Annotated in this window: 34 protein-coding genes, 1 tRNA gene and 1 other RNA gene; 26 read left to right on the forward strand and 10 right to left on the reverse strand. The window is 60.4% G+C overall.

Annotation, left to right across the window (positions count from 1 at the left end; translation table 11 throughout):
* Positions 1-468 precede the first annotated feature (468 nt).
* A complete protein-coding gene (locus ACTQ1S_RS06285) occupies positions 469-1,020 on the reverse strand; it encodes a LemA family protein (RefSeq protein WP_427719860.1) in 552 nt (183 codons plus the stop codon).
* 211 nt (positions 1,021-1,231) lie between these two features.
* Here ACTQ1S_RS06285 and ACTQ1S_RS06290 point away from each other — a divergent pair, with 211 nt between their 5' ends.
* Positions 1,232-1,816 (forward strand): TetR/AcrR family transcriptional regulator, encoded by a 585-nt coding sequence (locus tag ACTQ1S_RS06290; RefSeq protein WP_427747789.1) that lies wholly within the window; start codon positions 1,232-1,234, stop codon positions 1,814-1,816.
* 2 nt (positions 1,817-1,818) lie between these two features.
* On the opposite strand, the gene ACTQ1S_RS06295 is transcribed toward ACTQ1S_RS06290, so the two are convergent.
* A tRNA-Ser gene (locus ACTQ1S_RS06295) sits at positions 1,819-1,908 on the reverse strand.
* Positions 1,909-1,959: 51 nt separating this feature from the next.
* On the opposite strand from ACTQ1S_RS06295, the gene tadA reads away from it, so the two are divergent.
* From tadA to bilS, 6 genes are all read left to right on the forward strand, one after another.
* Entirely contained in the window at positions 1,960-3,741 is a 1,782-nt protein-coding gene (gene tadA, locus ACTQ1S_RS06300) for a tRNA adenosine(34) deaminase TadA (protein WP_441547316.1), read from the forward strand.
* A gap of 572 nt (positions 3,742-4,313) precedes the next feature.
* Entirely contained in the window at positions 4,314-16,286 is an 11,973-nt protein-coding gene (locus ACTQ1S_RS06305) for a Spy0128 family protein (protein ID WP_441547317.1), read from the forward strand.
* Positions 16,287-16,380: 94 nt separating this feature from the next.
* Positions 16,381-16,476: signal recognition particle sRNA small type (gene ffs / locus ACTQ1S_RS06310), an RNA gene on the forward strand.
* Between the two features lie 342 nt (positions 16,477-16,818).
* The gene (locus ACTQ1S_RS06315; RefSeq protein ID WP_441547318.1) at positions 16,819-18,684 is read left to right on the forward strand and encodes an ABC transporter ATP-binding protein; all 1,866 of its coding nucleotides are present in this window, start codon (positions 16,819-16,821) and stop codon (positions 18,682-18,684) included.
* On the forward strand, positions 18,685-20,544 hold the full coding sequence (locus tag ACTQ1S_RS06320) for an ABC transporter ATP-binding protein (RefSeq protein ID WP_441048911.1): 1,860 nt from the start codon (positions 18,685-18,687) through the stop codon (positions 20,542-20,544).
* A 111-nt stretch (positions 20,545-20,655) separates the two neighbouring features.
* On the forward strand, positions 20,656-21,207 hold the full coding sequence (gene bilS / locus ACTQ1S_RS06325) for a flavodoxin family protein BilS (protein WP_441547319.1): 552 nt from the start codon (positions 20,656-20,658) through the stop codon (positions 21,205-21,207).
* A 690-nt stretch (positions 21,208-21,897) separates the two neighbouring features.
* Here the strand turns inward: bilS and ACTQ1S_RS06330 are convergent.
* A complete protein-coding gene (locus tag ACTQ1S_RS06330; RefSeq protein ID WP_441538217.1) occupies positions 21,898-24,198 on the reverse strand; it encodes an LTA synthase family protein in 2,301 nt (766 codons plus the stop codon).
* Between the two features lie 213 nt (positions 24,199-24,411).
* On the opposite strand from ACTQ1S_RS06330, the gene ACTQ1S_RS06335 reads away from it, so the two are divergent.
* From ACTQ1S_RS06335 to ACTQ1S_RS06350, 4 genes are all read left to right on the forward strand, one after another.
* Positions 24,412-25,281, forward strand: a complete 870-nt coding sequence (locus ACTQ1S_RS06335; protein WP_441538219.1) for a nitroreductase family protein — start codon at positions 24,412-24,414, stop codon at positions 25,279-25,281.
* 158 nt (positions 25,282-25,439) lie between these two features.
* Positions 25,440-27,467, forward strand: a complete 2,028-nt coding sequence (locus ACTQ1S_RS06340; protein WP_427719648.1) for a KUP/HAK/KT family potassium transporter — start codon at positions 25,440-25,442, stop codon at positions 27,465-27,467.
* 188 nt (positions 27,468-27,655) lie between these two features.
* Positions 27,656-29,281, forward strand: a complete 1,626-nt coding sequence (locus tag ACTQ1S_RS06345) for a sensor histidine kinase (RefSeq protein ID WP_441054551.1) — start codon at positions 27,656-27,658, stop codon at positions 29,279-29,281.
* Positions 29,282-29,285: 4 nt separating this feature from the next.
* Positions 29,286-29,999 (forward strand): response regulator, encoded by a 714-nt coding sequence (locus ACTQ1S_RS06350; RefSeq protein ID WP_370450656.1) that lies wholly within the window; start codon positions 29,286-29,288, stop codon positions 29,997-29,999.
* Positions 30,000-30,094: 95 nt separating this feature from the next.
* On the opposite strand, the gene rlmKL is transcribed toward ACTQ1S_RS06350, so the two are convergent.
* Positions 30,095-32,662: a bifunctional 23S rRNA (guanine(2069)-N(7))-methyltransferase RlmK/23S rRNA (guanine(2445)-N(2))-methyltransferase RlmL gene (gene rlmKL, locus ACTQ1S_RS06355; protein WP_441547320.1), complete on the reverse strand. Its 2,568-nt coding sequence runs from the start codon at positions 32,660-32,662 to the stop codon at positions 30,095-30,097.
* A gap of 75 nt (positions 32,663-32,737) precedes the next feature.
* Here rlmKL and ACTQ1S_RS06360 point away from each other — a divergent pair, with 75 nt between their 5' ends.
* Positions 32,738-33,568: an HAD-IIB family hydrolase gene (locus tag ACTQ1S_RS06360; protein WP_441547321.1), complete on the forward strand. Its 831-nt coding sequence runs from the start codon at positions 32,738-32,740 to the stop codon at positions 33,566-33,568.
* A 41-nt stretch (positions 33,569-33,609) separates the two neighbouring features.
* Here ACTQ1S_RS06360 and ACTQ1S_RS06365 read toward each other — a convergent pair whose 3' ends face one another.
* Positions 33,610-34,401 (reverse strand): DeoR/GlpR family DNA-binding transcription regulator, encoded by a 792-nt coding sequence (locus ACTQ1S_RS06365; RefSeq protein ID WP_195838607.1) that lies wholly within the window; start codon positions 34,399-34,401, stop codon positions 33,610-33,612.
* Positions 34,402-34,749: 348 nt separating this feature from the next.
* Here ACTQ1S_RS06365 and ACTQ1S_RS06370 point away from each other — a divergent pair, with 348 nt between their 5' ends.
* The 5 genes from ACTQ1S_RS06370 to ACTQ1S_RS06390 all read left to right on the forward strand — a co-directional run bounded on the left by ACTQ1S_RS06370 (position 34,750) and on the right by ACTQ1S_RS06390 (position 38,760).
* The gene (locus ACTQ1S_RS06370; RefSeq protein WP_117564350.1) at positions 34,750-35,460 is read left to right on the forward strand and encodes a transaldolase; all 711 of its coding nucleotides are present in this window, start codon (positions 34,750-34,752) and stop codon (positions 35,458-35,460) included.
* 9 nt (positions 35,461-35,469) lie between these two features.
* A complete protein-coding gene (locus ACTQ1S_RS06375) occupies positions 35,470-35,916 on the forward strand; it encodes a PTS sugar transporter subunit IIA (RefSeq protein ID WP_154517874.1) in 447 nt (148 codons plus the stop codon).
* A gap of 75 nt (positions 35,917-35,991) precedes the next feature.
* Positions 35,992-36,267 (forward strand): PTS sugar transporter subunit IIB, encoded by a 276-nt coding sequence (locus ACTQ1S_RS06380; RefSeq protein WP_022094539.1) that lies wholly within the window; start codon positions 35,992-35,994, stop codon positions 36,265-36,267.
* Positions 36,268-36,338: 71 nt separating this feature from the next.
* A complete protein-coding gene (locus ACTQ1S_RS06385) occupies positions 36,339-37,730 on the forward strand; it encodes a PTS ascorbate transporter subunit IIC (protein ID WP_089573144.1) in 1,392 nt (463 codons plus the stop codon).
* 325 nt (positions 37,731-38,055) lie between these two features.
* On the forward strand, positions 38,056-38,760 hold the full coding sequence (locus ACTQ1S_RS06390) for a transaldolase (protein WP_441067881.1): 705 nt from the start codon (positions 38,056-38,058) through the stop codon (positions 38,758-38,760).
* Between the two features lie 224 nt (positions 38,761-38,984).
* On the opposite strand, the gene ACTQ1S_RS06395 is transcribed toward ACTQ1S_RS06390, so the two are convergent.
* The 4 genes from ACTQ1S_RS06395 to ACTQ1S_RS06410 all read right to left on the reverse strand — a co-directional run bounded on the left by ACTQ1S_RS06395 (position 38,985) and on the right by ACTQ1S_RS06410 (position 45,842).
* Positions 38,985-41,132: a Tex family protein gene (locus tag ACTQ1S_RS06395; protein ID WP_441547322.1), complete on the reverse strand. Its 2,148-nt coding sequence runs from the start codon at positions 41,130-41,132 to the stop codon at positions 38,985-38,987.
* Positions 41,133-41,607: 475 nt separating this feature from the next.
* Positions 41,608-43,527, reverse strand: coding sequence for an ABC transporter ATP-binding protein (locus ACTQ1S_RS06400; protein WP_441547323.1), 1,920 nt, complete (start codon positions 43,525-43,527; stop codon positions 41,608-41,610).
* Positions 43,520-45,343, reverse strand: a complete 1,824-nt coding sequence (locus ACTQ1S_RS06405; RefSeq protein ID WP_441547324.1) for an ABC transporter ATP-binding protein — start codon at positions 45,341-45,343, stop codon at positions 43,520-43,522. Before ACTQ1S_RS06405 ends, ACTQ1S_RS06400 begins: the two co-directional genes overlap by 8 nt.
* Entirely contained in the window at positions 45,336-45,842 is a 507-nt protein-coding gene (locus tag ACTQ1S_RS06410; protein ID WP_441017125.1) for a MarR family winged helix-turn-helix transcriptional regulator, read from the reverse strand. Before ACTQ1S_RS06410 ends, ACTQ1S_RS06405 begins: the two co-directional genes overlap by 8 nt.
* A 675-nt stretch (positions 45,843-46,517) precedes the next feature.
* Here ACTQ1S_RS06410 and ACTQ1S_RS06415 point away from each other — a divergent pair.
* The 3 genes from ACTQ1S_RS06415 to ACTQ1S_RS06425 all read left to right on the forward strand — a co-directional run bounded on the left by ACTQ1S_RS06415 (position 46,518) and on the right by ACTQ1S_RS06425 (position 49,208).
* A complete protein-coding gene (locus ACTQ1S_RS06415) occupies positions 46,518-47,342 on the forward strand; it encodes a PfkB family carbohydrate kinase (RefSeq protein ID WP_441048922.1) in 825 nt (274 codons plus the stop codon).
* Positions 47,335-47,664, forward strand: a complete 330-nt coding sequence (locus ACTQ1S_RS06420) for a TIGR04076 family protein (protein ID WP_427747806.1) — start codon at positions 47,335-47,337, stop codon at positions 47,662-47,664. Before ACTQ1S_RS06415 ends, ACTQ1S_RS06420 begins: the two co-directional genes overlap by 8 nt.
* Before the next feature lie 182 nt (positions 47,665-47,846).
* Positions 47,847-49,208: an ATP-binding protein gene (locus ACTQ1S_RS06425; RefSeq protein WP_432317693.1), complete on the forward strand. Its 1,362-nt coding sequence runs from the start codon at positions 47,847-47,849 to the stop codon at positions 49,206-49,208.
* A gap of 154 nt (positions 49,209-49,362) precedes the next feature.
* On the opposite strand, the gene ACTQ1S_RS06430 is transcribed toward ACTQ1S_RS06425, so the two are convergent.
* Entirely contained in the window at positions 49,363-49,809 is a 447-nt protein-coding gene (locus tag ACTQ1S_RS06430) for a low molecular weight protein-tyrosine-phosphatase (RefSeq protein ID WP_441048925.1), read from the reverse strand.
* Between the two features lie 372 nt (positions 49,810-50,181).
* Between ACTQ1S_RS06430 and ACTQ1S_RS06435 the strand changes: the two genes are divergently transcribed.
* From ACTQ1S_RS06435 to ACTQ1S_RS06460, 6 genes are all read left to right on the forward strand, one after another.
* Positions 50,182-50,829, forward strand: coding sequence for an isopentenyl-diphosphate Delta-isomerase (locus ACTQ1S_RS06435; protein ID WP_441063894.1), 648 nt, complete (start codon positions 50,182-50,184; stop codon positions 50,827-50,829).
* A gap of 98 nt (positions 50,830-50,927) precedes the next feature.
* Entirely contained in the window at positions 50,928-52,244 is a 1,317-nt protein-coding gene (locus ACTQ1S_RS06440) for an ATP-binding protein (protein WP_441538255.1), read from the forward strand.
* A 125-nt stretch (positions 52,245-52,369) separates the two neighbouring features.
* The gene (locus ACTQ1S_RS06445; protein WP_154518349.1) at positions 52,370-53,236 is read left to right on the forward strand and encodes a hypothetical protein; all 867 of its coding nucleotides are present in this window, start codon (positions 52,370-52,372) and stop codon (positions 53,234-53,236) included.
* Between the two features lie 114 nt (positions 53,237-53,350).
* Positions 53,351-54,244: an aldose 1-epimerase family protein gene (locus ACTQ1S_RS06450; protein WP_441538257.1), complete on the forward strand. Its 894-nt coding sequence runs from the start codon at positions 53,351-53,353 to the stop codon at positions 54,242-54,244.
* Between the two features lie 388 nt (positions 54,245-54,632).
* Entirely contained in the window at positions 54,633-55,700 is a 1,068-nt protein-coding gene (gene prfA / locus ACTQ1S_RS06455) for a peptide chain release factor 1 (protein WP_154518366.1), read from the forward strand.
* A gap of 632 nt (positions 55,701-56,332) precedes the next feature.
* Complete coding sequence (locus ACTQ1S_RS06460) at positions 56,333-57,583, forward strand: N5-glutamine methyltransferase family protein (protein ID WP_441538259.1); 1,251 nt, start codon at positions 56,333-56,335, stop codon at positions 57,581-57,583.
* Positions 57,584-57,671 lie beyond the last annotated feature (88 nt).

Raw genomic sequence — 57,671 nt, forward strand, 5'->3', positions numbered from 1 at the left:
GCGCCCCCGGTCCCCGGGGCGCGGCCCTCTTGCTTAAACTGCTCAATTTTTCGTGCTCACGGTGCTCATTTCCCAGTGATCACTCGGACCACTTCTTAGTGAACATCAACAGCGGTTTTCCGGTTGCCGCTCGCCTGGGGTGGGACGGGGCGTACATTTTTGGGAGTTTTCAGCAGCCGGGTGCGCATGCATACGGGATTTTGGGCGAAAGTCAGGCGCCGTGAGCCGCATCCTGTAGAAAATGAGTGATCCCTGAGGTGCTGAGGGCTCAGAATCAGGGTTTTCAACGCGGTTTTGTGGGCCCATTCCTGTTCCTTTGGGCTCCAGGATGCTGAAAACTTCAAAATTTGCACGCCGCCCTCTGGGGTACCTGTGGGCAAAAAGCAACCGTCCCGCCGAAGTATGCATTCGACGGGACGGTTTATGCGGTTTATGCATATACCCGATTAAGGATACGCTGCGGATCTGTTAGAACTTGACGGTCGGGGCCTGGCGGGCAGCTTCGGCGGCCTCGAAGCCCTGGCGCTCCTTAAACTGGAAGATGCCGGCAAAGATAACGGCCGGGAACGTCTGGATGGCGTTGTTGTAGCTGAGCACGCAGTCGTTGTAGCTCTGGCGCGCGTAGCTCACCTTGTTCTCGGTGTCCTCGAGCGTAGCCTGGAGCTGCATAAAGTTGGTGTTCGCCTTAAGGTCGGGGTAGGCCTCGGCCACGGCAAAGAGCTGGCGCAGTGCACCGGTCAGCACGTTGTCGGCTTCCATTTTGGCCTCGGGGGTGGTGGCGCTTACGGCGGTGTTGCGCGCGTTGATCACGGCGGCGAGCGTGTCCTGCTCGTGCTTGGCGTAGCCCTTGACGGTCTCGACCAGGTTGGGGATCAGGTCGTTGCGGCGCTGCAGCTGCGTGTCGATGTTCTGCCAGGCGTTATCGATGCGATTGCGCTTGGTAACCATGTTGTTGTAGATGCCAGCGATGGCGCAGACGATCACAACGACAACAACGATACCGATGATGACGGGAAGCATGATGTCTCCGTTTCGAATGGCAGCGGCGTTTTGCGCCGGCCGTTGTTGGTATAACGTATCTAGTATACCCGCAACCTTTGGCGGTGCCGAACTTTCCGGTAAGCGTTTTGTTTCAACCAGGGAGGGGGCGCCAATATCGAACGGTTGGTACAGGTGTAAGATATGCGACAAATTACGGAATGCTGTCTACGCCTTGAGGATGGCGATACGGATGGACCTTCGCATCAAGAAAACCTATCGTGCCCTGTTCGACGCCTTTACCGAGCTTTTGGAAGAGCATCGGTTTGAGGATTTGACGGTTGCCATGCTTTGCGACCGGGCCCTGATTCGCCGCACGACGTTCTATAAGCATTTTCGCGATAAAAACGATTATTTTGCCTTCTATATCGATGAGCTTATGACGGGCTTGCCGCAAAACCAGACCGACGCAGCGGACGCGGAGCCGCTTGTGGATGTACAGGCGCTTCGCCATGAGGTCTTTGACGATGCCATGAATATGGTACTGGCGCATGAGCAGCTCATGGATAACCTTTTGGCGAGCAGCATGTCGGGCATGCTGACCGGCATGATTTGCGACCGCATCGCGCATTCCATCCGTGAGCGCGTGATGAGCTCGCTTGCCGAAGACGCCCTGGCGCCCGTTTCGCTCGAGACGACATCGGAATTTATCGCCGGTGGCATTATTCGAGTGTTCACAAATTGGTGGGAATCGGGCCACGATCTTGAGCGTCGACCCGAGATGGCCGACGTGGTCGATGCGCTGTTTGAGCGCACCATGACGCCGGTGAATCACTAAGGTGGCGGAGAGAGGGGGATTCGAACCCCCGGAACGCTCTCGCGCTCAACGGTTTTCAAGACCGCCGCATTCAACCGCTCTGCCATCTCTCCGTGAGTCGTAATGATAGCATCGTTTTGAATTTGCAACAGGGAAGGCGAACGATGACGATCACCGGAATCGACGAGAAGTTCATGCGCGAGGCGCTGGCGGAGGCGCGCGCCGCTGCGACAGTGGGCGAGGTGCCGATTGGTGCTGTGGTGGTGCGTGCGGGCGAGATTGTCGCGAGGGCGCATAATCGCCGTGAGCTCGACCAGGACCCTTCGGCACATGCCGAGTTTTTGGCCCTGTGCGCCGCCGCTCAGACGCTTGGGCGTTGGCGCCTTTCCGATTGTACGGTCTACGTGACGCTCGAACCCTGCTGCATGTGCGCGGGGCTTATGGTTAACGCGCGCGTGGGGCGTTGCGTGTATGGTGCGGCCGATGCCAAGGCGGGCGCGGTGGGCTCGCTGTATGACCTCAATGCCGATTCGCGCCTGAACCATCGGTTTAATGTGACCGCCGGCGTGCTGGCAGACGAGTGCCGTGAGGTGTTGAGCGGCTATTTTAGTGGGCTGCGTGACACCGATGGTGCTGTCTGCGGTTGTGGGGCCGATCTTGAGGCGCATGTCGCTCATGCCAAGGCACTCACGTGTGCCGAAGATATTGCCGTTGAGGCGGTCGATTTTGGTGTCGCGTGCCGCCGACCCCGCCGTGTGCTGTTGGCGATCGATTCCTTTAAGGGCAGCGTTTCGAGCGCGCAGGCGGAGGCGGCCGTTGCCGAAGGCGTGTGCCAGGTGTGGCCCGATGTCGAGCTGAGCGCTTTGCCGCTGGCAGATGGTGGCGAGGGAACGCTCGACGCCGTCGCCGCGCGCGGCGGCGAGCTTGTGACCTGCGAGGTTGCAGGCCCCTTGGGCGATCGCGTGTCTGCACGGATGCTGGTGGACGGTGAGCACGAGTCGGCTGTAGTTGAGATGGCCGAGGCGGCGGGTATTGGGTATTCGCCCTGCACGGAATCGGCGGCGATCGCGGCTTCGACCTATGGCGTGGGCGAGCTCATGCTTCGCGCGGTCCGTGCTGGGGCAAAGACTATCTATATTGGTTTGGGCGGCAGTGCCACCAACGACGGTGGCGCCGGCATGCTGCAGGCGCTGGGCGCGAATCTTGTCGATGAGTGTGGCTGCAATATCGCCCCCGGTCTTGCGGGTCTCGAACACGTGGTGAGTATCGATTTGGCGCCAGCGCTTCGGGTGCTGAATGGCGTGCGTATCGTGGTGCTTTCCGATGTTGAGAATCCGCTCGTGGGGCGCCGAGGCGCTCTGACGGTGTTTGGCGGGCAGAAAGGCCTGCCGACGGGTGACGTCGAGGCGCTGCGCGGGTACGACGGCTGGATGGTCGGCTACGGTCGTCTGCTCGATGCGGCGATTTTCGAGATGCGAGCCCAGAAGCTTCTGCGCGCGCCCGAGGGTGCACGGTCATTTGGCTCGGTGCTTGGTGTGCCCGGTGCCGGTGCCGCCGGCGGCTTGGGTGCCGCGCTGCTGGCGCTCGGCGCGGAGTTGCGCTCGGGCGTGGAGACGATGCTCGATTTGATTGGGTTTGACGAGTGCGTTCGCGATGCCGACCTGGTCATAACGGGCGAGGGCAATATGGACGAGCAATCCGCCGCCGGTAAGGCGCCGGTGGGCGTGGCCCGTCGTGCGAAGCGATATAGCAAGCCGGTGGTCGCCGTCGTGGGCGGTCGTGCCGACAACCTGGATGCGGTGTATGGACAGGGTATCGACTTGGTTCTGCCGGTTTGCCGCAGGCCCATGCCCCTTGACCAAGCGCTCGACCCCCAGGAAGCCACAACCAACCTCATCTGTGCCGGCGAGGCAGCCGCTCGAGCCTACGACCTCGGCCGCCTCTAAAACCTATCTCCCTATAAGTTGCGGTGAAATACGGAGTGTTTTTGCCTTTAAGGGGCCAATTCAGTCCGTATTCCACCGCAACTTCGAGAATGTCCATTCGAGGTTGGCTGCTTTGGGTCGGACCGTTCGCCACGAAATGCGGCCGTCTACTACGTTAAACCGGCCACCCTCGACCATCCCGGAATTTACAAAAAGAAAACCGCAGGTAGAGAGCTTGCCGATTTTCGAAAAAGTCGGCTATGGTCGACCCCTGCGACCTAAACGTAGTAGATGGGCCCTTTCCGTGGCACAGCTCCGTCCCAAAAAGACTGCCCCGGGAGCCCGGTTTGGCCAAGTAGCCAAAATAGCTCCGTCCCAAATTAGCTACCTTGTGGGGCGCGAATGGTTAGTTTTGAGCTTAAGTGGCAACCTGATGTTGGATTTCGGGTCGCTTAAATTGTTACAATTTTAACTGTATAGCGATGTCTCGCCTTGCGTTTCTGCGCGGGGGGGGGCGTATATTTACATCGATGAGGAGGACGACACATATAATGAGCCGCTTCTTGCCGTCCTCATGGATTGGGGAGGCCTTCATGAATCGCGTGTGCGCGAGAGTTCGAGAAATACTAAAGCCTTTTGGCAAGAAAACCAATACCGCAAAGCGTGTCCTGAGGTTTTTGACTGTCCCGCTGGCAGCGTGCGCGCTCATGTTTGGCGCGACGAGTGCGTCGGCCGATCAAGCGGTTCCCTTTAGCAACCACACCGTGCAGACGGTGAATCCCACCGGCACCACGGTAAATCTGTTCGACTATTGGGTCGTGAACGGTGACAATGATAAGTCCGTCAACATAAACAACAATAATGGTAATAACAACACTGGAATCAACAAAGATCACCAGCTCAAGTTCAATGGCGGCGCCGGATCGGGCATTAATAAATGGACGGGAAGAAGCGGCGTCGACGGCTTTGGACGTCTTCCATTTGTGAAGAACACGCTGGTGAATGGCTATCCCGAGATCAAGGCTGGCACCTATACCTCATACGGCACGAAAGGCGATTGCACCGATGAATCGCTGGCCTATCTCTTTAACAATGCCAGCCAGGCCAATGGCAAACAGGACGGCAAGGCCGTTTACAGCAACGTGAATGGGCTCTTCCAGCTCAAAGATGGCTATTACGTTTACGACTCGTATGGTTCTAACGGCAACTATGCCGTATATAACCCCACGACCAACTCCTTTAACGTTTACGATAAGGCGGGCGTATATAAGAGCAAAGTATCAGATACAAATCTGGGCCAGTTCTTCCCCTTTGATTCGGCCCGCAAGGTTTTTGAAGAGAAGAACGGTCAGCTCTCTCCTATAGGAATAACGGACGGAACGAACGATAAGCTCAACCACCACTTTGGCATGTCCATGACAACGGAGTTTGTCCAGCCTAAGGAAGGCAAGACCACCAAAAACGAGGATATGATCTTTGAGTTCTCGGGTGACGACGACGTCTGGGTGTACATCGATGGCGTACTCGTGGGCGATCTGGGTGGCATCCACGAGAAGGCGACGCTCAAGATCAACTTCGCCACCGGTGGCGTGCATGTCGGTCATGTTGACAATGCAAATGATCCCGAAAAGACAATTCAAGACACCACCATTAGGGCGATGTTCGAAGCCGCCGGCGCAGATACCACCAACTTCTCCGGCAACACCTTCCTCAACAGCACCAAGCACACGCTGAGCTTCTTCTATCTGGAGCGTGGCGCGGGTGCATCGAACATGTCGCTCAAGTTCAACCTCACCACCCTGCCGTCGTCCGAGGTCGCGAAGGTCGACCAAAACGGCGAGGCAGTCAATGACGCAACCTTCAAGCTGTACCGGTCCGATGGACCAGATGCCGACTGGAATAAGGGTGAGCTCGTCGCTCAGGGTACGACGAAAGACGGGGGTCAGCTGATACTTCAAAAGTCGAACGGTTCCGTCCTCTCGTTTGACGAAGAGCACAACACCAATCATTGCGACTACTTTGTACTCAAAGAGGTTGGCCTGCCCGCGGGATACCGCTCGAGCCTGACCTCGTCGACCACTGCAACGCCAGGCGAGTTGCATTTGCAGTACAAGCCAGCCGCGGCAAGTGGCACGGGCGGCGTGGTGGTTGCGCCGCAAACAACGGTCACCATGGCCGACGACGCAACGCAATGGACGGGTAGCCGCATGTGGCTCAACGGTGGTTATCTGGCTGCCAAGGAGACCATCTCTCTTCCTGAAAGTACGCAAGACAATAAGAGCAATCCCATTAGCTCGGGTACGACATTTGCTGTCGTGCTCAAACGCACCGATAAAACTAAGAAAGACACGGACGAAAGTGCGTGGACGGCGGTCACGGGCAACCCGCTCAATGGCTATATGCTGTGCTCCGCGCACGGCATTGCCGGTGCGGTCGAGGCTGCCAAATCGGCGGACACGAGTGTCTTTGCCGTCAACACCAAGGGCGACTACGAGGTAACGGTTAGGTCGCTGCCCGGAGATATCGAGAAGTACGCCGCCATAATGACGGACAAGTCGAAGGCGGAATATACCGTGGCGGTGTATCACACCACGGCATCATCTCTGGCGGAGGCAACCACCGACAACACCTCTATGGTCCAATATCAAATGACAAACAGGCAGTTCTCTACGGTGATCCACCTCACCAACGTTCAAAACCGTCTGTTTGTGCAGAAGGTTGACGACCTGGGCGAACCCGTGAACGGCGCAACGTTTGAGTTATACAAGGCCGAGGATGTTACCGGCGATAGCCCCAGCACGTATGCCATTAAAACCGGCGCCACGCCGTATGACACCGTGCAGGCAAACGGCATGACCTATCCGTATGACATAGAGGGTGCCGCATGCTTCCCGCTCGATTCGACAAATCATGCGCCCCTTATCAAGGGTACGTACTACCTGCGTGAGTCTGTAAGTCCAGATGGCCATGAGATTAACAACACCATCACCAAGGTAATCGTGGACGATTCGGGTGTGTATGTGGATGCCGGCAAGAAAGGCGACGGTGTGCTCAGCATGAGCGGCCCTGGTTCGCTGATTGCCTCCCTGGCGCAGTTTGGCTCTCCCGACTCGATCGACAATACGCTTACGCACATCAAGGGTAAGCTGCAGAGTGCGGTCGTTGACGCCAACGGAAACCTGGCATGGGGCCAGACAAGTACCGCCGAGGGCGTGACGCCTTCTCTTGCGGGCAACTTGATGCATATGCGCTATGACAAGACGACGCAAGGTGCCAAGACCATCCTGCGCTATGTGGAGGACGGTGGCGAGCGCGACAACAAGCTGGCTACTATCTATGCGGACACGGGCGTAAACCGCATGGCCCTTTATCAAGAGGATGATCCAAAATATATAGACGATGCCTCCAAGACCCGTACTAATCTGGGCACGCTTCAGCTCAATCATCTCTTTACCACGGGAACGGGCGTGCAGTATGCCGACCGTCGTGTGGCACGCCTGCAGGTGACCAAGACGGTGACGGCAGATACTGGTCTTACTGCACCCACTAAGGATGCGAAAGGCGACGACCTGACCTTTACGTTTAAGTTCACCCTGCCGGAGTCCCAGAAGGGCTACGAGGCGCATGTGTTCGATGCGGACGGCAAAGCCGTGGGCGACTCTTTCACGCTCAAGAACGGCTACACCCATTCCATCAAGGCCGGCGAGACCATCCGCGTATACGACCTTAAGCAGGGCGACAGCTATAGCGTGAGCGAGCTCACCACCAAGAGCGAGGCGTCCAGCGGCGACGTGTTGGCGAGTATCGTCAACGCTGTGACCGGCTCTGCCGACGAGTCGGTGCTTCCGGCTGGTTTTAGCCTCGTGAGCCGCAAAGCCGGTGGCGAGGAGCAGTCGGGAACTGGCAACACCATCGAGGGCAAGATTGTAACGCTCGTGGACGGGGAGATCCCTGCGAGCAACAAACTCGAGTTTACCAACAACTACAGCGCCAGCCCCGTAAAGCTCGACGCCCAGAATAGTCTGAGCGCCAAGAAGGTGCTCGAAGGTCGCGATTGGGTCGATGGCGATTCCTTTACCGTGCAGCTTACGGCCGACGACGGCGTTCCCATGCCCGGCGGTGCCAAGAGCAAGGTGGCTACGGTTGAGCTCACCAAGAATACCCAGACGGCGACATTTGGCGATATTACCTATACCAAGCCGGGTACCTACACCTATACCATCTCGGAGGTTATCCCCGGATCCGATGCCAGGGCAGACGGCATAAGCTACTCTGCCGCCTCCTATACTGCGAAGGTTGTGGTGGAGGATAACCAAGCCGGCGCTCTGGTCGTTACGAGCGTGAAGGTAGTGCAGGAGTGCAACGACGCGGGTGTCGAGACCAAGACGGATGTTGCCGATAGGGTCGCAACCTTCACCAACCGCTACGATATACACGAAACGAAGATCATCATCCATGCTCAAAAGATTCTGACCGACAACGCCGGGACGTTCCCACTTGCCCAGAACACCTTTAGCTTTACACTCGAGGGCGTTGGCGGCCTAGCGGATGTCAACGCAACGTTCAACCCCGATGCGGTCGATACGAGCGTGACGGCTCCCATGCCCGAGGGCAACACCGCAACCGTGGGCAATAACGCCGACGGTACAGTGACGTGGCCGGAAATCTCCTATACCGCCAAGGCGAATGCGGGACGCGCCTACGTGTACAAGTTCGCTGAGAGTCTCGGTAGCACTGCGGGCATGGACTACGATCGATCGGTCTATTACGCCGTGGTGCGCAACGCCGAGAAGGGTGCTGGCATCCAGACTTCGATCGAGTACTACAAGATTGCAGAAGACGGCTCGGTAAAGCAGTTGGACACGAACGTTACGCCTTCCTTTACCAATATATATAGCGTGGATCCCACGAGCGTGACCCTGCAGGGTCAGAAGACCGTGAGCGGTCGCGACTGGAACCAGGACGAGAGCTATACCTTTAACCTTGCCGCCGCTACGGACGATACCGGCGCAACTGGTCTGGGTAAGACCACCGCAAAGGCAGTGACGGATGGGGCCGTTGTTATCGGCACTAACCAAGCTGTCGCCAGTGCGCCCGAGTCGGGGCGCATGGCCTCGTTCGTCTTTGGCACCGAAGCCGCCCCGACCGTGACGTTCAACCGCGCGGGCACCTTTAGCTTCAATATCACCGAGAACGCCGCGCAGGATGGCCAGGCGGGCATGTCCATGGACAAACACACCGCACGAGCGACCGTTGTGGTGACCGATCTGGATGAGTTGGGTAATCACACGGGCAAGCTGCGCGTGTCGAGCGTGAGCTACGCCAACACCGGCGCCTCCGATGCGGACAAGGCCGTAACCGGCAAGGCCGCCTTTACCAACGCGTACCATGCGTCGGGTACCTTTGGTGGCGTGACGGTCAGCAAGACCCTTGAGGGTCGCGCCTCTACCGCAGGCCAGTTCACCTTTGCCGTGACGGGCCTTTGGTACAACGGCATTCAGACATCGGTCGATGGCTCCGAGGCTAGCCTGTCCAATACGGCTGCGGGGGCCGGCGTGTCCAGCGCCGTGATGGGCGCAAGCGGGAAAGAGAAGCTCTTTGCCCGTGAGCTCACGGAGCAGGATCTGGGGCGTACGTTTGTCTATCGCATCCGCGAGAACCAGCCTGCGGCTGCCGGCTACACCTATGACACAGGCTACACGGGCGACGCCATCGTGCTCGTCAAGGTTCTTGCGCGCAAAAACGACCCTGCCAAGCTCTACACCGTGACGACGGTGCTCAAGGGCGCGGGTGTGATGGAGCTGCTGGGCGACGGCGCCGACGCGAGCGCGCTGACGGACGAAAAGGTCGTCCAGCTCAAGCAAGATTCGACTACCTACGTGCAGCAGTACGATGCAAGTGAGGCCGGCGCCACAACGCCTGCCGTCTCGTTTGTGAATCGCTATGAGGCAAGCCTCGACTATGGCGCTGCTGGCGGTCTGCAGATCGAGAAGACGTTGACGTATCCGAAGGACGCGACCATTTTTGGCTCGCCTAAGAGCACGTTCCGTTATATCGTCAAGCCTGCCGACGAGATATCTGCCAGCAAGGTCGGCATTTCCACGGACGGCAAGGTCTTTGAGACCGCAAATGTCGAGGTCGACGCCCCCAAGACCGTGAGTTTGATACCTGCGGGTGGGTTGACCTTCACTCAGGATGATGCTGGCAAGACGTTCACCTATACGGTGAGCGAGATTGACGACAAGGCGACGGGCTATACGTACGACAAGACGGTCCATACGGTTAAGGCTGTCGTGGCGGATAATGGCGACAGCACGCTTAGGGTCACGACATCGGTAAGCAAGCAGGTCGATGGCGAGGACGAGCTCGAGGGCCAGTGGATCTATCCGTCTGGTGCAACGTCCACCGGTGTCGCGACGGTCAAATTCAAGAACACCTATACGGTCACCGAGGCGGCAACCTGCACCCCGTCCGTGACGAAGGTGGTTGCCGGTGCCGATGCTCCGGGCAAGTTCACCTTTGCTATGACCGCGGCTGACGATGCTACCAAGACTGCCATCGATGGCAAGCTCATCACCGGCTCTTCGATGAGCGAGGACAACGGCTACGCTGAGGAGAAGCAAACGACGGCGGCCCTCAAGGACGGGGAGCACGAAAAGATTGACTTCTCAAAGCTCACCTTCAACAAGCCGGGCACGTATAAGTTTGCAATTAACGAGCTGATCCCGAACGGCGGCCCTGGCGAGTGGAAGTATGACCGGCATACCTATACCCTGACCGTTACCGTAACCGATGAGGGCGGCAAGCTTGTGGCCCGCGCCGATGGCGCAACCGGCTCGGAAGGCTTCGTCTTCACCAATAGGTATCGCACCTCGACGAGCTACGAGCTCCAGGGCGGTCTGGAGATCGTCAAGACGCTCAACGGGCACGACCTGCATGCTGGCATGTTTGGCTTTACGGTGACGGGCGAGGACACCGCCTCAACCGAAAAGCTTAAGGAGCTGTTGCGTGCGGACAAGGATAAGGGCGAGCTTGTCGTTACAAACGATGAGCCGCAAACCGATGGCACGTCCCATACCGGTATTTTGGGAGGCCTGACCTTTGCGACGAAAGATGCGGGTAAGACGTTTACCTATAAGGTGGTCGAGAACGACGCAGGCCAAGGCGGCTATACATACGACTCCACCTATTGGGAGGTAGAGATTGCGGTTAAGAAACGCGGCGATGGTTCGCTCTACACCGTGACCACGGTTGAAGATGTCCACGACGCAAAGACCTTTAGCTCCGAGAACGGTGTTGCCAAGGCTCAGGTGTTCTTTACCAACAGCTACGCTGCGACCGGAACATTCGACGGTCTTACTGCCGAGAAGGTAATGGATTCTGGCGACAAGATCGAGGCTGGCCAGTATACGTTTGACCTGTATGCCGAGAAGGCCGATGGCTCGCTCGAAAAGATGGATGGGGGCGCGACTCAGACGGGCGAGGGCGGTATCGCTACGGTTGACTTTGGTAAGGTCAACTTTAAGCTTGGCAATGCTGCTGGCGAATCTAATGAGCAGACGATTGACCTTGCCAGCGCCGTCAACGATGGCGTTGCCACCAAGCGTCACAATGCCGACCACACCACCACCTACAGCTTTAACCTGGTGGCAAAGGAGAGCATGGCCAACCTGCCCGAGGGCGTGCGTCCCGTGGACACGTCCGCGACGTGCCGCGTGCTGCTCGAGGTGACCGATAACAACAACGGCAAGCTTACGTCCAAGGTGACCTATCGCGACGGTACCGAGAACGGCAAGATCGTCTTCCACAACACACGCGATAAGGTCAAGACGATCGGCACGGTCGCGAAGCCCGATGTGGATATCGACGGGCAGCTGCTCTCCGTGGGCGAGTCCTACGTCTACACCATTAACTGGGTCAACACCGAGGCCGATGCCGCCGGTAACCTGGTTCCGGCCAGCGTGACCGTGACCGACGAGCTTCCTGCTGGCGTTGTGTTCGAGGCCTTTGAGGGCGAGTATGCCGATAAGGGCGCTGCGAGCGGTCAGTTGCTTACCTGGAACCTGGGCGAGCAGCCCGCGGGCAGCCATGGCTCGGTGCGCGTGCGTGTCAAGATTACCGAGGAGGCCGTGAAGGGTGTCCAGGGCGCCGTCGGCACCGTCAACAACGCCGCTCACATTACGGTTGGCAACAAGAGCAGGAGCTATACCGGCACCACGACCAACTACGTGCCCAAGAAGTCCGAGAACGACGCTCAGGATTCGAAGGGGTCGGGCGTTAAGTTGGGCGATGAGCTCACCTATACCATCGGCTACAAGAACACCGAGGGCGCGTATGCCACGGTGACGATCACTGACGCCGTTCCCGCGGGAACTGAGTTCGTGGGGTTCGCGGGCGATCACGCGGATGTCGCATCCAAGGACAACGACGGCAAACTCACCTGGACGCTGGCGGATGTTCCCGCCGGCGAGGAGGGCACGGTTCAGTTTAAGGTCCGTGTGACCGAGGATGCGTTTAAGAGCGGTGGCGCTTCGGGCGACATCTCCAACCAGGCGTCGGTGGCGGTTGGCAACAACCCTGCCGTTAAGACCAACACCACTACCGACGAGGTGTCTGACGGCCGCCTGACGCTGAGCAAGACGGTCACGGCCGCCGAAGGCATTGTCGCGCCCAACAAGGCATTCACCTTTAAGGTGCTGCTCTACCAGGCCGATGGCGCAACGCCTCTGACCGGTACCTTTGCGTATGCTGGCCGTCCCAGCGGCGCCAACGGCACCTATGTAAGTGGACAGATCAAGAGCGGGGACGCCATCGTGCTTAAGGCAGGTGGCTCCGTCACGGTTGCCTTGCCCATGGGTGCGCACTACGTGGTACAGGAGCTCGACTCCAAGGGCGACCTCATGACGAGCGAGGACGGCTTTGCGGTTGCCGACAAGGCGAACCCCCAGAAGGGTACCGTCGGACAGGCGACGCAGGTGGGCTTCACCAACGTCTACAGCGTGGAGTCCACGAAGGTGGAAAACGCCTTTAAGGTTCAAAAGAAGATCTCCGGTCGCAACTGGACTATGGCGGATGCCTTTACCATTACGCTGACTGCCCAGGGCGAGGCACCCATGCCCAAGGGCGCCAAGGAGGGCGTGTCGACGATTGAGCTGCACAAGGATGCCCAGGTCGGCAACTTCGGTACCATCGAGTACACCAAGCCCGGCACCTATACCTATGTGATTACCGAGCAGTCGGATGACGAGGCGGCACTCACGTTCTCGAAAGCCACCTATCGTGCCACCGTCACGGTGACCGACGACGGCGCCGGTAAGCTGTCTGCCAAGACCAAGATTGCACAGCTGACCGACGATGCGGGCGACGCTGCTAAGCGTACGGTCGAGGCGGCGGTCTTTACCAACACCGCCAAGACCGGTAGCCTTACCGTCAAGAAGGCGGTCGTCGGCGGCGACAGCCAACGCGAGTTTGGCTTTGCGGTTACGCTGACCGTCGGGGACGGCGAGCCCGTCTCCGGCACCTTCGGCAAGGGCGATGACGCCGTGACGTTCGCGGACGGCAAGGCAACCTTCACGCTCAAGGACGGCGAGGAGAAGACCATCGCCGGCCTGCCCGTGGGCGCGTGCTACACCGTGACCGAGGATGCCGCCGAGGGCTACACGACTGCTGTTAACGGGGCTGACGGCTCCAAGGCCGAAGACGCCGTGACCGAGGACGGCGCGACCGTCGCGTTCACCAACACGTACGGAACGGCCACCGAGGGCAGGGACGTCTCCACCGCGGGGCTCTTCACCAAGGCGCTCGAGGGCCGCGACTGGGCGGAGGGCGACAGCTTCCGGTTCACGCTCACGGGCGAGGGCGGCGCACCCATGCCCGAGGGCTCTGTCGACGGCTCCAAGACCGTCAGCGTGACGGCCGCCGCCGGCACCAAGGCGGGCGATAGGGTCGCCTTCGACTTTGGCTCCATTCGCTACACGCTTAACGACATCAAGGACGCCGGGTTCGCTGAGGTCGGCGATAAGCGCGTGCGCGCCAAGACCTTCACCTACACGGTGCGCGAGGTCAGGCCCGATGACGGTTCTGCCATCGCCGGCGTGGCCTACGACGGCCACGCCGCCACGATGACGGTGACCGTGACCGACGACGGCTCCGGCAACCTCACGGCCACGACACCCGCGATTGCGCAGGCGAGCGGCGGCGACTTCGTCAACACCTACACGACCGAGCTCGACTACTCGGCCCGCGCGGGCGTGCGCCTGTCCAAGACGCTCTCCGGCCGCGCCATGGAGGCGGGCCAGTTTGCCTTCACCGTGACCGCCGACGCCGAGACGGCCGCCAAGCTCGGCCTCAAGACCGACAGGGACGCCTACGCCGTGGCCGCGGCTGACGACGGAGAGGCCGACCTGGTCGACCTCATCGGCGGTGCCGCGGAGGGCGACGTGAAGTTCACCGACGCCGACGCGGGCAAGGTCTACCGCTTCACCCTCACCGAGACCAAGCTCGGCGGCGTGGGCTACACCAACGACACCGCGCCGCGCACGGTGACCATCGCACCCGGCTACGACGCCGCGACGGGCAAGCTCACGGTCACGACCACAGTTGCCAAGGACGGTGTCGAGGTCGCCCGCGGCGAGGTCTCCACAGCAGATGACGCCACGGCGGCGCCCGCGCCCGTGACGGTCGCGTTCCAGAACTCCTACGAGGCCACCGGCGTGCTCGGCGGCGAGGGCAACGTGGCAATTAATGTCACCAAGACGCTGACGGGTCGCGCCGCGGCGGCGGGCGAGTTCTCGTTCTCCGTCCGTGATGCCCAGGGCAATGTGGTCGCGACCGCGACCAACCAGGCCTCTGGCGACGGCGAGGCCGCGGGGCTCGCGTTCTCGCCCATCGCCTACACCACCGACGCTCTCGAGCAGATGGTGGCGGACGGCACCGCCATCAGGGCCGCCGACGGCTCCTGGGTCATTCCCTATACCGTATCCGAGGACGGCACGGACCGGCTGCCCGCGGGCGTGACGGCGACCGCCTCGAGCTTCGACATCACGGTCAAGGTGACCGATAACGGTAAGGGCGGGCTGGACGTTAGCGTGGTCTATCCCGAGGGCTCTGATGGCACGCTGTCGTTCGTGAACGGCTACGGTACCAACGAGGCGACGGTCGACCTCGCGGGCACCAAGACGGTGGCGCTTAGCCAGGCCGGACTCGGCCTGGCGCAGGCCGACATCGCGGGCAAGTACACCTTTAAGATTGAGCCGCTGGACGGCGCGCCTGCACCGGTCGACGCCTCCGGCAAGACGGTGGCCGAGGCGACCAACGATGCCGCCGGCAACGTCAAGCTGGGCCACGTCACGTTCAAGCAGCCGAGCGACCTCGATGACGCCGAGATCGACGGCCAAGGTCTGCGCACCAAGACGTTCGCCTACCGGGTGAGCGAGTCCGGCTCGGTCGACGGCGTGGTCAACGACGCGACGGCGACCAGGACCTTCACGGTCAGGGTCGTCGAGGACACCAACGCGGGCACGCTCGCCGCAGAGGTCCTGCCCGCAGAGGGCACGCCCGCGGGCAAGGGCGCGTTCGAGTTCACCAACACCTACATCGTGAACCCGACGCCGAGCTCCGTCACCGACCAGATCAAGGTGAGCAAGAAGCTCAAGGGCCGTGACCTGGCCGAGGGCGAGTTCGAGTTCCAGCTGGTCGAGCTTGCCGCCGACGGCAGCGAGAGCGTCGCGGCGACGGGCAAGAACGCCGCCGACGGCACGGTCGCGCTCAGCCCCGTCACCTACACCGCGCCCGGCACGCACGGCTACGAGCTGCGCGAGGTCGCCGGAACGGCGGGCGGCGTGACATACGATAGGGCGACGTACCGCGTGCGCACGACGGTTGCCGATGCCAAAAACGGCACGCTCACCGTCAAGCACGAGCTGACGGATGCCGAGGGCAATGCTGTGGGCGACACCTCGGTGACCTTTACCAACGGCTACGAGGCCGCACCCGTCACCCTCGAGCTGGGCGCCGCCAAGGTACTCAAGGGCGCCGAGCTCAAGGCGGGCCAGTTTAGCTTTGAGCTCAAGAGCCGGGACGGCAAGGTCATGTCGACCGCCAAGAATGCCGCCGATGGCAGCGTCACGTTCGATGCGCTGACCTTCAAGCAGGCCGGCACCTACACCTTTACGGTGAGCGAGGTCGATGACGGCCAGGCGCACGTGACCTACGACAAGGCGGTGCACAAGATCGTCGTCACGGTGGGCGACGAGGCGGCAGACGGCACCAAGACGGGCTATCTGTCGGCGAAGGTCTCCTACGAGGGCGACGCAAACATGCCGCCGGTCTTCACCAACAGCTACGCCGAGGAGCCCGGCACCCCCGAGAACCCCGGCACGCCGGGCGGAGGCTCGGGTGGCGGTTCCGATAACGGCTCCGGCGGCAGCTCCAGTGGCGATGGCTCCAAGGGCGGTATGCCCGACACCGGCGACCGCAGCCTGCCGGCGGCCGCGCTCGCGGTCATAGCCGGCACCGGCGCGCTGGCCGTCGCGGGCGGTGCGATCCTGTACCACAGGCGCCGCTAGCGATATGAACGAGTGGGGCGAATCCATCAGATGGGTTCGCCCCACTTGCCCCATCGGGCAGGAGCGGGTAAGATATACCGAGCGCCAAGCGCGCTCGATGGGTTCGGATGACGACATGTTCCGAATCTGGTCAGGTCCGGAAGGAAGCAGCCATAAGGAGCCTCTGTCGGGCATCCGAATCCATCGAGCGCACGGGCGCTTTTTGGTGCCGCGAAGCGGTCCCGGTGCCGGCGGGCTGTTTGGTGTCTCGCTGGTCCTCGGCTTTGCCTGCGGGATCGCTCGACTACCAAACAGCCCGCCGGCACCGGGACCGCATCGTCCAAAAATCACCCGTAGAGGGCGCATTTATCTGAAGAATTGAATCCCGTGTCTTGCGGCGCTCGCTGGCGTTGCCAAAACATCGGCTGCTACATGCCTTGGGCGCTAGTGACCGTCGCCCTTACATCTGTAACGAGTTGCTTACGCATCTCCAGGGCTCGCCGTACTATCATGAATCAGATTGAAGAGAGATGATGATAGGGAGCGCCTTTTTATGATTGAGCTGCTCAGGCGTTTTGGTGGTAAGTTTCGCCGGTATATGGTGATTGGCCCTGCGTGTAAGTTGATCGAAGTGATCTTTGACCTGCTTACGCCGCTCGTGATTGCCCAGATGATCGATAAGGGTATTGGCGCACGCGATGTCAACGCCGTCGTCCACTACGGTATGGTGCTCGCCGCCATGGCTGTGATCGGCATCTCGTTTACGCTCGTCTGCCAAAAGATGGCGGCGCTCACCTCGCAGGGCATGGGCACCGACATCCGCGGCGCACTCTACCAGCACATCAATAAGCTGAGCTATGCTGAGCTCGATCGCTTTGGTACGCCGTCGCTCATCACGCGCATCACCAACGACGTCAACCAGGTGCAGCTTGCCGTGGCGCTGGGCGTGCGCATGCTCATTCGCTGGCCCTTTTTGGCGGTGGGCTCTATGTGCGCGGCCCTTGCCATCGACCTTAAGCTCGGCATCATCTTTTTGATTTGCACGCCCGCCATCGGCTTGGTGTTTTGGTTTGTCATGGCTCGCTGCATTCCGTATTACAAGCAGCTGCAGGCAAAGCTCGACCGCATCGCGCTTGTCTGCCGCGAGGGCCTTTCGGGCGCCCGCGTGGTCCGCGCCTTTGTGCGCGAGGATCACGAGCGCGAGCGCTTTGCCCTAGCCGCCGATGAGCAGGCGCATGTTGCCATCGCGGTGGGCAAGCTCTCATCAATCCTTAACCCCGTCACGTTTTTGGTGATGAACCTAGGCGTGTGCGCCATCCTGTGGGTGGGCGGCATCCAGGTCAACGCGGGTGAGCTTACGCAGGGCCAGGTTATGGCGTTCGTCAACTACATGACGCAGACGCTCACCTCCATCGTGTACGTCGCCAACCTGGTCGTGGTCTTTACCAAGGCGAGCGCCAGCGCGTCGCGCATCAACGAGGTGCTCAATTGTGAGCCGAGCATCACCGACGAGGGCAACCAGCCGGTCGCGCTGCCCAAGCCGAGCGAACTGGCGGGTGGCTCGGCTCCAGTCCCCGCGCTGAGCTTTGACCATGCGAGCTTTTCGTTTGGCGCGGGCGCTGCCAACGCCGTCAACGATGTGACCCTGGAGCTGCCGGCGGGCAAAACGCTCGGCATTATCGGCGGCACGGGCAGCGGCAAGTCCACACTCGTCTCGCTTATCCCGCGCCTGTACGATGCGAGCGCCGGCAGCGTGAGCGTGATGGGCGCCGACGCGCGCACCTGGCCGCTCGACCAGCTGCGCCACGTGGTCGCGACCGTCCCGCAGCGCGCGTCGCTGGTGAGTGGCACCATCCGCAGCAACCTGACCTGGCGCGACGAGGCGGCAACCGACGAGGAGCTGTGGGCGGCGCTCGATATGGCGCAGGCCAGCGAGTTCGTACGCAACAAGCCGCAGGGCTTAGATGCCCCGGTCGAGGCGGGCGGCAAGAACTTTAGCGGTGGCCAGCGCCAGCGCCTGACCATCGCACGTGCCCTGGTGGGCTCTCCGCAGGTTCTGATTATGGATGACTCCGCCTCGGCGCTCGACTTTAAGACCGATGCGGCGCTTCGCCGTGCCATTCGCGAGCGCAGCGTGCGCGGTGCCGCCGAGGGCGGGCTGCCGCTGACGACCATCATCGTGAGCCAGCGCGTCTCGACCGTGCGCGACGCCGACGTGATTTGCGTACTCGACCATGGCTCGGTCGCGGGCCTGGGCACGCACGATGAGCTGTATGCAAGCTGCCAGCTCTACCGCGAGATTTGCCAGTCGCAGCTTCGCCGCGAGGAGCTCGAGGGTCAGCAGGGGAGTACGGCGCCCGCGCCCGTCCCAGGCGCCCCGACCGCCCCCGCATCCGTCTGCGCAAAGGAGGGCTGCTAAATGAATCCCTACACTTCCTCCGGTTCGGTCGCCACGATGACGGCCAACGTGTCCGGCAACGATAACCTCAGTGACTTGGGTGACGGCCCGCGTCAGCCCGGCGATCCCGAGCGCTATCCCGTGGGTGCGGTGACCCGCCGCCTGCTGGGCTATGTTCGTCCGCACCGCATTTCGTTTGTAGCGTCGTTTGTGAGTGCCGCCGCTTCGGTGATCTTGCAGCTCTACACGCCCATCCTCGTCGGCGAGGGCATCGACCTGATCGTCGCCGCCGGGCAGGTGGACTTCGACGCGCTGCTGCCGCTTGTCACCAAGCTCGCGATTGTCGTCGTAGGTGCTGCGGCTTTCCAGTGGCTGCAGGGCTACTGCGTCAACCGCCTGTCCTACGAGACGGTGCGCGACATGCGCGTGGAGGCGAGCGACAAGCTCAGCCGCATGCCGCTCAGCTTTATCGACAGCCATGCCCACGGCGACCTTATGGGCCGCGTGGTTAACGACGTCGATCAGGTGGGCGATGGCCTGCTGCAGGGCTTTACCCAGCTTTTCACCGGCGTTATCACCATCGTGGGCACGCTCGCGTTTATGCTTTCCATCAACCTGACCATGACGCTCGTGGTGGTGCTCGTCACGCCGCTTTCCATTTTTGCAGCCGGTGCTATTGCCAAGCTCTCCAACAAAAGCTTTACGGCACAGCAGCGCATCCAAGGCCAGCTCGGTGGTCATATCGAGGAGTACGTGGGCGAGCAGAAGCTTGTCGACGCCTTTGCCTATGGCTCCAACGCGCAAGCGAGCTTCGATGCCCTCAATGCCGAGCTCTACACCGCGGGCGAGCGCGCGCAGTTTATGGGTTCGCTCTCCAACCCCGGCACGCGCTTTATCAATAACATCATCTATGCCGTGGTCGCTGTGATCGGCTGCGTGGGCGTGATCACGGGCGTGCCCGCGGCGCTTACGGTGGGCGGCGTGCAGATCTTTCTGTCCTATGCTAACCAGTACACTAAGCCGTTCAACGAGGTCACCAACGTTATTACGCAGATCCAGGCGGCGTATGCCTCGGCGCGCCGCATGTTTGCGCTGCTCGATGCGCGCGAGCAGGAGCCCGACGCGTCGGACGCTATAGAGCTTGCCGCACCGCAGGGCGAGGTCGCCTTTGAGCATGTGGACTTTAGCTACGTGTCCGACCGCAAGCTGCTGCAGGATATCTGCATCGAGGCCAAGCCCGGCATGCGCTTTGCCCTGGTCGGCCCTACGGGCTGTGGCAAGACAACGCTCATCAATTTGCTGCTGCGTTTTTATGATATCGATGCCGGCCGCATTGCGGTCGATGGCCGTTCCTCGCGTGACTACACGCGCGCAAGCCTGCGCCGTGCCTTTGGCATGGTGTTGCAGGATACGTGGCTGTTCGAGGGCACGGTGGCAGATAACATCGCCTACGGCTGTCCCGATGCCACGCGCGAGCAGGTTATCGAAGCTGCCAAGCGCGCGCATGCGCACAAGTTTATCGTGCAGCTGCCGCAGGGCTACGACACGGTGATTGGCGAGGACGGCGGCACGTTTAGCCAGGGTCAAAAACAGCTGCTGTGCATCGCGCGCGTCATGCTCACCGACCCGGCGATCTTGCTGCTGGACGAGGCGACCTCGAGCATCGATACCCGCACCGAGCTGCAGGTGCAGGCGGCATTCGACGAGCTCATGGCCGGTCGCACAAGCTTTGTGGTGGCGCACCGCCTGAGCACCATTCGCAACGCCGACTGCATTTTGGTGATGCGCGACGGCGAGATTATCGAGCGCGGCACACACGACGAGCTGCTGGCGGCAGACGGCTTCTATGCCGATCTTTACCGCAGCCAGTTTGCCCAGTAGGGGCCACCGATTAGCGGCAGGTGGTTTACATCTGTCACGTTGGTACTAAGATATTCATCTAATAAATTGCATTAGTGGCTTTAGTTTTGGGGGAAACGAGGCAACGTGACTATGACGTGCTCTTTGGTGGTTAACAGCAAGAGCGGTAATACCAGGATGGTTTCGGGCGCGATCAAGCGCGCTCTGCAGGCTGCGGGTGTTGAGTTTGTCCATGCCGCGGCGTTGAGCGACGATGCGGATGCAGATCAGGTTGCGCTCGAGGCGCAGGGCGCCTGCGCGGCCGACACGGTGCTCGTCGGTTTTTGGTGTGACAAGGGCGCGTGCACGCCTTCGGTCGCGGCGTTGCTCTCCACCTTGCACGGCAAGCGCGTCTTTTTGTTTGGCACCTGCGGTTTTGGCGCCGACCAGAGCTATTATAAGCAGATTATCGATCGCGTGACCTCCAATTTGGCCAATGATGCCGAGCTTGTAGGTTGGGCGATGTGCCAGGGCAAGATGGGCCCTGCGGTCAAGCAGCGCTACGAGGCCATGCTCGAGCAAGATCCCGACAACGCCCGCGCTAAGATGCTGCTCGACAACTGGGTTGCCGCGAAGGACCATCCGACCAAGGAAGATCTGGACAACATGGCGGCAGCCGCCAAGAAGGCCGTGCTGGGCGAGTAGATCTATCGCTGCCGCGCGTGCGAAATAATACAGAAGCGTAAGCCTCGAAATCCTCGAGGCTTTTTCTTGACACTCGCGGGAGCAACCGTGGCAAGCGTTTGGGGTGACATTTTCCATCACCCCGATGACGAGCCCGTCCTGGAAGACACGCTCTCCTGCATCCGCTGGATGTATTGAGCGTGGGATGGGCTTTCCAGATGGGCAGGGTTTCGGAAAGTGTGTCCCAGAATCGGCGCTCAGACTGGGATACACTTTCCGCTTTACGCCTTGTCCGGAAACTGTGTCCCGGAATTAAGGCTTGGAGTGGGATGCACTTTCCGGTTGAGAGCCTTAGCGGAAAGTGCGACCCGGAATTTACTCTTGAAGTGGGATGCGCTTTCCCAACAGGCCCTCAAGCGGAAAGTGCATCCCACTCCGGACGTGAATTCTGGGACACAGTTTCCGCGATTCGCATGACAGGCCACGCTTCTACCATGAGGTGAGCGCAGTTTCTTTATCAGCCCACTCAACCCGCAACGGGTGAGGGGCGACGGCAGGCGGAGGTACGGGAAAGGTCTGTCGCGAGTTCCGCACGCAAAGGGGGCCACTTAATGTGGCCCCCGTCTTGCGCAGGACTGTTTGAGCAGCAGACCTTTCCCGTACCTCCGCCTGCCGTCGATTTGGGCCCCCGACCCCGTTACTTGATCTCCGCTACTTGATCTTGGTCGTACCCGGCGCCAGGTTGGGGTCGGTCTCGTTGGCCTCGGTCTGGAGGTGCTCGGTGTACACGTTCTTACCGTCGCGGAACATCTCGTAGTACTGCATCTTGGCGTAATCCTCGCGCGCCTTGGTGGCCGCCGCGGCGACGGCGTCTTCGCCGGTGACGTTGGAGGAGAGCGCCCAGCGCAGGCTAGCGTCCTCGTAGCCCACCGAGTTGATGGCGGGCAGCGACTTGCGCAGCGTCATGTGCGCTTTCTGGTAGTCGGTCAGTGGTGCGCCGATCAGCTGCATCAGCTGGGTGGACAGGTAGTTGATGGACAGGTCGTCGACCTCGCTCGTCTGGTCGCAACCGGCAACGTCGTAGTTGGCCCAGATGATGTAGTCGGTCTGCCACAGGCGCTCCTGATGCGTAGCGTCGTCCTCGCCGGTAAACCACTTATCGTTGAACTTGGACGGGAAGAACGGCTGATGGTCGCCCCAGAACACCACGACCACCTTGCGGTCGAGATTGCGCAGGGCATTGAGGAAGTAGCGCAGCGCCTGGTCGGACTGCTCGATGCACGAGACGTACTCGTCGACATCGGAGAGTGTGCCGTCCTCGATGGTCTTGGCGTCCAGATCGGTCGTGTCGATGTTCAGGTGCATCTGCTTATCTGCCGGCAGCAGGCCCGTATCGTAGCCCGAGTGGTTCTGCATGGTCACGTCAAAGATGAACTGCGGGTCGGCGTTCTGGTTGAGCAGCTCAAGGATTTTGTCGTAGGTTGCCTGGTCGGTCACCATGCCGCGCAAGGTGTCGGCTCCCTGGAAGTCGTTGATAGACAGGAACTGGTCAAAGCCAAAGTCCTTGTAGACGTTCTCGCGGTTCCAGTTGGTTGCGTGGTTGGGGTGCATGGCCGTTGTGGAATATCCGAGCGACTTGAACTGCTCTGCCAGGTTCCCGGTCGTTTCCATGTTGTAGATGGTGTAGGGGTACACGCCCGAGCCCAGGTTGGCCATGGAGTTGCCGGTCATAAACTCAAACTCGGTATTGGCGGTGCCGCCGCCGTAGGCGCTCACGTAGAGCTTGCCGCGGCTGAGGCAGTCGGACAGGTTCTTAAAGTACTGCGGGCCCTCGTAGCCGGCGTGCATCTCCTGATAGATCGAAAGATCCGAGAAGGTCTCGTTCATAATGGCGATGACCGTGGGCTTCTCGCTATCGAACTGCTCTTGGGCGGCGGTACGGGCGTCGCTTGTGGCGGCATCGGACTTGTCATAGGCCTTGGCATACTTTTTGAGCGTTGCCTTGGCGTCGTCGGCGGAGTAGTTGGCGGGTTTGGGCGGCTTGATGGACTGTGCCGCACTAATAAAGGCAGGCAGATAGCCCTCGCGCCAGTAGCTCTCGAGCGGGCGCCAGGTGTAGACGGTGATGCCGAGGGTGTTGTAGTAGTCGATAAGCGTGACATGCGCGGTCACGCCGCCCAGGCACAGCACCGCTACGAGCAGGTTGGTGAGCAGCATGCGCTTGGCGTTGGCGGCACCCTTCTGACGGTGCGGTGCTACCAGGCCGGCGTACTCGCATAGCAGCATGGCGATGGCGGTAAAGCCCATGGACAGCACGCAGAACAGCGAGATCGAGTAGGTGTAGCCGCTGCCGGCGACCGCCGCGGCGGTGGAGATGGCCGAAAGGTCGCCCGGCTGGATGGGCATGGATTTAAACGTGATGACGAAGAACTCGGCAATGCCCAGGATAAAGAGGGCGAAGGTCAGGACGGCGGGAGCTGCGCCGCGGCGCTGGAACAGGAAGAACAGGCCGACCATGAGCGTGGTGATGATGGCCCACTCGAGCAGTATGCACAGGGGGTAGACCCAGGTAAAGTCGTGGTTGGACGAGACCTCCATGCCCAGCAGCGCAAAGACGCCGGCGAGCAGCAGGCACAGCACGGCGGCGATGAGCGGTTTGCCCACAAAGGCGCCGCGCAGACGGGCGAGCTTGCCGGTGGGGGCGGGGGCGTCGGGCGCGGCGAACGCAAGGACGCGCGGGGCGATGCGGTCGCGTGCGATGCTGGCCCAGGCGCAGCCGGTGAGGATGGCGTTGGTCAGGATGAGCATCACAAAGGCGAGCGGCTCGTTTTGGGCGACGAGGCCCATGGCGCCCCAAATGGTCAAAAAGAGCTGGAACAGGCCGAAGGCGACGCTCCAGGCAAGAGCGCCCTTGGCAACGGTGCCCGACTGCGCGCGAATGGCTTTGGCCTCGCGCAAGACAAGGAAGACGGTCGCCGCAAGACCGACGAGCGAGATGGCGGCTGCGAACATGCTGAGACTCCTCACAAACTTAAAACTACGAAAGCGGGGGTTTACCCGATTGTTACCAAGATATGCGCTGCGATTGGTGGCTGCGCACAACAACCAGCCATATTAGCGCGCATGTGTGGCGGTGTGGCGCAATGTAGTGGCGACCTGCGCGATAATGGACGGGAATTACACGGAAACGTAAAGGCTTCTTAAAGAAATGGCGAGGTTAAGGCGATGAACGAGCAGGTTTGTATGACGAGTGCGGGCGACGTGGGCGCTGGCATGGGCGGGGGCGGCTATCCGGTCGAGACCACGGGCAACGCGGTGCTGGACATTTTGGAGCACCGTTCGTCCACGCGCGCTTTTGCGCGCGATGACAACGACCGTCCCGTAGCGGTGACCGACGAGCAGCGGGCGGCGATTTTGCATGCGGCGAGCCGCGCGCCGTCGGCAGGCGCCATGATGATGTATTCCATCGTGAGTATCCGCGAGCAGACAACGCTCGATCGCCTGGCCGACCTGTGCGACCACCAGCCCATGATCGCCAAGGCGCCCTGGGCACTTATATTTGTGGTCGACTATGCCAAGTGGATCGATCTGTTTGAGCACGTGGGTTGCTTTGAGCCCGAGTTTGTCGAGCGCACGGGCAAGGCGCCCCGCCGCGCGCCGGGTTTAGGCGACTTTGCCATCGCGGCGCAGGATGCCGTGATCGCTGCCCAAAACGCCGTGGTCGCCGCCGAGGCCCTGGGGCTGGGGAGCTGCTATATCGGCGATGTCGTCGAGAACGCCGAGGAAGTTGCTGCGCTGCTGGACTTGCCGCCCTATACCATGCCGCTGTCGATGCTCATCATCGGCACGCCCCGCAAGGAGCGCCCGGCGATTGCGCATCCCGTGGTGAACCTGGTGCACGAGGAGCGCTATCGCCGCGCCGATGCCGCGACCATGGATGCGCAGGTGGCCGAGATGGACGCGATGTTCCGTCCGCATGCCCGCGAGGTGGGGGAGCGCGTCGCGGATATCTACACCCGCAAGCACACGAGCCCCTTTATGGCCGAGATGAGCCGATCCATGGAGTGGTGGTTCAAAAACTGGCTCGGAAAATGACGAATGTGACAAAGGGACAGTCCCTTTGTCGCATTCCATATCGCCGCGGTGGCCTAAAGGCCGTATAAATGTTTATCTAGCTGGGAAAACAGTGCATTAAAACATGGGACGATTATCTATAATCCCCTCGAACGTTAAAGTTGGGAGGAAACCGGCTTATGGAACAAAAGGCCAAGGAGGCAGCCTCGCACGCTGCGATTCCTGTGAGCATCTCGGCGATGCTCGTCACGCTGGGCGTGGTGTATGGCGATATCGGCACCAGCCCCATGTATGTAACCAAGGCGCTCGTTGCCGGCAACGGCGGCATCGGAAGCGTCACGGAGGAGTTCGTGCTCGGCGCACTCTCCCTTGTCGTGTGGACGGTCACGCTGCTGACGACCGTCAAGTACGTGCTCATCTCGCTGCGCGCCGACAACCATGGCGAGGGTGGCATCTTTGCTCTGTACAGCTTGGTTAAGCGCTGCGGCAAATGGCTCATCATCCCCGCCATGCTGGGCGGCGCGGCACTGCTCGCCGATGGCATCCTCACGCCTGCCGTTACCGTGACTACGGCTATCGAAGGCCTGCGCACCATTCCGGCAGTCCATGCCGTGCTGGGCGACGATCAGGCCCGCGTCGTGGCCATCACGCTTGCCATCATCATTGCGCTCTTCTTGGTGCAGCGCATCGGCACGGCCAAGATCGGCCACGCCTTTGGCCCCATCATGACGCTGTGGTTCCTGTTCCTGGGCGGCACGGGTCTGTTCTTTGTCTTCCAGCACCCCGCCGTGCTGCTGTGCCTCAACCCGGTGCGCGGCATCGCCTTTTTGTTGAGCCCCAACAACCATGCGGGCATCATGATTCTGGGCAGCTGCTTCCTCGCCACCACCGGTGCCGAGGCGCTCTACTCCGACATGGGCCACGTGGGCCGTGGCAACATCTACGCAACCTGGCCGTTCGTTAAGTGCTGCTTGCTGCTGTCCTACATGGGCCAGGGCGCGTGGCTTATCAACAACGCCGGCAACCCGGAGCTCATGGGTATCGCCGACCTCAACCCCTTCTACCAGATGCTCACCCCGGGCCTGCGTCCCTTTGCCGTCGGCCTTTCCACCGTCGCGGCCATCATTGCCTCGCAGGCGCTCATCACCGGCGCTTTCTCGTTGGTGTCCGAGGCCAGCCGCCTGGACCTCATGCCGCATATGCAGGTTTTTTATCCTGCCGAGACCAAGGGCCAGCTCTATATTCCCATGGTCAACAACGTCATGCTTGTGGGCTGCGTCATCGTGGTGCTGCTGTTCCAGAGCTCGGCGCACATGGAGGCCGCCTACGGCTTGGCGATTACCCTGACCATGATGTGCACGACGCTGCTGCTCTTCTTCTACTTGCATGTTGATCGCGGCCTTAAGGTCGTCCCGTATATCTTCGTTGTGTTCTTCCTTATGCTCGAGGGCTTCTTCTTTGTGAGTTCGCTCACCAAATTTTTCCACGGTGGCTATTTCACTATTCTTATGGCCATGCTCATCATGGGCGTTATGCTGTGCTGGTACAACGGCACGGCGGTCGAGCGGCGTCAGTTTACGCTGCTGCCGCTGCGCAGCTATCTGCCGCAGCTCAAGCGCCTGCGCGACGACGATCGCTATGAGCTTATGAGCGACAACATCGTGTACCTGACCAAGGACACCAATACCGACTACATCGACCGCGATATCGTCTACTCGATTCTGGACAAGCATCCCAAGCGCGCCCGCGCCTGGTGGTTCGTGAACGTCGAGACCATGGACGAACCGCATACCTTTGCCTATTCGGTCGAGACGTTTGGCACCGACTATGTTTTCCGCGTGCATCTGTACCTGGGCTACAAGGTTAACCAGCGCGTGAACGCCTACCTGCGCCAGGTTGTTCAGGATCTGGCCGCCACTGGCGAGCTGCCGCCGCAGATGCATGACTACTCGGTCTACAAGGATCCGGGCAACATCGGCACGTTTAAGTTCGTCATGATCCGCAAGCTCCTGGCGCCCGAGAGTGACGTGGAGCCGAGCGAGCGCACGGCCATCACGCTCAAGTACATCATCCGCCGCTTTGCCGGTACGCCGGCGCGCTGGTATGGCCTGGAGAACTCCAACGTGAGCTTTGAGTATGTGCCGCTGTTCACCAAGTTCAAGGCTGTGAACAAGATGCAGCGCCTGGCCCCCAACGAGCGCCCGTAGTCGCCGACAGGTTGCATGGAGTTGGCCTTCGATGGACAGGAGTGTGCGCACTGCTCGCGCACGTGCTGTTTGTCTAACGACCGCAGACTGCAAAGGCTATACACTTGGAACCACCACAAGGGAAACCACCACAAAGGTGCTGTCCCCTCTGTGGTGGTTTTTGTTTTTAAGAGAGGGGCGGGGTGCCGATGGACGTCCGTGCGGACGGCGATATTGCCGATAGCTTTTGGTGGCGGCGCACAACGCTGACACGTCGCAGCCCTCTGTATGACGCCTGCGTATCGGCGGGGCTGCTGGTCGCGGCGACGATTGTGGGTGCGCTGCTCGACCATCCTGGTCTCGCGCCGAGCATCATGATCGTCTATGTGTTCGCCGTGCAGCTGTGCGCATTCTTTACCTGGAGCCGCCTGTATTGTTTGCTGAGCTCGGCTGCCGCCGTAGCGCTCTACAACTTCTTGTTTGTCGACCCGCGCTGCTCGCTATCGTTTATCGACCGCGTCTATCCCGGCATGTTCTTCATCATGTTTGTGGTCTCGCTTGTGTCGAGCTCGATTGCGTTGGCCCTGCGCCGCGCCTTGGCACAGGCTGCCGCCAGCGACCGTCGCACGCATATGGTGCTCGAGACCAACCGCATGCTGCAGCGGTGTTCCGATCAGCAGCAGATTGTGCATGCCATGGCAACGCAGCTGGCGCGTCTTTCGGGCTGTCCGGTCGTGTGGTACAGCGCCGACGCCGACGATGATGACTTGCTGCCGCGTGCGACGTACACGGCCGTGGGTGACGCCTCGCCGGTGCACCAGCTGACGCCCCAGATGCCGCCGCGGCTCTCGGCATCCGCCTATGTGGGAACGCCGCTCGATGCCACCTATGGCGGCTCGGCGTTTTATGGCGTCTACCTGACGGTTTGCGCAGGCGACAGCTTCGTGCGCTCGGGCGACCCCGCCTCGGTGGTGGGCGTGCTGGCTATCGTTGCCGAGCCCGACGTGCTGACGCACGAGGAACGGACACTTGCCGACGCCATCGTGAGCGAAGGCGAGCTGGCACTCGATCGCGCCCGCGCCATGGAGGCCCGCGAGGAGGCGGCGGTGCTCGCCAAAAACGAACAGCTGCGCGCCAATCTGCTGCGCTCCATCTCGCACGATCTGCGCACGCCGCTTACCAGCATTTCGGGCAATGCCGACGTGCTACTCGACCAGGGTTCGACCGGCACGGCCGTGCTCGATAGCCAGACGCGCCGCAGCATGCTCCTTTCCATTCGTTCGGATGCGCAATGGCTCAACGCCACCGTCGAGAATTTGCTCGCCATCACAAAGCTCGAGGGCGGCGGCATGCATCTGTCGACCACGCTCGAGCTCATGGACGATATCGTCGAGGAGGCGCTGCGCCACGTGAATCCGGCCGTACGCGAGCACGATCTTAAGGTGGTGCCGTGCGACGAGCCGGCGCTCGTCAACGTCGATGCGCGCCTGATGGTGCAGCTGGTGGTGAACCTGGTGAACAACGCTATTGCCTATACGCCGTCGGGCTCGCATATCGTGATCTCGATTATGGCGAACGATGGACAGGTGGCATGTTCCGTCGCCGATGACGGTCCCGGTATTGCGCCCGAGGAGCAGGGCCGGATCTTTGAATCGTTCTACACTGTCAACCATGGCTTGGCTGATAGCCATCGCAGCGTGGGCTTGGGACTTTCGCTCTGCCGATCCATTATGTTGGCGCATGGCGGTAGCATAGAGGTTGCCGCGGCGGACCCGCACGGCTCGGTCTTTACGATTGGGCTTCCCGCCGCCGACGTTTCGTTTGATAAGGAGTAACGCTGTGTCGAACTCTGCCATGAAACCGCTCATCTTGGTCGTTGAGGACGACCCCGCCGTCCGCAACCTTATCGTTGCCGCGCTCGAGGCGCACGGCTTGCGCCATATGGCCGTGGAGACCGCCCATGCCGCCATCGCCGCCGCCTCATCGCAGGCACCGAGTATTGTGCTGCTCGATCTGGGCCTGCCCGATATGGACGGCGTCAAGGTGGTGGAGTCGGTGCGCGCATGGTCGGGCATGCCGATCATTGTGGTCTCGGCGCGCAGCGAGGATGCGGACAAGATTCGCGCACTCGATGCCGGTGCCGACGACTACCTGACCAAGCCGTTTTCGGTCGAGGAGCTGCTCGCGCGCATTCGCACGACGCTCAGGCGCCTTTCGTATGCGCAAACGGGTGGCGTTGCCTCCGAGGGCTCGTTCGATACCGGTGAGCTGCATATCGATTTTGATGCCGGCATCGCCACGATGGATGGCGAGGAGCTGCATCTGACGCCGATCGAGTACAAGCTCTTGTGCCTGCTGGCGCACAACGCCGACAAGGTGCTGACGCACCAGTTTATCCTGCACGAGATTTGGGGCACGGCAACTAAGAGCGACCTGGCGAGCCTTCGTGTCTTTATGGGCACGTTGCGTAAGAAGATCGAGTCCGATCCGGCGCATCCGCGCTATATCCAGACGCACGTGGGTATCGGCTATCGCCTGGTCACCCAAGGCTAGATCGCCAACCACCATCCCAATATGAGTTGCGGTGAAATACGGTCTAAATTTGCCTAATTCCAGGCAAAACAGTCCGTATTCCACCGCAACTTGGTTTATCTGCCCTTGGGCTTGCTGGCGTAGAACTTCTTCTTTTTGGGCTTGCCGGCGCAGGCAGGCTTGCCGTTGCCGCGCGACCCTCGGTCTCCGGCCTGCGCGTGCGCGGGCGCCGTTGCGCGGGGCTTGCGAGCCTCGGGGTTGCGCAGCTCTTCGGTTCGCTCTGCAATCTCCTCGGCGCTAAAGCCGACTTCGGCCATGGCGTCCTCGATGGGCAGGCGGCGCACGATATAGCAATGGTGCACCTTCTGGTTGCGCGCAAAGTCCTCGGGGATGGTCTGCGCCGTAATGTCCTCTAGCACGACGCCCGCGCACGCGAGCTTGCGCGTCTCGGGGCGGAAGCCGCGCAGGTTGCAGCTAAAGATGGCGTGGCCGCCCTGTGCGAGCAGGCGCGATACGCCGGCCAAAAGCTCAACATGGTCGCGCTGGACGTCCCAGGTGCGGCGGCCCATCTTTGATGAGTTCGAAAACGTGGGCGGATCGACAAAAATCAGGTCCCAGCGGTTGCGCGTCTGGCGCTGGACGCGAATCCAGGCAAGCACGTCGTCGCGCACAAAATGATGCTGCGGACCAACAAAGCCGTTCTGGCGCATATTGCGCTCGGCCCAGTCCAGGTAGGTGTTGGAGAGGTCGACCGTCACAGTTTCCTCGACGCCGCCGTCTGCCGCATAGCAGGTAGCGGTGCCGGTATAGGCGAACAGGTTGAGAAAGCGCCGCGCCTGCTTGGCGTGCTCGCGCACCAGGTTGCGGGTGACGCGGTGATCCAAGAAGATGCCGACGTCCAGGTAGTCGTCAAAGTTGACGGCAAAGGTAAGGCCGCCCTCCTCGATGAGCGGCAGACGACGGCGTGCGATATTGGCGCGCTCGCCCGAGCCGCCCTTGCCGGCGCCCTGCTTGCCGTACTGCGAGCCGCCGCGCGAACGCATGCGGGCCTTGGCGTGCACGTGCTCGGCGGGAACATCTAGGATGCGCGGCGCGATGGCCAGAATGTCGAGCATGCGGGCCTGGGCAAGCGCGGGATCGATGGTCTTGGGCGCGGCGTATTCGGCGATGACGAGCCAGCGGCCCGGCGTCTGCGGGCAGCCCTCGTATAGATCGATGGCGGCGGAGTAATCGGGTAGGTCGGCATCGTAGACGCGGTAGCAGCTCACGCCCTCGCGCTTTGCCCACTTGCGGCGCAGACGGGCGTTCTTGCGCAAGCGGTTGGCGAACTGCTCGGACTCGGGGATGAGCACGGGCAGCGGCTTGCCGTCGCCCAGGTCGAGCGTGGCGGCAGGTTCGGGCATGGGGGTGCTGGCGGCTTTGTCGTTGACTTCGTTGGTATCCGCAACCTCGGCCTCGGCATCTGCGCCGGTCGCAGCCTCAAACGCTGCGGCGGCGTGGTCGAGCGACGGCCAGACTTCGACGGTCGCCTCCTCGTTGTTGGGCATGACGGCGATCGAGCGCTCGGGCTCGGCGTGGAGCGAGCGGGCCAGCAATCCATCGCGGGTGAGCGCAGCGACCGGCGCCGCGGCAAGCTCGGGCGCGCGGCGCAGCTCGCCGACCAGCGTCATGGCGTCGTGCATGAGCGAAAGCGGGGTCTCGGTGGTGTCTGCGACCACGGCGGCACCGGCAACAGCGCCTGCATGGTCCAGCACGGTGGCTGGCTTGGCAGCGCAAAAGTCGACAAAACGCTTGTAGCCGGCGCACTTGACCATGCGCTCGGCAGTCTTGCGGGCAGCGGGGTCAATGTCCACGGCGACGATGCGCGCCTGGCGCTCGCGCGCCGCCGCCTCGCGCTCGCGTGCCTCGGCAAGCAGCTGCTCCCACAGGGCGGCGTCGTGCGGCTGCCAGCCCTCAAAGCCCCAGCGCTCGCGTGCAGCGCCCGGGGCGCGGTCGGTCAGAATGTTCACGGCTTCCAGCAGCAGACCGCCGCCGGCGCACGAGGCGTCGATCAGCGTGGGCAGGGCTTCGTTCTCGTAATCGTCGGCCGTCAACTCGCGCTCGCATAGCGCGGTCCAACCGACCTGCGCCAGCACCAGGGCGGCGTAGTCGGGGCGCAGCACGTGCGCGCCCTCGCCGGCGCGGGTCGCTGCGGGCGGCAGGCGCTTGAACAGCGGGTCGCCCGAAAGGTCCAGGCTGATGCTCGCGCGGCGCTGACGCAGCGAAAGCAGCAGGTGAACATCGGGATCGGCGGCATCGACATCGGCGCGACGGCCCGTGGTTTCGGCCAGGCGGTCGCACAATGCGTCCTTGGCGCGCAAGGCAGAGAAGCGTGTGTTGCGCAGCTGCTCGGTCACGCCGCGGGCGGTGATGGCGATGGTGGCGCCGGGACGGATGATGTTCTCCCAGGCGATGTCGTAAGCGCTATCGTACAGTTCATCGGCATCCTGCGCCTCAAAGCGCCCAAGAACCACGAACACGCGGCTCGCCAGGCGCGACCACAGACAGGCGCGGTAGCCTTCTTCGAGCTCGCCCTCAAACGTAGCGCGGCCCTTCAGCCGGCGGACATGCGAAAGCCCGAGGCGTTTAAGCTCATCGGCGAGTGCGGACTCAAAGCCCTCGGGGCAGCTTGCGTAAAATTCCATGGGTGACCTCTCTGGTTGCGTCGCTCCATTATATGATGGATGCTTCGTTTGCCCTTATCCTCGAAAGGAACCCATATGATTGATGCGTGCTCCGATTCCGCCGTGCTCTTTTTTGACGTGGACGGCACGCTGACGTCGTTCGATCCCGACGATATGACCGATAAGGACTTTTCGGCGGCTCGCCCCTCGCAGACGGTGGTTGAGGCGTTCCGTGCACTGCGCGATGCAGGGCACGAGGCATTTATCTGCACGGGTCGCCCCCTGTGGCTTATCGCCGATAGCCTGCGTGCGCTCGACCCCGCGGGCGTCGTGGCCATGGCAGGCGCCACGCTCGAGGTCGAGGGACGCGTGGTACACGAGGACTGCTTTGACGAGGACGTTGTCGAGGAGCTTGCACGCCGTATGGCCGCGGCAGGGATTGAGGCCTTTTTCGAGACCAACGTTGCTACTTTTGCCCTGGAACCCGCGGGTGTTGAGCAGTCGTCTCTGATCGGCACTTCTGTGGTGCACAGCACCGAGGAAATGCGCGTCGACGGCCGTCTGCGCGTGGGCAAGGTATGCCTCAATGTGCCCAGTTTGGCTCGCGTAGCCAACGATGACGGCTTTATCGAGCGCTATTTTGAGGCCTGCAACACCGGTGGCCAGAATCGCGAGCTGAGCCCCAAGGGCATCAACAAGGGCGTGGGCGTGGCGCGAGCGCTGACGTATCTGGGCCGCGAGGGAAATGCGCGCACCTTTGGCTTTGGCGATTCGGGCAACGACCTGGGCATGCTCGCTTCGGTCGAGACGGCTGTCGCCATGGGCAACGCCATGCCCGAGGTCAAGGCGGTCGCCGACTACGTGACCGACGATGTCGCACACGACGGCACCGTCACAGCGATGCGGCATTTTGGGTTGATTGAATAAATGGCCGGGTCGCCCGCAGGGGGGCGACCCGGCCATTTGAGCTATTTTGCAATATAGAGCTTGGGATGGCTGCGACTGCTCTCGATCGCCGCCGTCATGATACCCTCGTCGTCTCCATCAACGATGATGCCATCGAGGTCATCGATCTGCGCGGACTGATAAAAACTGGTCTTGTTGAACTTTCCCTGGTCAACCATCATGTAACTCTGGTTTGAGTTGGTCAGGTACATATGCTTGATCATGGCTGAGAAGTCGTGCTCGACGGTAAAACCGTGGTCGGGGTGGAATCCGTCGGCACTGACAAACGCCTTGTCGGCATGGAGTTTGCTCATGCAGTCGAGCGTTAGTGCGCCCGCGAGATAGAGGTGGCCCTTGCGCACGGAGCCGCCCAGCAGCACTACCGAAGCATTGGGGAGATTAAAGCTGGCATAGTTCGCGATTGCAAGATCGCCGGTGATAATGGTGATCTCACGCTTGTCCATGAGGGCCTTAGCGAAGTAAAAGCCTGTGGTGCCGATATCAATTACCAGAACATCGCCATCATCAACAAGAGTTGCCGCGGTTGCGGCGATGGCCTCTTTGGCCTCGACTTGGACATTGATACGCTCCTCGGGATACGAGATTGCGTTGGAGCGAGAAAGCGATACCGCTCCGCCGCGTACGCGACGCAGCTTGCCTTCGGATTCCAGCGAGACGAGGTCGTGTCGTGCGGTGACTTCCGAAACCGAAAAACGGCGAACGATGTCGGATACCGAGATATTTGGCTTTTCGGCCAGCCAGTTCATAATAAATCGCTGACGCTCGGCCGGTGAAAGGTCTGAAGTAGATGCCATATGCCGCTCCTTTTGAACGAAAGGCAAAAGATACGCCTTTCGTAATCGAAATATAACGTATCGATATGAAAAGGACAAGGCAAAATCGAATGAATCAAATGAACGGAATGGCATGTCCCAAATGCATGCGTAGCAGATAGTTTACACTTAAATAGCGTGTAGAGGGTCTTGTTCTGAAGGTGCCGCCCAAAAGAAGTACGTTCACACCCGATATTCGACCGTTCACGGAAAGATGACAATTGAGCTTTCGATAGCTTTTGAAATGGTTTATAAAAGAAAACCGAAAAGCTTTTGAAACAAAGAAGAAGGCTTTCGATAGCAATAGTGCTAGATGAGAAAGGACCGAACATGGCGATCAAGGTGTTTGCCGACGGCGCTAACCTCGAAGGCATGCTTGACATGCATGACAATGGTAACGTTCAGGGTTTCACGACCAATCCTTCCCTTATGAAGGCCGGTGGCGTGACTGACTACCGCGCTTTTGCCAAGACGGTTCTTGAGCACATCACCGATGTGTCGGTCTCTTTTGAGGTATTTGCCGACGACGAGGCGGGTATGGAAGCCGAGGCCCGCGAGATTGCAACCTGGGCAGACAACGTCTACGTTAAGATCCCGGCACTCAACACCAAGGGCGAGTCCACTGCCGCGCTGGTCAAGCGCCTTTCTGCCGACGGTATCAAGGTGAATGTCACTACCATCTTCACGCCCGAGCAGGTCGACGAGTTTGTCGATGCCGTCTCTGCCGAGACCCCCTCTATTCTGTCCATCTTTGCCGGTCGCATTGCCGATACCGGCGTCGATCCGCTGCCCCTCATGGCGGAGTCCGTAAAGAAGGCTGCCGTCAAGCCTGCTGCCGAGGTTCTTTGGGCGTCTACGCGCGAGGTCCTCAATATCTTCCAGGCGGAGTCCGTTGGCTGCCAGATCATTACGGTTCCCAATGCCCTTCTTGCCAAGCGCAAGAATTTCGGAAAAGATTTACTCGAGTACTCGCTTGATACGGTCAAGGGCTTCGCCCGCGACATTCAGGCACTTGGTTTCCATATCCTGCCCGAGGAGTAGGGGGCGAGCATGCTGACCGATCTTCTTAAGCCCGAGCTTGTTGCCTGCCACGTCGAGGCCTCCGATTGGGAGGAAGCGATCAAGGCATGCGGTAAGCTGCTCGTTGACGCCGGCAAATGCGACCAGAGCTATGTTGACGCCATGATTTCGTCGGTTCACAAATTCGGTCCCTATATGGTCTTGGAAGAGGGCATTGCCATGCCTCACGCTCAGGCCGATGGCAATGTGAGCGAGGCCGGCATCTGCATTGTCACGCTTGACCCTGCCGTTGCATTTGGACATGAGGATTTCGATCCGGTTCACGTGCTCGTGGGTATTTGCGCACCCGACCCCAAGGCTCATCTTGGCTGCTTGGCGGAGCTTTCGCAGATGTTCGAGGACGAGGACTGCGTTGCCAAGCTCAGCGCATGCGATACGCCCGAGCAGGTTTTGGAGACCATGCGTTCATTTTTTTAGGCCTTAATGGCACGGCGATGCGTCGCCGCTTTTGGATAGACGGAAAACCGTCACGTGTAGGAGAGGAAGGTTGCCATGCATATCATCACCGTATGCGGAAACGGCATCGGGTCTAGCCTGATGCTCGCTGGCAAAGTCGAGGAGCTTTGCGAGGAGGAGGGCATCAAGGCCGACGTTGAGTCTATGGACCTGAACGGTGCTTCTTCCGCAAATCCGGATCTGTTCATCACCGTTAAGGAGCTCGCCCCCGAGCTCCACGGCAACGTTGTGATCGTTCGCAGCTATGTGAACAAGAAGAAGATCCGCGAAGACGCCCTTGAGGCAATTAAGGCGGCCGCTGCTAACGCCTAAAGCGGCATAAAAAAGGGCGGTTCCCTGTGGAAGAGGGAACCGCGCCCACGTTAGAGAGAAAGGAAGCGCAGATGCAAGCCATCCTTCCCATACTTGAGTTTATCCAATCGATTCTGACCAAGCCAGCGTGGATCATGGGTCTGTTTGCCTTTGTGGGCCTTGTTGCGCTCAAGCGCCCTGCCCACAAGGTGATGACGGGAACCCTGAAGCCCATTCTTGGTTACATCATGCTGTCTGCTGGCGCCGCTGTTGTTCAGGAGAACCTTGCTCCGCTGGGGACCTTCATCGAGACCGGTTTCCACATCACCGGCGTCGTGCCTAACAACGAGGTCGTCGTTTCGATGGCTCAGAGCGTCCTTGGCGTTCAGACCATGATGATCCTGATTCTCGGCTACGTCGTAAACATTATCATTGCCCGCTTTACCAAGTTTAAGTACATCTTCCTGACGGGCCATCACAGCATGTTTATGGCTTGCCTGCTGTCTGCCGTTCTGCAGGCATCTGGCTTCCAGGATGTCCAGCTTGTCATCGTGGGCGGCATGTTCCTGGGCCTCGTGAGTGCTATGCTTCCCGCCGTTGGTCAGCGTTTCACCGAGAAGGTTACCGATGGCGATGAAATCGCCATGGGCCACTTCGGTTCACTCGCCTATTACATCTCCGCTGCAGTCGGTACGCTTTTTGCTAAGGACGCCGAGGAGAACAGCACCGAGAAGATCGAGGTTCCCGAGAAGTTTGCCTTCCTGCGCGACACCACCATCTCCACGGCTCTTACCATGGCTTTCTTCTACCTGGTTACCGCTTTTGCCGCTTACATCGCAGATCCTGCGGTCGTTACCAAGACCGCTGGCGGCGACAATGTGATCGTCTATGCCCTGACTTGTGCCCTGTCCTTCGCCGTCGGTGTCACTATCGTCTACAACGGCGTTCGCATGATTCTCGCCGACCTGGTCCCGGCTTTCCAGGGCATCTCCAACAAGCTGATCCCCGGTGCCATCCCCGCCGTCGACTGCGCTGTCTTCTTCCCCTATGCTCCCACCGCCGTCATCCTCGGCTTTGTCGCTTCCTTTATCGGTGGCGTTGTCGGTATGTTCATCGTGGGCGCTACCCTGGGCATCTTCATCATCCCGGGCATGGTTCCCCACTTCTTCTGCGGTGCTACCGCCGGTATCTACGGCAATGCTACCGGCGGTCGCAAGGGCGCAGCTCTTGGCGCTTTCGTCAACGGCCTGCTCATCACCTTTGCCCCGGCCCTGCTCCTGCCCGTTCTTGACGTCTTTGGCTTCAAGAACACTACGTTCGGCGACTTCGACTTCTCCGTCATTGGTATTACGCTCGGCCGCGCTGCCGAGGCCTTCGGTACCACCGGTGTCTACGCGATTCTCGCTGTCCTTTTGGTCGTCGCCTTCGTCCCCAACTTCATCCACACCAAGGGTGCTGTGATCAACCACGTTGAGGAAGAGTAATCCAGGCATACGTTAAGCCCTAATCGGGCGGAGCTCCGATAACCGGCTCCTACACGGAAGCGGTGACGTCTCAAATGAGGCGTCGCCGCTTTTTGTTTTGGAGCGGTTGTGAAAACGCGCCGGTGAAGCGCTGTTTCAGCGCCGCGAACGGAAGCAACCGCGATGATTAGCAAAAACGTTTTGCCGCTGGGGCGTCGATATAAAAATGATAAAACCGCAAAATCGTTCGCCGAGAAGATAAAAAAACCGCAGTTCACGCCTTGATAAACGTAGGTAAAGTGTTTAGCAGTTTATCGGCCGTATGCAAACGAAAGGAATCAGGCAGATGGCAATCAAGGTGTTCGCTGACGGTGCAAACCTCGAGGGCATGCTCGACATGTACGAGAACGGCAACGTTCAGGGTTTCACGACCAACCCGTCCCTTATGAAGAAGGGTGGCGTGACGGATTACCGCGCGTTTGCCAAGGAGGTTCTGGCCCACATCACCGATGTGTCCGTCTCGTTTGAGGTCTTTGCCGACGACGTCGAGACCATGGAGGTCGAGGCGCGCGAGATTGCTACCTGGGCAGATAACGTCTACGTCAAGATTCCATGCGTGACCACCAAGGGCGAGTCCACCGCCGAGCTGGTGCGCAAGCTTTCGGCCGATGGCATCAAGGTCAACGTCACTACCATCTTTACGCCTAAGCAGGTCGATGAGATGGTCGAGGCCGTTGACGCCGAGACGCCGTCTATCATTTCGCTCTTTGCCGGTCGCATCGCCGACACCGGCGTCGATCCCATTCCGTTTATGACGGAGTCAGTCAAGAAGGCCGCTGCCAAGCCCAACTGTGAGGTCCTGTGGGCGTCCACGCGCGAGCTCATCAACATTTACCAGGCCGAGGCCTGCGGTTGCCAGATCATCACGGTGTCCAACAGCATCCTGGCCAAGCGCAAGAACATCGGCCGTGACCCGTACGAGGTCTCGCTCGATACCGTGCGCGGTTTTGCCAAGGATATCGCCGCTTTGGGTTTCCATATTCTGCCCTAAGCAAGGGTACCCCCTGCAGCGACGTGCAAAATCGCGAGTTTTCAGCATGGTAAAGACTTTTACCAGCTGGTTGAAGCGCGGAACGGCCCCCGTTTTGGCCCTAAAACGCCAAAACGGGGGCCGTTTTTGCTTTTATGGCCCTCTGAAGCGCCGCGGGGCTATCGGGAGATGCTGAATACTCGCAATTTTGCACGCCGCGAAGAGGGGGACGTCCGCTTTGGCGGCTATTTGCCCTGCACCATGGTAAGCGAGATCTTCTTGCGGTCGCGATCGACCTTTTCGACCCACACCTTGACCGTGTCGCCGACGCGCACCACGTCGCTGGGGTGCTTGACAAAGCGGTTGGCCAGCTTGGAGATATGCACGAGGCCGTCCTGGTGCACACCCACGTCGACGAAGGCGCCAAAGTCCACGACGTTGCGCACCGTGCCCTTGAGCTCCATGCCGGGTTCCAGGTCGTCGATGGAAAGTGCTGAGCGGCTAAAGACCACCTCGGGCGCGTCGTCGCGCGGGTCCCGGCCAGGCTTCTTGAGCTCGTTGACGATGTCGATGAGCGTGAGGGTGCCGCAGTCCAGGTCGCTTGCCAGCGCCGAAATGCTGCCGATGCGTCTCTCGATATCGGGCACGCCGCCGCGGCTGAGCTCGCTTGCCGCCACACCTGCACGCTCCAGGACGGCCGTGGCCACCTCGTAGCTTTCGGGGTGGACGCTCGTCGCATCGAGTGGGTTCTTACCGCCGCTGATGCGCAGGAAGCCCGCGGCGTTGAGATATGCCTTGGGCCCCAGCTTGGGGACCTTCTTAAGCTGGCGGCGATCGGTAAAGGCGCCGTTCTCCTCGCGGTAGGCCACGATGTTTTTGGCTACGCTCGGCGTGATGCCCGATACGTATCCCAGCAGGCTCGCACTTGCGGTGTTTACGTCGACGCCCACGCGGTTGACGACGTCCTCCACCACATGTCCCAGGGTGCGCGAAAGCTCGGCCTGGTCAAGGTCGTGCTGGTACTGGCCAACGCCGATGGACTGAGGCGGAATCTTGACGAGCTCCGCCAACGGGTCTTGCAGGCGGCGGCCCAGGCTCATGGCGCCACGCACGGTGACGTCCAGGTCGGGATATTCCTGGCTGGCGAGCTCGGAGGCGGAGTACACCGATGCGCCGGCCTCGTTGACGATGGTGTATCGCAGTCCAGGCGCCTGCTCGGCGATGAACTCCGAGACGACTTCCTCGGTCTCGCGGCTGGCGGTGCCGTTGCCGATGACGATGGTGTTGACGCCGTCCTTCTTGACGAGGCGGGCGAGCTCACGCTTGGTGCCGGCGACGTCGTGGCGCGGCTTAGTGGGGTAGACCACGCCGTGGTCGAGTAGCTTGCCGGTCTCGTCCATGACGGCGACCTTGCAGCCGGTACGGTAGCCCGGATCGAGTGCGAGCACACGGGCACCGCGCACGGGGCGTGCCGAGAGCAGGCCCTCGAGATTCTTGGCAAAGACGTTGATGGCCTCGGTCTGCGCGCGGGCGGTGAGCTTGGCGCGGGCCTCGCGCTCCAGCGAGGGGGCCATGAGGCGCTTGTAACCGTCGGCGATGGCGGCATCAAAGACGGGCGCAAACACGCCCTGGCGTCGGGGCCAACGGCTGCCGAGGCGCGCCGTGGCGGCAGTGCCGTCGACGTTCACGCGCACGCGGAGCTTGCCCTCGCGCTCACCGCGGTCGATAGCCAGCACGCGGTGGTTGGGAATACGGCGCAGCGGCTCGTCATAGCTGTAGTACGGCTCGTAGGGAGTCTTCTCGGTGGGGTCGGTGGCCTCGACGACGATGTCGGCGGTGTTCTGCGTAAAGGCGCGCAGGTCGGCGACGTTCTCGGGGTCCTCGGCCACCGTCTCGGCCACGATGTCTGCCGCGCCGGCAAGCGCCTTTTCGGGCGTGTCGAAGCCGGCCTCCTCGTTGACGTATGCCGCGGCGGCGTCGAGTGCGCTGCCCTTGGCCGAGGCCTGCATGATGATCATGTTGGCGAGCGGTTCAAGGCCTGCCTCGCGGGCCTTCTGCGCGCGAGTCATGCGCTTTTTGCGGTAGGGCTTGTAGAGGTCCTCGACACGCTGGAGCTGCGTGGCCTCGCGAATCTGCTGCTCGAGTTCGGGCGTGAGTTTGCCCTGGGCGTCGATGAGCAGGATGACGTCCTCTTTACGCTGCTCAAGATTGCGCAGGTAGGACAGGCGCTCGTCGAGTGCGCGCAGGGCGACGTCGTCCATGCCGCCCGTGGCTTCCTTGCGGTAGCGCGAAATAAAGGGGATGGTGTTGCCCTCGTCGATGAGCTTGACGGCTGCCGCGATGTTGGCGGCCTTAAGGTTGAGCTCGCGGGCGAGCTGGGCGATAAGATCCATGGAACTCCTTGCGTTTAAGGTGCGTTTGCAGCACAGGGCTACCAAGGATACCACCCGACGTTCTGCCAAAGCAGTCTTTTTGGGACGGGGCTTTTTTAGCTACGGCGTTCCGTTAGCTTGACCAGTCTTTTTGGGACGGGGCTAAATTAGCTGTTTTTGGATTAGGGCTCAGTTGCGATTTGTTGATTCATCGATATTGGGATGGAGAACCAGCTAATTTAGCCCCGTCCCAAAAAGACTGTTCCTCCACCACCTCCCAAATCATCCTTACAAAACGAGGCCCTGGCCAAACGGCCAGGGCCTCACCACTTTTTTTCAGGCTGCGAGAAAAGACCGTGTGCGCAGGCGCTCCCCGAGGGAGACGGGGGTGTTTGCTCCGCGCGCAGTTTCGCAGCGAAGCGAGAATGTTTGAGCACGGAGTAAACACCCCGTCTCCCTCGGGGAGCTCCGTTGGGAGCGTAGGGGATGTTTTGAGCTACTCCAGCTCAAACGCTCCGGTATAGAGCTGGTAGTAATATCCGCGCTTGGCGATCAGCTCGTCGTGGTTGCCACGCTCGATGATGCGGCCGTGATCCAGGCAGATGATTGCGTCGGCGTTGCGCACGGTGGACAGGCGGTGCGCGATGACAAACGTCGTGCGGCCCTCCATGAGCTTATCCATGCCCGCTTGCACGATGGCCTCGGTGCGGGTATCGATGCTCGACGTGGCCTCGTCCAGAATCATTGCCGGCGGATCGGCGACGGCAGCGCGTGCGATCGAAATCAGCTGTCGCTGGCCCTGCGACAGCTGCGCGCCGTTGCCGGTGAGCATGGTGTCGTAACCGTCGGGCAGGCGGGTGATAAAGTCGTCGGCGCCCGCGAGCTTGGCCGCCGCGATGCACTCCTCGTCGGTGGCGTCCAGGTTGCCGTAGCGGATGTTGTCCATCACAGTGCCGGTGAACAGGTTCACGTCCTGCAGCACCACGCCCAGCGAGCGGCGCAGATCTGCCTTGTGGATCTTGTTGACGTTGATGCCGTCGTAGCGGATCTTGCCGTCGGCGATGTCATAGAAGCGGTTGATGAGGTTGGTGATGGTCGTCTTGCCGGCACCGGTGGCGCCGACAAATGCGACCTTCTGGCCCGGCTTGGCAAACACGGACACGCCGTGCAGCACCTCGTGGTCGGGCGTGTAGCCAAAGTCGACGTTGTCCATGACCAGGTCGCCGCGCAGCGGCACGTACTCGATCTCGCCGGTTGCACGGTGCGGGTGTTTCCATGCCCACATGCCGGTGTGGTGGTCGGCCTCCTCGAGCTGCCAGGTCTCGGGGTTCACCTGCGCGTTGACGAGCGTCACGTAGCCTTCGTCGGTCTCGGGCTTCTCGTCGATGAGCTCAAAGATGCGGTCGGCGCCGGCGAGACCCATGACCACGGCGTTGATCTGCTGCGAGATCTGACCGATCTGTCCGCAGAACTGCTTGGTCATGTTGAGGAACGGCACTACGACGGCGATGGAGAGCGCCATGCCCGAGAGGCTCAGGTTGGGCACGCCCAGCTCCAGGAAGATGCCGCCGGTCAGCGCGACCAGCACGTAGAGCAAGTCGCCCAGGTTCCCGAGGATCGGCATGAGGATGTTGGCGTACATGTTGGCCTTCTGCGAGACCTCGAAGAGCTTCTCGTTGCGCTCGTCAAAATCGGCCTCGACAGCGGACTCGTGACAGAACGCCTTGACGACTTTCTGGCCGTTCATGACTTCCTCGATATGGCCCTCGACCACGCCGAGCTCGGTCTGCTGCGCGATAAAGAAGCGCGCGGAGTTGGAGCCGAGCAGCTTGGTCATAAAGGTCATAAAGGCGACGCCGGCAATGATGACCAGGCACATCCACACGCTGTAATACAGCATGATGAAGAACACGGTGACGATGACGATGATCGTCATGAGCAGGTTGGGCAGCGATTGGCTGATCATCTGACGCAGCGTGTCGATGTCGTTGGTGTAGTGGCTCATGATGTCGCCGCGCTGGTGCGTGTCGAAGTAGCGAATCGGCAGGTCCTGCATGCGGTTGAACATCTTTTCGCGCAGCTTCTCGAGCGAGCCCTGCGTGATGACGGCCATGGCGCGGTTCCAGAAGAGCGAGGAGGCGACGCCCACGGCGTAGATGCAGCCGAGGGTGGTCACGAGCTTCAGAATCTTGGGCTGCGCGGCCGTCCAGTCGCCCGACTGCCACGATTCGCTAATGACCTGCAGCGCGCTCTGGAGAAACGTCGCGCCGATGGAGTTGATGATGGCGCAGAGCACAACGCCGGCGACGACGAGGGGCAAAAGCACCGGGTAGAAGCCAAAGAGCATCTTGATCAGGCGCGTCATGGTGCCGCCCTTGCGGTTGCGCGCGCGCTCGGCGGTAGCGGCCTTACTCATGTGCCTCGCCTCCTTCCTGAGTCTGAGCTTGCGGTGCGGATGCCTCGGTGTCGGCTGCGGCGGTCTCGCCCGCGTCCTCGCCTTCGGCACTCATCTTATTTTGCGAGGTAAAGGTCTCGCGGTAGATCTCGCTCGTCTTGAGCAGCTCATCGTGGTTGCCGATGTCCTTGATGCGGCCGCCCTCCATGACGATGATGCGGTCGGCGTCCTGAACGGAGCTGATGCGCTGGGCGATGATGAGCTTGGTCGTGTTGGGCAGGTAGCTCGCCAGGCCCTCGCGGATCTTGGCGTCGGTCTTGGTGTCGACGGCGCTCGTGGAGTCGTCCAGGATCAAGATCTTGGGGCGACGCAGCAGGGCACGCGCGATGCACAGGCGCTGCTTCTGGCCGCCGGAAACGTTGGAGCCGCCCTGCTCGATCCAGGTGTCGTAGCCCTTGGGGAAGCCGTCGACAAACTCGTCGGCGCAGGCCAGATGTGCGGCCTCGCGGACTTCCTCGTCGGTGGCGTTCGGGTCGCCCCAGCGCAGGTTCTCGGCGATGGTGCCGCTAAACAGCACGTTTTTCTGCAGGACCATGGCTACCTGGTGGCGCAGCGCGTCCAGGTCGTAGTCGCGCACGTCCACGCCGCCGACGCGCACGGTGCCCTCCGTGACATCGTACAGACGGGCGATCAGGTTCACGAGCGTCGACTTGGCCGAGCCGGTGCCACCGATAATGCCGATGGTCTCGCCGCTCTTAATATGCAGGTCGATATCGTCGAGCGCCTGGCGGCGGGCATGCTCGGAATACTTAAAGCTCACGTGATCGAAGTCGATGGAGCCGTCGGCAACCTCGTGCACGGGCTCGGTCGGGTTAGCGATCGTGGGCTCGGCGGCCAGCACCTCGGTAATGCGGTGCGCCGACTCATCTGCCATGGTCACCATGACAAAGATCATCGACAGCTGCATTAGGCTCATCAGAATCTGGAAGCCGTAGGTAAAGATGGAGGAGAGCTGGCCCACATCGAACAGGGTGCCCTGGCTCGTGATGATGAGCTTGGAGCCCAGGTAGATGATGACGACGAACGCGCCGTTGACGCAGATGTTCATCATGGGGTTGTTGAAGGCGAGCAACTTCTCGGCGCGGGTGAAGTCCATCTGGACGTCGCGCGCGGCGGTGGCGAACTTCTCCTTCTCGTAGTCCTGACGCACGTAGCTCTTGACCACGCGCATGCCGGTGACGTTTTCCTCGACCGATTCGTTGAGCGCGTCGTACTTGCGGAACACGCGGGTAAAGATCGGGCGCACCTTATAGATGATAAAGAACAGGCCAAAGCCCAGCAGCGGAATGATGACCAGGTAGACCATGGCGACGCTGCCGCCCATGGCGTATGCCATGGTAAAGGCAAAGACCAGCACCAGCGGCGAGCGCACGGCGATGCGGATGAGCATCATAAAGGCCTGCTGCACGTTGTTGATGTCGGTGGTGAGGCGCGTGACGAGCGAGGAGGTCGAGAACTCGTCGATGTTGGCGAAGCTGAACGTCTGGATCTTGTAGAACAGGTCGCGACGCAGGTTCTTGGCAAAGCCGCAGCTGGCATGGCTGCAGGTGATGCCCGCGGCGGCGCCAAAGGCGAGTGACGTCAGCGCGATGAGTACGAGAAGGCCGGCGGTGGGCAGCATCTCGGTAACGGCGGTGCCGTCCTTGATGGCGTCGATCATGTCGGCGGTGATAAACGGGATCATCATCTGGCAGATTACCTCGCCAAGCACCAGCAGCGGCGTAGCGATCGTGACCTTCATGTAATCGCGGATGCTGCCCATAAGGGTTTTAATCATCCAGTTCCTCCCAGGTTACGCGGATTTTCTCGAGCATCTCGGCGAGCTGTTCACGCTCGTCGTGGGTGAGCGCGCTAAAGGCCTGTTCCCTAAAGCGGATGCGCGAGGCTTGGTCGATGCGGGCCTTCTCCCAGCCGATCTCGGTTAGGCGAATGGTGAGCTGCCGGCGATCTTTGGGGTTACGGCTGCGCTCAATGAGGCCGTTGAGCTCGAGCTTGGACAGGATCTCGGAAAGCGACCCCGGCTTGAGGCCGAAGTGCATGCCGAGTTCCTGCTGCGACATCTCGCCGCCGGGCTGCTTGGCCAGTAGGCAGATGATGGGCGCCTTGCCGGACACGCCTCCGCCATGAAAATGCATGTAATGGCCGCAAAAGCCCAGGTTATTGAGGATGCGCTTGGCAAGCTTGTCTTCCGAGCTAACCGCTTCGGATACATCCGCCGGCTGTGACGGGTCGCCGCCGGGCTCGTGCGAACAAAGGCTAAGAGGTTCATCGCACATGAATTAGTGCTGCTCCTTTCTTTAGTTAGGTAGTGGAATTGTTTTGTGCCTAACCAATTTAGGAGCGTGAGAAATCAAAGTCAAGGTACCAAACTAGTGGTTACGCGGTTTTACCAAACCGCGTAACGGCTCGACGCTGCAAACCCGCCAGAGCGGCAATCTGCCTTTCAACTTCGGCGGCATGACCAGAAGGTCAATGCCGCCTCGTTTCAAGGCACCTTGCTCACTCTGGCGGGTTTTCGCTGACTTCGCCAAAACATCGGCGTTGCCCTTGTTGGGATAGTCGTTGGGGACGTTCTTGTTTGACTAGTCGTTTAAGAACGTCCCCAACGACTAACTTAAAAACTATGCCGGATTACGGGGCTGAATGACGGATTGCCGACCATGCCGAAATTGGTAAAAAGAAAACCGCAGGTAGAAGGTTCGCTATGATTTGAAAATAAGGGGTGTGGTTGGCTCATTCAGGTTCAGCCCCGTAATCCGGCATAGTTTTGAAATGGCACTGAATAAGTGGCGGCAAATGAGCCGCAATGAAGCAAGCTAGCCCCTCGTTTCCGAAACCTTTCCGCAACAATTTGCCCTTCGTGCCGCTCGACTCCGCTCGCAACGTCCCCTGCGCTACACTTAGTTGCACTGTGGCGCCGTTGCGCCGCGCCCGATCCAAGGGGGACACTCATGAAGAACACTCAGCTATTGCTGATCAACGATATGTGCGGCTACGGCAAGGTCGCGCTTTCCGCCATGCTGCCGGTGCTGTCGCACATGGGTTACCGTATCCACAATCTGCCGACGGCACTTGTGTCCGATACGCTCAACTATCCCAAGTTCTACATCCACGACACCACGGAGTACGTGCGTCAGAGTCTTGCCATCTGGGAAGAACTCGGCTTTGAGTTCGACGCCATCTCGACCGGCTTTATCGTGACCGAGGAAGAGACGCGCATCATCTCGGACTTTTGCCACCGCCGTGCGCAAAAGGGCACCAAGGTGTTCGTCGACCCCATCATGGGCGACAACGGCAAGCTCTATGCGGGCGTGCCCGAGTCCACGATTGGCCTTATGCGGCACCTGCTGGAGTGCGCAGACTACGCGGTGCCCAACTATACCGAGGCGTGCCTGCTTGCCGATAGGCCTATTGCCGAGCAAATTACGCCCGAAGAGGCCCGCGCCCTTGTGGACGCCGTGCGCGAGCTGGGTGCCAAGTCGGTGGTCATTACGAGCACCGTGGTCAATGGCACGAACGCGGTTATCGGTTACGACCATGTAGCGGGGGAGTACTTTACGATTCCCTTTGAGCTCATTCCGGTCTATTTCCCGGGCACGGGCGATACGTTCTCGGCAGTGCTCGTCGGCCGCGTTATGGCAGGTTGGAGTCTGCAGCGCGCGACGTCCGATGCCATGCGTGTGGTGGCCGAGCTTATCGAGCGCAATGCCGACCAAGAGGACAAGTCGGCCGGTCTTCCCATCGAGGCCTGCCTGGATGTGATTGACCATGAGTAATGCTGGCGAGGGCGGCATCAGGCCTGCGGGCGAGAACAAGCCACTCGGCGCGCCGCGGGGCAAGCGTCCGCGTATCCGAGTGAGCTGCGTGGACCAGTTGGGGACGTGTCGCTGCCACCATGGTCACAAGCCGGGCGACGTCTTCGACTTCGACCGCGATCGCGGCAAGATGTGCGCCATGGCCTGTCACGTTGGCTTTCCCTATATCGACATTCTGCGCTATGGCGGAACTGTGCCCGGCAACGAGCCCGGCACGGCAAAGTTCTGCTGCCCCGAGGTCGATACGCTGAACGTCTGGCTTGCCGAGATCGTCGACGAGTAGTTGAGCGCAATGTGGCAAAGGGACAGTCCATTTGCCACATTCGCCGGTGGTGCCCCTTCTTTTTGCTTATAATCTCAAATCTCTGCATTTCATCCGATTTTAGGTTCTAAAAATTCTGCGTTTCATCGATAATTAAGCGTATAAAACTTTGCATTTCATTTGATGACACTGAGGGGGAGCCTATGCTGCGCAGGAAAATAGCGGCAGAGCTGGAGCGTTGGCTGAAGTCTTCCGAGCAAAAGGCCTTGTTCATTACGGGTTCTCGCCAGATTGGCAAAAGCTATTCGATTCGCGCATTTGGCAAAGCCAACCATGCAACCTACATCGAGCTTAACCTCATGGAAAACCGCCAGGCAAAAGATGCTCTTCTCGAGGCGCGGGATGCCGATGATTTCATCAGCAGGGTGACGCTTCTTTCGGGAAAGTCGATTGCGCCGGGCAAAACGCTCGTGTTTATCGATGAGGTCCAAGAGGCCCCCGACATCATGACGATGGCAAAGTTCCTTGTTGAGGACGGGAGGTGCCGTTGGGCGTTTTCGGGGTCAATGCTCGGGACTCAGTTCAAGGGCGTCAGGTCCTATCCCGTGGGGTATGTCCACGAGCTTAGGATGTTCCCGCTCGATTTTGAGGAGTTTTGCTGGGCAATCGGGGTGAGCGAGGGGGCTCGCCAAACGATACGTGACGCGTGTATCAGCGAGAGGCCCATTCCTGATTACATTCATGACGCGATGATGGCAAACTTCAGGACCTATACCGTTGTCGGCGGAATGCCGGAGGTCGTGCAGCGTTTCCTTGACACGCAGGGCGACCTTGCCTCTGTTCGTCAGCTACAGTCAGAGCTCAATGAACAGTACCGGCGGGATATCTCCAAGTATGCAAGCGGGCGAGCCCTTCAGGTGCAGAGCATCTACGATCAGCTCCCTATTATGCTCGAGGGCGAAAACAAGCGCTTCGTGCTCAATTCCATTGACCCCAAGGCTCACTACGAGAAGTATCAGCGAGATTTTGTATGGCTTGTCGATGCCGGCGTTGCTCTCAAAGCCGATATCGTAACCGAGCCAAAATCGCCCCTGCTCAAGACGGCACGGCCATCGCAGTTCAAGCTCTATCAATCGGATACGGGCATGTTGATGGCGCGCTACCCCGTTGGAGTCGCCCAAGCGGCGTATCTTGATAGCAAGGAGCCCAATCTGGGCGGCATTTACGAAAACGTGGTGGCCCAGCAGCTGGCTGCCCAAAATCGCCAGCTTTACTACTATCAGACAAAAAAGCGCGGTGAAGTGGACTTTGTGGTCGATGGACCGGATGGGACGGCTGTTCCGATCGAGGTTAAATCGGGCTCCTATTACCACGCGCACGCAGCGCTCGGTCATGTGCTTGATACGGCTGAATATGGCGTAAGGCTCGGGATTGTTTTCTCGAGAGGCAACGTTGAGCGCAACGGAGCAGTTCTCTATTTGCCGCTATATGCGACCTGGGCCCTTTCGGATGTTTTGGGCGACTCCTGCGCCGAGGGGATAAAGCTGGAGGTCAAGCCGGTCTAGGGCTAGTCCCTTTGTCACATTCATGAGCGTGGGTTTTCTCCCGTTTAGAGCGCACTTGAACGCTCAAAGTGGGAGAAAACCCACGCTCATTTTTCATGTGGAAGATTATCCGCGCTTGTTTCGCGCCGAAGGCGTGGCCCGCGACCTCGCTTGCCTACAGCTGCTCGAGCATGGCCGTGCAGCCGGCGAGCACATCGCGGTACGTGGCATCGAAATTGCCGGTGTACCAGGGATCGGCCACGTCGCCGGGCCGCTCGGTCCAATCGAGCAAGCGCGTAATCTTGCCGTCGGGGTCGTCGCCAAAGATGCGACGCAGGCCACGCGCGTTCTCGTCGTCCATATAGACAATGTGGTCCCAGTCGCCATACTCCGCGCGACGCACCTGGCGTGCGCGGTGGGCGACGACGGGAATCCCGACTTCGCGCAGCTTGGCAACGGTGCCGTGGTGTGGCGGGTTGCCAAGCTCCTCGGTCGAGGTCGCGGCGGAATCGATGACAAACTCCACCTCGCGCCTAGCGCGGCGCACGAGCTCGGTAAACACCGACTCGGCCATCGTCGAGCGGCAGATGTTGCCGTGGCAGATAAACAGTACGCGTTGCATAGGGCGATACCTTTCATATAGAAGGCTGCTAAAGAGTCGAAGCCGGGCGCATGCCAAGTTTTATTTCTTGGCCAGTTTGAAGTAGCGCTCAAATATCAATTCGAAAACGTAATAGAACATCAATCGGCTGTCGAGGTCCATGCTGCCCAAGCGGATTTCTTTTTGCACGGTGTAGATGGGGTAGTCGGCTAGTTTCGAGAGGGAATTTCGAGAAAAGCAAGTGCGTGAAGCATGACACCGAGAACAGGCACATGAGCAGCGCCAAGCTAATGTGACAAAGAGGCAGTCCCTTTGTCGCAGGCTGCGCTTGCCTGTATAGTCGCAATACAGGCGAAGATGGTCTCAGGTACATCGCGGGCGACAGGGGACCCCATGGGTGTGCACACGACAAAGATTGCAGTGGGCGAGGGCAAGTTTGCGCTCATGGCCCAGCTGACGGTGACGCCGCGAGGTATGGCGGTGTACGCCTGCTCGCCGGAGTTCGCGCACCTGGGCGCCACGGCACAGGCCATTCCGCGTCCCGAGCCCGGCCGCATCGAGGCCCATGCCGGCGAGGGTATTCTGCATCAGGCATTTCTGACGCTTCTGGTAGAGGGCCGGGGCGAAGACGCGCGCCTGCTGCTCTGTCGCCGCAGTCCGCTCAAGCGCCTGTGGGGCGGGGTGCTGGCCGATAGCTGCGCCGGCCATCCGCTTCCCGGGGAAGACGTCGCGGCCGCCACGGCGCGCCGCATTAACGAAGAGCTTGGCATTACGCGCGAGCCCGATCAGCTCGAGCACCTCGGACACGTGGTGTACCGCGAGGACCACGGCGACGGTCGCTGCGAGTGCGAATGGTGTGAGGTCTACCTTGCCCATGTTGAGCCGGGCGAGCTGCATATCAACCAAGAGGAGATTTCGGAGGTGCGCCGCGTGGCCCCGTCCGAGCTCGACGGCTACCTGCAGGGTCACCCCGAGCAGCTGGCCCCTTGGCTCCGCGAGGCCCTCGAGGCCCCCTCCATTCGCGCTGCCCTCGCGATGTGACAAAGGGGCAGTCCGTTTGTCACATTCCATGCCTTATAAACTTGCAAAAAATGCAAGTTTATAAGATTTCATGTCTGGTCGGGCGCTAGGGAGACTCTATGGATATCGTTCGCCGAAGCCGTTATCTTGATCGACTCATTGCTTTTCAGGATACCGACCTCATCAAAATCGTGACGGGCATACGCCGTTGTGGCAAATCAACGTTATTGGACATGATGAGGGACTATCTGGCGCAACAGGGGGTGCCAGCCGAGCGTTTGCTGACCTTTAAGATGGAATCTCTAGAGTACGCGGGAATTACGGATTATCTGACGTTTTATCGTATGGTTCGGGAGCGCATCGACGGCATCGATCATCCCTACCTGTTCTTTGACGAGCTCCAGAATGTCGAAGGTTGGGAAAAGGCGGTCAACTCGCTCCGAGTGGATTTGCCGTGCGATATCTATGTCACGGGCTCCAATGCCTTTTTGCTATCGAGCGAGCTCGCAACGCTTATCTCGGGCCGATATGTCGAGGTCAAGATGCAGCCTCTCACGTTTGGCGAATATCTTGATTTTCGCTCGATTGATGCGGTCGCCGCTGAAGGGCTTGGTGAGAGGGTCGAACTTGTTTCCAAGACGGGCGATCGCCTTAATTCAAATACCGTGCTTGAGCAGTACATAACCTATGGCGGCATGCCGTTTCTGGCCCATGATGAGCCGAGACGTGAGCTGTGTCGCGACTATATCCGTAGCCTCTACCAGACGATCGTCGCGCGCGATATCCTGTCGCGTGTGACGCGTAGGGGTCGCGGAGCTATCACCAAGCGCGATGTTCTCGAGCGGCTCTGTGCGTATCTGGCAGACAACATCTCCAACCAAACCTCGGTCAACAAAATCGTAGGGACGCTCAACGAATCAGCGGGCGGTAAGACCAACGCATCGACGGTGTCGGCATATATTGACGCTCTGGAAGAGACGTACCTGTTTACCAAAGTAAAAAGGTATGACATCAAGGGGCGGAAGCTTCTTAAGACAGGCGGTAAATATTACATAGCTGATACGGGAATTCGCAGCTATCTTGACGGATATAGAGGTAGCGATAGCGGAAGGATGCTCGAGAACGTCATCTACAACCAGCTTGTCTTTGAAGGATACGAAGTGTTTTGCGGCCATCTACGCGCAGGGGAAATCGACTTTGTCGCAATCGGCGAGGGATCAGACCGCAAATATATCCAGGTTACCGAACGGATCGATGCCGAGGCGACGAGGGAACGCGAGCTGCGACCGCTCAAGCTAAGCACGCTAGGAAAAATTCCTGATTCGTATGAGAAGATCCTGATTGTCAGGGATGGCGACCATCCAACGGACATCGATGGCATCAGAATCGTGGGGGCAGTCGACTTCTTGTTGAGAAATAAGATTACCCGCGGCTAAACGTAAACAGATCCGTTTCGATGCGACAAAGGAGCAGTCCTTTTCGCATTCCGTGCGAGCCCTCGTGCCGTCTGGGGGTATAAGGCTAGCAAGTGTTTATTTGCGAGGCCTAAGGGGCGCCCCGTATGGATATCGATAACTTTGAATGGTGGTATAGCGAGGGCGAGGTTCCGGACGAGGAGTGGGACGAGCCCGCGCCGCATGACGTGTCGAGCGACGAGGACGAGAGCGGCGACGATGCCGTCGAGACGGACGCCGCTTCCGACTCGGCCGAACCCCTAACCTTTGAACAGGCCTGGGCCCAGGCTGAGGCCGACGAGGCAAAGGCCGACGCCACGGCCACACTGGGTGAGCCGGCCGACATGTCCATCTCGCCGGCAAGGACCCCGCAGCCGCGTCACACTATCGACCCCGACAGCACGGCATCCTTCAGCATTCTCGACGTGCCCGCGCAAGGCGCTCAGGCGCCTGCGCCCACGCATCGCCCCGATCTGGCTCGCGAGGAAGGCGCGGGCCGGCGCTCTCCGCTCGGCCCCATCCTCATCGCCTTCATGGCCGGCGTTATCGCCTGCTCGGCAATCGGCAGCGTTTGGAGCCATGTTGAGCAGCAGCGCCAAGACGCCGCCAAGGTCGAGATCTCCGTCGAACAATCGCTCAGCCGTACGCGCTCGGTGCATGTGTCGGTCGAGGTCAAGGACGGCGCGACGTGGGATACCGCGCGCGGCGACAGCCAGATGCTCATCCATATCGTAGGCCGCACGCTCAAGGGACAAGCGATCGACGAGCACCAATACGTCAATTCCGAAGGTGACGGTATCGAGCTCAAGCCCGGCGACTACGAACTTACGGTCGATGAGCCACCTGTCGCCACCGACGGCACGCGTTTTCGTGCCTCGAAAAGAATGGTTCCCGCGAGCTTTAACTCGCGGGCGCCCGATACGGTCGACACCACCTCGCAGGGCGGGTTTGACCTTTACGTGGATACCCAGTAGGCGCTCGCCGCCCATTTCCGCTATGGCTACTCAATAATCGCCTGCCGTCCCGTTCCGCCGCCAAGAGTGGGACAATAGTCCTCGACACTATTGTTTACTTTTGGAGGAAGTAGCATGTCTACCGTCACTACCATCAGGCGCGGCGGCCTCACCGCGGCCATCGATTCCATGGGCGCCCAGCTCACGAGCCTTGCCCTCAACGGCAACGAGTATCTGTGGCAGGGCGATCCCGCTTTTTGGGGCAAGCATGCGCCCATCCTGTTCCCCATTGTGGGCTCGCTGCGCAACAACACGGCGACGTCTGCGGCCGGCAGCTGCGAGATGGCGCGCCACGGCATCGCGCGTATCGTGGAGCACAAGATCGTCGAGGTGTCGGAGGACGGTTCGTCCGTCACCTACGAGATTACCGATACGCCCGAGTCGCTCAAGGCCTTCCCGTTCCACTTTAAGCTCAACATGACCTATGCCCTGACTGGCGACGCCACTCTTACGCAGACCTTTGCCGTCACCAACACCGGCGACGTGGACCTGCCGTTTTCGGTGGGCGGCCACCCCGCATTTAACGTGCCCGTTCCCGGTGCCGAGGACGAGGCGTTCGAGGATTACGAGCTGGCGTTTACCGAGGCTTGGACTAACGAGGCGCCCATCATCACACCCGATGGCCTTATGACGTTCGAGGGAAGCTACAAGGCTCCCGATAACTCGGACGTGCTGCCCATCACACACCGTAGCTTCGACAACGACGCCATTATGTTCACCGATACCCCGGGCTCCACGCTCACGCTGCGCAGTCGCAAGTCGGGCCACGGCGTCAAGATTGACTTTGAGGGCTTTAAGTACATTGGCGTGTGGTCTGCCGCCAACGACGCCCCGTTCGTGGCGCTCGAGCCTTGGACCGGACATACCACCATGGACACCGAGGACGACGTCTTCGAGCACAAGGTCAACACCATCACCTTGGCTCCCGGCGCCACCGACAAGCGCGCCTTCGAGGTTACGCTGCTCTAGAGGTTCCGCCGTTCTAACGAACGGCGGACCGGTCGACGCTGCGCGCCACCCAGAGCGACAATTTGTCATTCAAAAGGCAAGGCATGACCAGAAGGTCTATGCCTTGCCTTTTTCATGCCAACCTGTTCGCTCTGGGTGGCGCTCGCTGGCATTGCCGAATCATCGACGTCCCCAACGACTACGTCCACTCATTCCGTGCGGGTTATATGCAGGTTTGCCTGCGCACGCTATCATATATGGGTTAGACCGCAACTATGTACCCTATACGCGAAGGGATGCGCATGTATCTGAAAATCGACATGTTCTAGCTGGGCTTACCCCGCAACGGCGCCATGCGCCCCATCAATTCCGCCGATTTTCACCTTCACGCATATAAAGGAGTTCCGCCATGCGCGACAAGCTCGAAAAGATCATCAAGGCCTACGAGGAGCTCGAGAAGAAGCTTTCCGACCCGGCCGTCGCCTCCGACATCAAGGAGTTCACGCGTCTCAACAAGGAGTACGCGCACCAGTCCGACCTCATTGCCGCTGCGCGCGAGTACATCGGCGCGCTCGACGACATCGAGGCTGCCAAAGAAATGCTCCGTGACACTACCGATGCCGACGAGAAGGAGATGCTCCAGATGGACATCTCCGAGAACGAGGACAAGCTTCCCCAGCTCGAGGAAGACATCAAGTACATGCTCATCCCGAGTGACCCCAATGACGACAAGAACACCATCGTCGAGATCCGCTCCGCCGCAGGTGGCGACGAGGCGGCCATTTTCGCCGGTGACCTGTACAAGATGTACCAACGCTTCTGCGAGTCGCGTGGCTGGAAGACCACCGTGCTCGACTCCAGCCCCAGCGAGGCCGGCGGTTTTAAGTCCATCGAGTTCAAGGTCGAGGGCGACCGAGTCTACTCCGTCATGAAGTTCGAGTCCGGCGTGCACCGTGTCCAGCGCGTTCCCAAGACCGAGTCCCAGGGCCGCATCCAGACCTCCACGGCAACTGTCGCCGTGCTTCCCGAGGCCGAGGAGATCGACGTTCAGATCAACCAGTCCGACCTGCGCATCGATACCTACTGCGCCTCCGGTCCTGGCGGTCAGTGCGTTAACACCACCTACTCCGCCGTGCGCATTACCCACCTGCCCACCAATACCGTGGTGCAGTCGCAGGAGCAGCGTTCCCAGATTCAAAACCGCGAGGTCTGCATGCAGATGCTGCGTGCCCGTCTGTACGAGATGGAACTCGAGAAGCAGCAGGCCGAGCTCGGAGCCGAGCGCCAGAGCCAGATTGGCCACGGAAACCGTTCCGAGAAGATCCGTACTTACAACCAGCCCCAGGACCGCGTGACCGACCACCGTATCGGTTTCAACTCCACCTACAACGGCGTCCTTCTGGGCGACCAACTCGGTGCCGTCATCGAGGCGCTTGCCGCCGCCGAGCGTGCCGAGAAGCTGGCACAGGCCGTGTAGTAGGTTCCGCCGTTCTACCGAACGGCGGACCGGCCGACGCTGCGCGCCGCCCAGGGCGACAATTTGTCATTCAAAAGGCAAGGCATGACCAGAAGGTCTATGCCTTGCCTTTTGAATGACAAATTGTTCGCCCTGGACGTCGCTCGCTGTCCGTCCTCTACCTGCGGCGGGTAGTCATTGGGGACTTATGCTCAACCTGCGGCGCCTCAGAGGTAGTCATTGGGGACGTTCTTAAATGACTAGGTTGGGTAAATTACTTTTCGAGTTTATTTAATCTACTTTGTTGGAAATTAAGCTGCCTACCTGCTCAAAGTAATTAACAGCCTTCATCTGCAATTGAAAATATTGCTCGAAAAATCGTCCAAGAAGTCGCGGGGCCCTTTTTGGTGCGTCGCACGTCAAGTGATTTGGCAAGTTCTTGGTTAGATATTGGTCAGTTTTGGGGCAACCTTGCCAAAAGCTTGACGAATGCAAATCTAGACGTCGGCGAATGAACACTTTGAGCGAGCCCGGTGCAAAATTCTGGGCTGATTCTCGATAATCGCTTCCAATCGTCTCTCGCCGCGTGCCGCCCTCGCGTACAATCTGCTCCGACATTCGCGCGCCGCCCGGCGCTTAAGAGGGGAGGACCCATGGCAAACGAGATCTGGACCATCAGGCGTTGTCTCGAGTGGACCAAGGAGTACCTAGCCGAGCGCGGCGAAGAGCACCCCCGTCTTTCTGCCGAGTGGCTGTTGTGCGCAGCCACGGGCCTAGCGCGCATCGACTTATATATGCGTATGGACGACACGCTCGATGCAGCGCAGCTCGAGACCATGCACGCGGCGGTTGTCCGTCGCGCCAAGGGTGAGCCGCTGCAGTACATCACCGGCAGCACGCAGTTCCGCATGATCGACGTCGCGTGCGCCCCCGGCGTGCTCATTCCACGTCCCGAGACCGAGATGCTCGTCGAGGAAGTCCTCAATTATCTGGATGCCGAGGTTCTGAGCCCCGAGGCTGTCACCCGCCAGCGCGTAGAGTTGCCATGGAACGACGAGGTCGAGCAGGCGCGTAAAGCCGAAGTCGCATTGGCTGACGAACGCGCGACTGCCGAGCGCCGTGCCGCCAACCTCACGGCTGCCGATGAGGCGGCGTTGGGCGGAGACGTGCTGGGCAGCCGAGCTTATGCCGAGGAGCTGGCCGATCGTGAGGCCGAGGAAGCCGCCGCGCAGGCAGCTGAGGCCGAGACCGCGGAAGTCGCTGAGCCCGAGCTCGACGAATACGGCATTGCCATCGAAGGCGTCGAACAAGAGACGGCCCCAGTGCAGGATGCCGCCGCGTCTGTGCCTGCCGACCCCCGCATTGCCCGCGTTCTCGAGGTCGGCTGCGGCACGGGCTGCATTTCGCTCTCCCTTGCTTGGGAGCGTCGCGGCCATGTCGCCTGCACCGCTACCGATATCGAGCCGCGCGCCATCGACCTGGCCACCAAAAACCGCGATGCACTCGGGCTTACGTCCGATGAGGTCGCCTTCAGCCTCACGAACCTGGTGAGCTCTATCCCCCGCGAGGAGTGGGGCACCTTCGACGTGCTCGTTTCCAACCCGCCTTATATCCCGACTGACGTCATGCGCTCGCTGCCGCACGAGGTCAAGGACTTTGAGCCCGATTTGGCGCTCGAGGGCGGCGCCGATGGCCTTGATATCTTCCGCCGCCTGCTCAATGCGGCGCCCTATATGCTGCGCGCCGGCGGCCTGTTTGCCTGCGAGCTCTATGAGGGCGCCCTCGACGCCGCGGCCGAGCTCTGCCGCCAGGCGGGTCTTTCGGACGTACGCATCGTCCGTGACCTCACCGATCGTCCCCGCATCGTTCGAGCTATCGTCACCGAGCCCAAGCAACGTCAGTAAAGTACGAAGCGTATTGGTGGCGCGGTGGCGGGAGCGCTGCGCCGGAAATGTAAAGAGGCTTGTCACGGCTCAATTACCCCTCACTTTC

The sequence above is a fragment of the Collinsella sp. LCP21S3_D3 genome (assembly GCF_052118305.1).
GTDB lineage: Bacteria > Actinomycetota > Coriobacteriia > Coriobacteriales > Coriobacteriaceae > Collinsella.

Coding starts and splice junctions, on each gene's coding strand:
- ACTQ1S_RS06285 (WP_427719860.1), bottom strand. CDS start 1,020: ATGCTTCCCGTCATCATCGGTATCGTTGTTGTCGTTGTGATCGTCTGC.
- ACTQ1S_RS06290 (WP_427747789.1), top strand. CDS start 1,232: ATGGACCTTCGCATCAAGAAAACCTATCGTGCCCTGTTCGACGCCTTT.
- tadA (WP_441547316.1), top strand. CDS start 1,960: ATGACGATCACCGGAATCGACGAGAAGTTCATGCGCGAGGCGCTGGCG.
- ACTQ1S_RS06305 (WP_441547317.1), top strand. CDS start 4,314: ATGAATCGCGTGTGCGCGAGAGTTCGAGAAATACTAAAGCCTTTTGGC.
- ACTQ1S_RS06315 (WP_441547318.1), top strand. CDS start 16,819: ATGATTGAGCTGCTCAGGCGTTTTGGTGGTAAGTTTCGCCGGTATATG.
- ACTQ1S_RS06320 (WP_441048911.1), top strand. CDS start 18,685: ATGAATCCCTACACTTCCTCCGGTTCGGTCGCCACGATGACGGCCAAC.
- bilS (WP_441547319.1), top strand. CDS start 20,656: ATGACGTGCTCTTTGGTGGTTAACAGCAAGAGCGGTAATACCAGGATG.
- ACTQ1S_RS06330 (WP_441538217.1), bottom strand. CDS start 24,198: ATGTTCGCAGCCGCCATCTCGCTCGTCGGTCTTGCGGCGACCGTCTTC.
- ACTQ1S_RS06335 (WP_441538219.1), top strand. CDS start 24,412: ATGAACGAGCAGGTTTGTATGACGAGTGCGGGCGACGTGGGCGCTGGC.
- ACTQ1S_RS06340 (WP_427719648.1), top strand. CDS start 25,440: ATGGAACAAAAGGCCAAGGAGGCAGCCTCGCACGCTGCGATTCCTGTG.
- ACTQ1S_RS06345 (WP_441054551.1), top strand. CDS start 27,656: ATGGACGTCCGTGCGGACGGCGATATTGCCGATAGCTTTTGGTGGCGG.
- rlmKL (WP_441547320.1), bottom strand. CDS start 32,662: ATGGAATTTTACGCAAGCTGCCCCGAGGGCTTTGAGTCCGCACTCGCC.
- ACTQ1S_RS06360 (WP_441547321.1), top strand. CDS start 32,738: ATGATTGATGCGTGCTCCGATTCCGCCGTGCTCTTTTTTGACGTGGAC.
- ACTQ1S_RS06365 (WP_195838607.1), bottom strand. CDS start 34,401: ATGGCATCTACTTCAGACCTTTCACCGGCCGAGCGTCAGCGATTTATT.
- ACTQ1S_RS06370 (WP_117564350.1), top strand. CDS start 34,750: ATGGCGATCAAGGTGTTTGCCGACGGCGCTAACCTCGAAGGCATGCTT.
- ACTQ1S_RS06375 (WP_154517874.1), top strand. CDS start 35,470: ATGCTGACCGATCTTCTTAAGCCCGAGCTTGTTGCCTGCCACGTCGAG.
- ACTQ1S_RS06380 (WP_022094539.1), top strand. CDS start 35,992: ATGCATATCATCACCGTATGCGGAAACGGCATCGGGTCTAGCCTGATG.
- ACTQ1S_RS06385 (WP_089573144.1), top strand. CDS start 36,339: ATGCAAGCCATCCTTCCCATACTTGAGTTTATCCAATCGATTCTGACC.
- ACTQ1S_RS06390 (WP_441067881.1), top strand. CDS start 38,056: ATGGCAATCAAGGTGTTCGCTGACGGTGCAAACCTCGAGGGCATGCTC.
- ACTQ1S_RS06395 (WP_441547322.1), bottom strand. CDS start 41,132: ATGGATCTTATCGCCCAGCTCGCCCGCGAGCTCAACCTTAAGGCCGCC.
- ACTQ1S_RS06400 (WP_441547323.1), bottom strand. CDS start 43,527: ATGAGTAAGGCCGCTACCGCCGAGCGCGCGCGCAACCGCAAGGGCGGC.
- ACTQ1S_RS06405 (WP_441547324.1), bottom strand. CDS start 45,343: ATGATTAAAACCCTTATGGGCAGCATCCGCGATTACATGAAGGTCACG.
- ACTQ1S_RS06410 (WP_441017125.1), bottom strand. CDS start 45,842: ATGTGCGATGAACCTCTTAGCCTTTGTTCGCACGAGCCCGGCGGCGAC.
- ACTQ1S_RS06415 (WP_441048922.1), top strand. CDS start 46,518: ATGAAGAACACTCAGCTATTGCTGATCAACGATATGTGCGGCTACGGC.
- ACTQ1S_RS06420 (WP_427747806.1), top strand. CDS start 47,335: ATGAGTAATGCTGGCGAGGGCGGCATCAGGCCTGCGGGCGAGAACAAG.
- ACTQ1S_RS06425 (WP_432317693.1), top strand. CDS start 47,847: ATGCTGCGCAGGAAAATAGCGGCAGAGCTGGAGCGTTGGCTGAAGTCT.
- ACTQ1S_RS06430 (WP_441048925.1), bottom strand. CDS start 49,809: ATGCAACGCGTACTGTTTATCTGCCACGGCAACATCTGCCGCTCGACG.
- ACTQ1S_RS06435 (WP_441063894.1), top strand. CDS start 50,182: ATGGGTGTGCACACGACAAAGATTGCAGTGGGCGAGGGCAAGTTTGCG.
- ACTQ1S_RS06440 (WP_441538255.1), top strand. CDS start 50,928: ATGGATATCGTTCGCCGAAGCCGTTATCTTGATCGACTCATTGCTTTT.
- ACTQ1S_RS06445 (WP_154518349.1), top strand. CDS start 52,370: ATGGATATCGATAACTTTGAATGGTGGTATAGCGAGGGCGAGGTTCCG.
- ACTQ1S_RS06450 (WP_441538257.1), top strand. CDS start 53,351: ATGTCTACCGTCACTACCATCAGGCGCGGCGGCCTCACCGCGGCCATC.
- prfA (WP_154518366.1), top strand. CDS start 54,633: ATGCGCGACAAGCTCGAAAAGATCATCAAGGCCTACGAGGAGCTCGAG.
- ACTQ1S_RS06460 (WP_441538259.1), top strand. CDS start 56,333: ATGGCAAACGAGATCTGGACCATCAGGCGTTGTCTCGAGTGGACCAAG.